This is a genomic window from Sphingobacterium sp. UGAL515B_05 (assembly GCF_033097525.1).
Classification (GTDB): Bacteria; Bacteroidota; Bacteroidia; order Sphingobacteriales; family Sphingobacteriaceae; genus Sphingobacterium.
In genome coordinates, this window is sequence record NZ_CP109907.1 from 4,497,323 (window position 1) to 4,554,993 (window position 57,671).

Sequence of the window (57,671 nt, forward strand, 5' to 3'; positions counted from 1 at the left end):
ATCGGCGCAAAAATCAAAACCGTCAATGTGGGTATCATGGGAGCGGAGCAGGCACCACTAAAGCTGACCATTATCGGTGCTTCTGTCGAAGATGCGCAGGAATTTGCGGAGAAGGCGGCAGATCAATTGCGTAAGATCCCTGGAGCAGCGGGTGTCAAATTGACTTCTGAAGCGGGTAACCCCGAGATCAATGTGAAGATCGACCGTGATAAAATGACGTCTTTGGGATTGAATGTCTCTACTGTGGGTATGACGATGCAAACGGCATTTTCAGGAAACACGGACAACAAATACAGAGCCGGCGATAATGAGTATGATATCAATATCCGCTATGCGGAAAATGGCCGTGCCAATATCGACAACGTGCGTGATCTGAAATTTATCAATAATCAGGGCGCCTCTATCTCTTTGGATCAATTCGCTAATGTTACTTTTGGCTCGGGACCTACTTTGTTGGAACGTCGCGACAAGTCGCCGGCAGTATCCATTCAGGGGCAAGCGATCGGTAGACCAATGGGTACCGTAGCGCAAGAGTGGCAGGCACAGTTTGAAAAACTGCCGCGTAAACCGGGGATTGTCTTTATCTGGGGTGGTAACATGGAAAATCAAACCGAAGGTTTTGGTACTTTGGGAATTGCCTTATTGGCATCTATTATCCTAGTATATTTGGTTATGGTTGCTTTATACGATAGTTTTATCACGCCATTCGTGGTCTTATTCTCCATTCCATTGTCATTTATCGGAGCCCTGTTATTCTTGGCTTTGGGTAATCAGACCTTGAATATCTTTACGATTTTGGGTATCATCATGTTGATTGGTCTAGTGGCCAAGAATGCGATCATGCTGGTTGATTTTGCCAACCATCGTAAGGAAGCTGGCGATAACACGCACGATGCATTGGTGGCAGCCAACCATGCACGTCTTCGTCCGATTTTGATGACGACAATTGCCATGGTATTTGGTATGATTCCTATTGCAATCGCTACTGGAGACGGTGCCGATATGAATAGAGGTCTTGCGATTGTTATCATCGGTGGTTTGTTATCTTCTTTATTTTTAACCCTGGTTGTTGTACCAGTGGTGTACTCCATTTTTGACAGTCTTCAACGTCGTTTTGGCAAGAAAGAAAAAACAGATTATGAAGCCTTGATGAAGGAAGATTATGACCATGTGGATGTGGCAGAACACTAAAAAATAATACATTTTACAATAGAAAAAGGCGGCTAATAAAACATTAACCGCCTTTTTTGTGTTAATTTTAGGTTAATCAATCGATTGCGTAAATATTTTTTATTACATTGCGGCGCATTAACAAAATATACACTTAAAATTGAGACATACATGTGTGGAATTGTAGGATACACAGGTTATCGTCAGGCGTATGGTATCGTCATTGACGGATTACAAAAGTTAGAATACCGTGGTTATGACAGTGCTGGAGTGGCATTGCATAAAGGTGAGCAGATCGATGTTTACAAAAAAACAGGTAAAGTCGCAAACTTGGAGGAGTTTGTGTATGGCAAAGATCTACAGTCGACCACAGGGATAGGTCACACCCGTTGGGCTACCCATGGTGAACCTTCTGATCGGAATGCACATCCGCATTATTCCAACAGCGGACGTATTGCAATGATTCATAATGGCATCATTGAAAACTATGCTTCCTTAAAATCAGAATTAATCAATAAAGGTTATACGTTTAAAAGTGATACCGATACAGAGGTTCTGGTCAACTTTATCGAAGAGATCCAATTGCAGAATGAATGCTCTTTAGAAGAAGCGATTCGTATTGCTTTGAAACGGGTCGTAGGGGCCTATGTGATCCTTGTATTGGAGGCAGGTCATCCGGATCGTATTATTGCAGCGCGTAAAGGAAGTCCTTTGGTGATTGGTATCGGTAAAAATGAGCATTTTTTGGGTTCAGATGCTTCCCCGATGCTAGCATACACCAAAGAAGTTGTTTACATCAATGACTACGAACTGGCCATTATCACTCCGGAGGAGTTGATCCTTAAAAATCTGGGTAATGAGCGCATCACGCCTTATGTCCAAAAATTGGATCTGGAGCTGTCGGCTATTGAAAAAGGTGGCTTTGATCACTTTATGTTGAAAGAAATCTTCGAGCAACCGCAAACGATCTTTGACTCCATGCGTGGACGTCTGGATCTGCAATCCCATCAGATTACATTGAGTGGCATTGAAAAATTTGCGAATGAGATCAGCAATACCAATCGCATTGTGATTGTTGCCTGTGGTACGAGCTGGCATGCCGGACTTATTGCAGAATATGTTATTGAGGAATTATGCCGTATTAATGTAGAAGTTGAATATGCGTCGGAATTCCGCTACCGTAATCCGGTTATTCATCCGGGGGATGTTATCTTGGCGATTTCCCAAAGTGGTGAAACGGCCGATACATTGGTTGCATTGGAAAATGCAAAAAAACAAGGCGCCATCATATTGGGTGTTGTCAATGTTGTCGGATCTTCTATCGCCCGACTTTCGGATGCAGGTGCCTATACACATGCTGGACCAGAAATCGGTGTGGCGAGTACAAAAGCTTTTACGGCACAGTTGACTGTATTGAACCTGATCGCCTTAAAGATTGCTTCTTTGAGAGGTTCGATCAGCGAGGAACGTTATCAAAAACTTGCACAGGAATTAAACGAGGTGCCTGAGAAGGTCGAGTGGATTTTGGATACGCAGGTTGATAAAATCAAAGCCATTGCCAAAAAGTACAAAGATGCCCGAGACTTTCTTTTCTTGGGTAGGGGGTATAATTTCCCGGTTGCCCTGGAAGGTGCGCTTAAACTCAAGGAAATTTCCTATATCCATGCCGAAGGTTATCCTGCAGCAGAAATGAAGCATGGACCTATCGCATTGGTTGACGAGAACTTGCCGGTTGTTTTTATTGCTACAAAAGATGCTTATCACGAGAAGATAGTTTCAAATATTCAGGAGATCAAAGCGCGTAAAGGAAAGATTATATCGGTGGTTACCAAAGGTGATGCTGTTTCAGAAAATCTATCGGATGATTTTATGGAAATTCCGGAGGCCGATGAGATCATTGCTCCATTGATTTCGGTTGTACCATTGCAACTGCTATCGTATTATATTGGTGTAGAGCTAGGCTTGGATGTGGACAAACCACGTAACCTGGCGAAGTCGGTAACTGTAGAGTAAGGAGGCCGATGAGTGTATTGAAGAAGAAACCTTTGGAACATCTGGGCTATGGATTTATCCCAGATGAGTTTATTCCAGCAGGACAGGACGAATATACCCTGCGCTTTCAGCAAAACCCGCGTAATGACTACCGTGATCTGACGGAAACAGAGGTTCAACAGTTGATTAACAATGGAAACTGGTCCAGCGACTGGTCCAAGGTTAAGGTATCGGCAGTCTTTGATCCGAATCAGGTTCAGCACTGTAAATTCTATGGTCTGGTCCGTATCGGCAATTTGAGTCCGAGTTACCTGGATTACCGCAATTTGCAGCTGCCCATTGGCCTGTATCATTCGACGATCATCAGTTCGGACTTTGGCGACGATGTTGCTGTCCACCATGTGGGTTACTTGTCCTACTTTATTGTTGGTAATGAAGTACTGTTGAGCCAGATCAAGGAAATGGAGACGGGCAGTACAGCCAAATTCGGTAATGGTATTCTCCGTGATGGTGAAGAGTCAGAAAAACGGATCGAGCTGGAGCTCTGCAATGAAAATGGTGCCCGCTCAGTTTATCCTTTTGATGGTATGCAGGCTGCAGATGTGTACCTATGGACCCGCAATCGACATGATCATGCTTTACAGCAGCGATTTGGAGAACTGACTGATCAGAAATTTGGAGGTCAACGGGGCTATTACAGCCAGATTGGCGACCGTTGCGTCATCAAAAATACGTTAACGATCAAGAATGTCAAGATCGGGACTGATGCTTATATCAAAGGGGTCAGCAAGCTGAAAAATGTTACCGTCAATTCCTCGCAGGAATCGTATACGCAGATCGGTGAAGGCTGCGAGCTTGTTAATGGAATTATTGGCTATGGCTGTCGTATATTTTACGGCGTTAAAGCTGTACGTTTTATCCTGGCTTCCTATTCGCAGTTGAAATATGGCGCGCGTCTGATCAACTCTTATTTGGGCGACAACTCGACAATTTCCTGTTGTGAAGTGTTAAATTCCTTGATTTTTCCAGCGCATGAACAGCACCATAACAACTCGTTTTTATGTGCGGCATTGGTGATGGGCCAAAGTAATATGGCTGCTGGAGCAACGGTAGGATCCAATCACAACTCCAGAGCTGCGGATGGTGAAATTATTGCGGGACGTGGTTTTTGGCCTGGGCTCTGTGTGAGCCTAAAACATAACTCCAGATTTGCGTCGTATTGCCTTATTGTAAAAGGGGATTTTCTGCATGAACTGGATATCAAGTTGCCTTTTACCTTAGTGAGCAATGACGTACAACATGATCAACTGGTCTTGATTCCGGGGTATTGGTTTATGTACAATATGTATGCTTTGGTACGGAATGCCAATAAGTATGCGGCGCGAGACAATCGACATTTCAAAAACCAATATTTTGAATACGATATGTTGGCACCGGATACGGTGAACGAGATGTTCGAAGGGATGGATATGCTGGCCTTGGCTGTGGCAGATAGTCTCCACACTGCAGTTGGGAAGGATAAGCACGAACGTATTGTTGCCGGCCGGGCACTGCTTGCCAACAACATGGACCTGAAAGATCAGACAATTGTGCTGCAAGGAGCCGAAAATTCACGCAGACCGACTGTTATTCAGAAGGTTGGCGAGGCTTATCATTTATATCGTTCGTTTATTAAATACTATGGTGTACTGCACCTGATGGATGCCCTCGAGGAAGGCCAGTCACTGCAGGATATTATTGGAGCCTTATCGGGTAGATCGCGTACGAGCTGGGAAAATATAGGTGGACAGCTGATCGAAAGCAATGCCCTGCAAACTTTCCTGGATGACGTCAAATCAAAAAAAATAGATTCATGGGATGATATTCATGAATTCTATCACGATAAAAGTAAAGCATACCCCTTAGATAAACGTGAACATGCACTCTTGTCTTTAATAGAAGTCTTAAATTTGGAAGGTATGGTTTTATCAACAGATAAAATTGTATCTTTGTTGGATCAGGCGCTTGGACACCGGATCTGGATTGGTGAACAGATTTATAAATCCCGTGCCAAAGACTACAATAATCAGTTCAAAAACATGGTTTATGCCAATGATGAAGAACGTGATATTGTGGTAGGAAAATTGGAGGAAAATTCTTTTATCAATCAACAACAAAAAGAATTAGAGATATTTAAGATAAGGGTTGCTAATTTGAAAGGGCAATTTTAAAAGAAAGGCTTCCGCTCGGAAGCCTTTTCTTTTTTTTGTGAATCACGTATTAGCGGTCTTAACAGTTGGTAATGTCCCAAAAGTGGCGTTGTAGATTCTTTTTCTGCGATAGCCAGAAGCGGTCAAACTTTGATTTCTTCCAGCGCTGTGAAGCGCATCGCAGGTCCTTAGTCGTTGATCTTATCAAGTGGTTTGCGTTTATTATCTTTGATTTGCTTAAAGTGGCTTGGCGTCAATCCGGTTACTTTTTTGAATTGATTGCTTAAATAAGCAACACTGGAGTAATTGAGTTTATAGGCAATTTCACTCAAGGTAAGTTCATCGTAAACCAATAACTCTTTGACATATTCAATTTTCTGGCCGATGAAGTATTTTTCGATGGTTATGCCTTCAACATCCGAAAAAAGATTGGAGATGTAGTTGTAATCATGGTGCACCTTCGTGCTGATGATTTCGGAAAGATTAAGGGGGGTATCGTTATGTTGATTACGGATAAGATCCAATACGACATGTTTTACTTGTTCGATGATGACGGTTCTTTTATCGTCAATGAGTTCAAAACCAAGTGCCGAAAAATTTGAGGCAAGTTGCTTGCTCTCCGCTTTGGTCAGCTCTTCTTCAATCTCAACCTGCCCCAAAGAAATATGCTTAACATGGAGATTGAGCTTAGCCAATTCATTTTCAACAACCATAATGCATCTATTGCATACCATATTCTTTATTGCAAGTTTCATATATCAATTATTACTGATTTGTGTCTGCATCCTATGGTTTCATGAATGCTTCGCATGTTGTCTTTTAGAGGTCCTACGGAATATCCTGTTGATTTTATGTAGGTATATTTAATTCTTGGATGCCCTGCATGCTGTGATGCGGTCATCGGTATTTGTGCTTATCACATTGGATATTCCATCGGAATTATTTTAAATACAAGTTACTAATGTAAACTCAAAAATCGATAATTTATTAGACATGGAGTTGTAATATTTAGGGTTTATCTTGTAGTATTTTGAAAACCGTGTGTGGAAAAAAAGGACGGAATGGCTAATCGGCCAGCGGATGAGCGTAATAGGCGTAATGGGCGGGCCATTCGGCGCTTTAGCCTTGAGGTCGTTAGGGGTATGTTTCAGTCAAGAGTTATTTTAGTGAAGTCTTTATTCCAGTAAAGTCCTTATTTCAGTTAGGGATTTATTTCAATAGCTGTGCCTATCGGAACAGCATCAAAAAGTTCGTCAATCTCTGCGTTTGTAAGTGCCATACAACCGAAAGTCCAGTCCATGTGGCGCTGCAATTTACCGATAAAGCCTAGTCCGTTTCGAAGTCCGTGGATCTTGATGTCGCCACCGACATCTTTTCCTAAACTTTTGGCGTGGGCAATATCCTGTTCATTTGGGTAGGAGACCCCCAGGTTTTTGTGATAGCTGCTATATTGATTTTTATCGTTGATCGTGTAAAGCCCTTCGGGTGTTTTTAAATCGCCTTCAAATTCTTTGGCGCCCACAGGTTGGCCGCCCAGTGAAATACGGTAAGACTTCAGGAGCTTTCCCTTACTATAAGCCAATAGTGTTCTTTTTGATTTATAGACGATAAGCTTGTCTACTTTGGCATGCTGATCCAACGTTGGTTCTGGATAAAGATTATAGCCTATCAGGCCCAGGCAAAGTAAGACGAGGAGGCTGATTACTGTTTTTAAAACTATTCGACGATTTCTTGGTCGCTTCATCTCGGAGATTGTTAGCTAATGGATAAAATGTTTAGACCGAGTGCCTAACCTAGGACCCTGCACTCGGTCTAAACATGTATTTTAATGCTGCCACTTAGAATTCGCGGTCAACATCTTTGTCGCCACGTCCCGAGAGGTTCACAATAGCGACTTTGTTTTTGTCTTTTAGCAATTTCACCGCAAGGGCAACAGCATGGGATGATTCAATGGCCGGAATAATACCTTCCAGTCGGGAAAGTAGCTTGTAGGCATCGATCGCCTCTGCATCTGTCACAGGGTGGTAGTTTGCGCGATTGCTATCTTTTAGCTGGGCATGTTGTGGCGATATCCCCGGGTAATCAAGGCCTGCAGACACCGAGGTTGACGGGATCGGATTGCCCTCATCATCGACAAGGCAGTACGAAAAGGTTCCCTGGAATACGGTTGGTTTGCCAAAAGAAAGTGTCGCAGCTGTTTTTGGATAAGTTCCGGTGCCACCGCCTTCGCCACCATGAATTTCGACCTCATGATCATCGAGAAAACCCGAAAATAAGCCAATGGCATTTGATCCGCCACCTACACAGGCGAAGATGCTGTCTGGAAGGCGCCCTTCCTGATCAAGTATCTGCTGGCGTGCTTCCTTACCGATAACGCTTTGAAAATAGCCGACCATTTTTGGATAGGGGTGTGGGCCAACGTGCGATCCCAGTAGATAATAAGATGTTGGATTTTCAACGTAATACATCAAGGCCGCATCGACGGCATCCTTCAATGTACGGCTACCTAAGTTGGTCGTTACAACTTCGGCGCCCAACAATTCCATACGTTTGACGTTAAGGGCCTGGCGTGCAGCGTCGATTTCGCCCATAAATACTTTACAGGGGATGTTTAACAATGCTGCAGCTGTTGCAGTTGCAACACCATGTTGACCGGCGCCAGTTTCGGCAATGATCTCTGTTGCTCCCATCTGCTTGGCCAGAAGAATTTGACCGATACAGTTGTTTATTTTGTGGGAACCAGTATGGTTGAGATCTTCCCGCTTTAAATAGATTTTGGAACCGATATAATCGCTTAAATTCTTGGCGTAGTATAAAGGTGAGGGACGACCGACATAATGTTTTAAGATCGCAATAAACTCTTTCTGAAATTCTTCTTTTTGGACATGGCTATCGAAAAAAGCAGCCAGTTTATTTAATTGCTCTTCCAGTACCGGGGGGATATAAGATCCGCCGTACGCTCCATATTGACCATTGTATTGAAGCATCTTTTCGTTTGCTTCGACAGATGCTGCTTGTGTTAGACTCATTTTAGGCTTAAGTTTCTTGTTGTAAAAGGATATATTATTTATTGAAGCCTAATATAGTAATCTTTGCAGGTATTGGAAAAAAAACAAGGCATCTTTTCTAGAAAAGATGCCTGTTAAATCGTGTATTTGCAAATAAGGGCATATTGCGCCCTGTTTTAAGCTTTGGTTTTCCGGAAGATAAAGTAGAAACCTACCAAAATAAAAGGTATACTCAGTAATTGGCCCATGTTTAAAGCCATGCTTTGCTCGAAGGCTTCCTGATCAATTTTAAAATGTTCCAAGACCATGCGTGCACCAAATAATAAGACTAGGAATATGCCAAATAATTGACCTTTTTGGCGATTGGGATTCGATTTGAATAGGGAACCGATGATGATAAAGATCAAAATATAAGCGATTGCTTCATAAAGCTGTCCCGGATGGCGCGGTACATTGTCGACACGTTCAAACACGATAGCCCAAGGTAAATCTGTAGGGGTACCAATTATTTCAGAATTGAAGAAGTTTCCGATACGGATAAGTGCACCGGCAATAGGGACTACGACAACCAATCGGTCCGCTAGCCAAAGAAAGTCGGTTTTTGTTTTTCTGCAGAATAAATATAACGCGAGAATAATGCCGATGGCGCCGCCGTGAGAAGCCAAACCTGCAAAGCCGGTGATATGAAATCCTGTTTTATCCCATTTAAATGGAAGGAATATTTCAAGTATATGATCTTTGTAATAGTCAAAATCGTAAAATAGGCAGTGTCCTAATCGAGCTCCGATCAAAGTGCCCAGGAAAATATAAATTGAAAGCTGATCCAGCTGTTCTTGTGTGCGGCCTTCCTTTTTGAATATACGCAACATGATTACGTATGAAACAAAAAACGCTAATAACCAGCATAAGGCATAATAGCGAAGGGCAAAGGCGCCAAAGTTGAACATTTCCGGGTCAATATTCCAATGTATTGCACTTAATATTGAATTCATAAATTTTATAGCTGTTTAAATTACTTTGGAGTAAAGATAAGCTTTAATCTCATTTTTTATTCCTACAATTTGTTTTTAAATATAATATCATTGGGCTGCGAACTTAATTGATTCATCGTGAATGAAATATTGTCTTTTGCTGATCCTTTTTACTAAAATAAGGGGCTATGATCTAAAATAAATTGCGCAAACAATATTTCAAAAAACTTGTTTACTTTTGCATTTCATTGAAATTTTCATATTTTGACGAAAGTAAATAGAAAAGGAAAAGATGGCAGAAAAAAACAAGAAAAAAGAGCCGAAGCACAACGCGGTTGTGACTAAAGATTCGCTTTCATTTTTTGAAAAATATATCAATAATGCTTCTCCTACAGGATTTGAGTGGGAAGGACAGCGACTGTGGTTGGATTATTTGAAGCCTTATGTCGATGATACATTCGTCGACAACTACGGTACAGCAGTAGGGGTAATCAATCCAAAAGCGGAGTATAAGGTCGTTATAGAGGCGCATGCGGATGAGATTTCTTGGTTTGTCAATTACATTACCAAAGATGGGCTGATCTATGTGATTCGTAACGGTGGTTCGGATCACCAGATAGCACCGTCTAAGCGCGTGAATATCCATACGGAAAAGGGTATTGTCAAAGCTGTATTTGGCTGGCCTGCAATTCATACACGTTCGGGAGAAAAAGAAGAAAATCCTTCACTCAAAAATATCTTTTTGGACTGCGGCTGTAGCACCAAAGAAGAGGTTGAAGCGCTGGGTATACATGTGGGCTGTGTTATTACTTACGAAGATACATTCTCTATCCTCAACGACCGTTATTATGTTGGGCGGGCTATGGACAATCGTGCCGGTGGTTTTATGATCGCTGAGGTTGCTCGTCTGCTAAAAGAGAATAAAAAGAAATTGCCATTTGGATTATATATCGTAAATTCGGTGCAGGAAGAGATTGGTTTACGTGGAGCCGAAATGATTGCAGATCGAATCAAACCGAATGTCGCTATCGTTACCGATGTGACACATGATACACAAACTCCGATGATCAATAAGATCACGCAGGGAGATCTGTTTTCAGGAAAAGGCCCTGTATTGTCTTATGCTCCAGCGGTTCAGATCAATCTGAATAAACTGTTGGTTAAGGTTGCTGAAAAGAATAATATTCCTTTCCAGCGTCAGGCTTCATCTCGTTTTACAGGAACTGATACGGATGCATTTGCCTATAGTAATGGTGGTGTACCGTCGGCATTGATTTCTTTACCGCTCCGTTATATGCACACAACGGTTGAGATGGTACATAAAGAAGATGTTGACAACGTGATCAGATTGATCTATGAAACATTACTGAATATTGAGAACGGACAGGATTTTAGAACATTTACAAAGTAGAATTTAAGAATATATTAACTTATCATTAGAATTATTATGGAAAATAACCAAAATCAAAACGAATTGAGCATTGAGTTGACAGAAGAAGTAGCAGAAGGAATCTACTCAAATCTTGCGATTATCACTCACTCTAATACTGAATTTGTGGTTGACTTTATCCGTGTGATGCCAGGAGTGCCAAAAGCAAAAGTGAAATCAAGAATCGTTTTGACTCCAGAGCATGCAAAACGCTTGTTAGGTGCATTGGTTGATAACGTGAACCGTTTCGAAGCATTAAATGGCCCGATTAAAATGGATGCAGGTATTGCGGAACAACCACAACAAGGTGGTGATCCTACAGTTGCATTTCCTTTCGGAACGCCACAAGGTCAAGCATAGTTGATCGCAGCTATCATTGAGATATCGAAGCGCCAATTGAACATTGGCGCTTTTTTTATGTCCTTAATTTTAGCAAAGTCATTCCGATACTCCGATTCGGTCCATGTATGAAAAAGACGATTGCCCTAACCGCCTGTTAAGGTATAAGATCATCAAGATCTATATTAAAATTGAAAGATCTGCATACCAGGTAGTACGTATTATCATTTCTTAATCAATGTTTAGACAGTAATAAGTCGGTGCTTGTTCAGTCTTCACTGAACGAGCACTGAACGAGCACTGAACAATCACTGAGTAAGCACTGTTTAAAATATAAATAGAGGTGCCATCTAGTATTCGCTTGTTGCCTATTGCTAGTTTTGGACTTGGCCTTTACTTTTACTAAATTTAAATAACTAATTTCAAAAAGGAGATTTATATGGATATTCAAGTGCGTAACTTGACGAAGAAGGATTATGTTGATTTGAAAAAATCGATGGAACAGGCTTACGATGGTGTTGGCGAAACCTGGTCAAAGGAAAATATTCAGGATTTGATAGAATTATTTCCCGAAGGGCAGTTATGTGTGGAGATTGATGGACATGTAGTCGCTTGTGCCTTGTCGATTATCCTGAATTCAAAGAAGAATAATATTTACGATAGTTATTATGATATTATCGATGACGGTAAGTTTACCAAACATAGTAATGATGGCGATACGCTGTACGGGATAGAAGTGTTTGTTCATCCGGCACATCGGGCCTTACGCCTTGGACGCCGTCTCTATGATGCACGGAAGGAGCTGTGTGAACAGATGAACCTCAAATGTATTGTTGCCGGGGGGCGTATTCCCAATTACCATAACTATGCGGATAAAATGAGTCCGCGGGTTTACATCGAGAAAGTCAAGCGTAAGGAAATCTATGATCCTACGCTGACCTTTCAGCTTTCGAATGATTTTCATGTCAAAAAAATACTTAAGCACTATCTGCCCGAGGATGCTGAATCGATGGAGTTCGCTACTCTGTTGGAATGGAATAATATTTATTATGAGTCAGAGACGCGCTCCATTTCGACGACCAAGCAGACGATCCGTTTGGGACTGGTGCAATGGCAGATGCGTTTATTTGATAATCTAGAGGCATTTTATGATCAGATCGAGTTTTTTGTGGATACGGTGAGTGATTATGGAACAGATTTTATTATGTTTCCAGAATTCTTTAATACGCCGTTGATGAGTCCGTATAATGATCTTCCCGAACGCTTGGCAATGGAGAGGCTTGCGCAGCATACTTCAGAGATTATTGATCGCATTCAACAGTTTGCCGTTTCCTACAACGTCAATATCATTGCAGGGTCGATGCCTTTGATGGAAAACAAAAAGCTCTATAATGTTTCCTACCTCTGTCATCGCAACGGTAAGCTGGATGAGTTTAAAAAAATTCACATCACCCCTAATGAATTTAAATATTATGGTATGGTGGGCGGAAGTGAGGTAAAGGTGTTTGACACCGATTGTGGTAAAGTGGGACTGTTGATCTGTTACGACGTAGAGTTTCCTGAACTGAGCCGTATTTTGGCCGATCAGGGGATGCAGATCCTATTTGTGCCCTTTATGACGGATACCCAAAACGGATACATCCGGGTGCGTACCTGTGCGCAGGCTAGGGCGATAGAAAATGAATGTTATGTGGCTATTGCAGGCTCCGTGGGCAATTTGCCGCGTGTGAATAATATGGATATACAATATTCGCAGTCCGCTGTTTTTACCCCTTCGGACTTTGCTTTTCCCAATAATGCCATTAAAGCTGAGGCGACACCGAACGCCGAGATGGTGCTTATTGCGGACGTTGATCTTTATGCCCTGCGAGACCTACATGAGTACGGTACCGTTAAAGTCAAGAAGGATAGAAGGAAGGATTTGTATGAAGTGAAACTTTTGAAGTAAATTTAAATACTCTTTTAATCTCTTAAAATATGATACAAAAAGTCAAATGGGGGACGTTATCCATGGTCTTAATGCTGATGTCATGTCAGTCAAATAAGAAAAGCGATACTGCTCGGGAGGTCCGCACAAATTTTTTTGATGTCTCAGGCATGGATACCACCGTGAATCCAGGAGATAATTTCTTCCAATATGCGAATGGAAGCTGGATGAAAAATACCCAGATCCCGGCTTCTGAAACTGGCTGGGGTTCATTTTATATTCTTGCTGATGAAAACCTGGCAAACCTGAAATCTATTTTAGAGGGTGCGGCGAAGTCTGACAACAAAAAAGGTTCCGATCAGCAAAAGGCCGGCGATTTCTACGCGAGTGGTATGGATACGGTGACGATTGATAAATTGGGCGCGAAACCGATCGAAGGTGCTATTCAAAAAATCAATGGGTTGAAAAGTATTGATGAATTGATCGCTTATGCTGCGGATGGATTTAAAGAGGGTGATGGTGATCTTTTTACATTTTATGTGGCTGCAGATGACCGGATCAGCACTAAAAATGCATTGCAATTTTTCCAGGGTGGACTCAACCTGCCTGAAGCAAGTTATTACTTGGATCAGGATGATAAAGCGAAGAAAATCCGGGAGGCCTATGTTGCTTATCTGGTAAAATTATTCGGGCTGATCGGCGAAGGGGCAAATGCACAAAAGTCGGCGGAGGAAGTGCTGCGCTTGGAAACGGAAATTGCCAAATCGCATGCTACACCGGTGGAATTGCGCGATCCCATCAAAAACTACCATAAATTTGCGGTACAGGAATTTCAGAAGCAAACGACAAACCTCAATTGGAAAGATATTTTGCAACGTTTGGATGTGAAGACCGATACCATTTTGGTACAGCAGCCCAAATTTTATCTTGCGCTAAATAATTTGTTGAAATCACAGTCCTTAGATAGTTGGAAAACAAAACTAAAAGCAGATTTAGCGAATGCTTCTGCGACGGCACTGAGTAAAGGTTTCAGGGATGCAAAGTTTGAATTATTCGGAAAAACCCTAAATGGACAGAAACAGGAGAAAGAGCGTTGGAAGCTGATGGTGAGCTCGGCCGACGAGAACCTTGGCGAGATTGTCGGAAAGTTGTATGTGGATGAGTATTTTAAACCCGAAGCAAAAAAACGAATGCTCGAATTGGTCGACAATTTGCAAAAAGTCTATAAGAGCCGTATCGAGAAATTGGACTGGATGACACCTGAAACCAAAAAGAAAGCGATTGAAAAATTGGAAGCATTTACCAAAAAAATCGGCTACCCGGAGAAGTGGAAAGATTACAGTGACGTGGAGATTGCCAAAGATACCTACTATGCCAATTTACAGTCTGCTGCAAAGCATGCCTATAAAGAAATGGCAGGTAAAATCGGCAAACCGGTTGACAAGGCCGAATGGCTGATGACGACACCTACGGTGAATGCCTATTACAACCCACCCTATAATGAAATTGTATTCCCGGCAGGGATCTTGCAGTTCCCATTCTTCGATGCCAACGCGGACGACGCGATCAATTATGGCGCTATCGGTGCCGTTATCGGACACGAGATGACACATGGTTTTGATGATCAGGGGCGTCAATATGATAAAGACGGTAACTTGAACGATTGGTGGACGGCAGTGGATGCGAAACAGTTTACGGAACGCGCCAATCAGGTAGCGAAGTTGTATGGTGGTTTTACGCTGTTGGACAATCAACATGTAAACGGTGAGCTTACGTTAGGTGAAAATCTGGCGGATATCGGCGGTTTAAATATTGCCTATGATGCTTTCAAATTAACCAAGCAAGGGCAGGGGCAGGATAAAATTGATGGCTTTACACCAGATCAACGTTTCTTTCTGAGTTTTGCGCAAGTGTGGCGCGTAAAGAGCAGCGATGAGCGTATGCGGTTACGTTTAAAAGTTGATCCACATAGCCCCGAACAATTTCGGGTAAATGGTCCCGTATACAATATGGAGGCCTTCTATAAAGCATTTAATGTACAGCCTACGGCAAAAATGTATGTAGCACCTGAGAAGAGAATTTTGGTTTGGTAAGCGAAAACAGGGGTGAACAGCATTGTCCCGATACGGATTAAGACAATGCTGTTCAACTCATCACGTTTAAATGGAAACGAAAAAGTAAATTTGTCTTTGAATTATGATAAAAACTGATTACTTTTGCCCTTCATTTAATAACACATTTAATTAATTAACAATGTACGCAATAGTAAATATAGCAGGACAGCAATTTAAGGTTGCAAAAGACCAGTTCCTTTTTGTACACCGTTTACAAGGAGATGAAGGCGCTAGTATTGAATTTGACAATGTATTGTTAGCAGAAGACGGTGGTAAATTTACCATTGGTACACCTAGCGTTGCAGGTGCAAAAGTTTCGGCTAAAATTTTGTCTCATTTAAAAGGCGATAAAGTTATCGTTTTCAAGAAAAAACGTCGTAAAGGCTACAAAAAGAAAAACGGTCACCGTCAACAATTTTCTAAAATCCAGATCACTGGTATTACGTTATAATTGAATTTTTAATCAGACAAATAGTCTTAAATTAAGATAAAGAAATGGCACACAAAAAAGGTGCGGGTAGTTCTAAGAACGGCCGTGAGTCACATAGCAAGCGTTTAGGTATCAAAATCTTCGGTGGTCAACAAGCAATCGCTGGTAACATCATCGTACGCCAACGCGGTACACAACACAATCCTGACACAAACGTTGGTATTGGTAAAGACCACACATTGTTCGCTTTAGTAGACGGTAAAGTAGTTTTCCGTAAAAAAGCTAACAATAAATCTTATGTATCTGTAGTTCCTACAGAACAAGCATAAGGTTTTGCAACAATATTGGAAAGGCATCAAGAAATTGATGCCTTTTTTTGTTTATACTTTTAGCTACTGTTCCGATGTGCCTGCTATCGGGTGATGCTGGAGCGGGATAGCGGGCCGCTCTGCGGAATTGCTACCTGGTATTACTGAATTTATCGGGCTTGGTACTGAGCTTTTTAAGCTTTTTGGGCTGTTTAAATTGTTATTTTCTGTTAAATGTAACCGCTTTGGTACAATTTTTATAAAGGATAGGTGTTTTTAAGACAATAGGCGAAGCATTCGTAAATATCGCTGGATGCATGCACGATTGAATAAATACTTACATATGAAATACAACAAGTTTGGATATGGGTTGTGTGCTGGGTTATTTGCCTGTTCATTTTATTCCTGTAGTTCGATTTACATGCCCAATGTACCCTCAGCGCCGATGTTTACAGAAGCTGGCGAGGTCTATGTTTCCGGCAATATCAATACAAAGGCCAATGTATCGGCCAACCTGGGGGTAGCTGTAACTGATCATGTGGCTGTCATTGCTAATGGTTCATATGTCGATAATAGATCCAATATCAAAGACTATGCGCAAAAGATGGGCGAGGCGGGGATAGGTTATTTTACACGCTTTGGTAGAAAGAATAATCGTGTATTTGAGGTTTACGGGGGCTACGGGTTGGGTAATACCAGTGTGGTTGATAAGCGTTCGTCGACGATGGGACAGGCCATTGTAGAAACGAAGGACATGGATTTTGACAAGGTGTTCGTACAAGTGAACTTTTCATCGGAGAAAAAGGATGCCCTGAAATTGTTTGGCAACCGGCATGATATCGATTACGGTACCATCATCCGGCTGAGCAATATGCGTATGAAAAATTTTGCTGTTGATGGTCTTCCGGCAGAGAAAGAAGATAATATGCTTATTGAACCCGTATTTTATACAAGAATGGGGTTAGGGAAAGGATGGAAGCTGCAATATACGAACGGTATGGTATTCGGTTTTAAAAGTAATACCTATTTAAAAGCAGGGTACCCGTTGTTTACACTGGGAGTTTTATATAAATTTGGAGGAAAATAGTGGCTATGAGCAAGAAAATTTTATTTGGATGTTTGGTTCTGCTGGGTTTGTTTATTTCCGGCTGTGGTGTGAATCGACAAAAGGCACAGATCGAAAATTTGGCGAAATGTAAATTCGATGTGGAATCGGTAGATAGTATTCGGTTGGCCGGAACATCATTGCAACGACTGATCAGGAATAATCAAATTGACCTAGGTGCCGCGCCAAGCTTGGCATTGGCCTATTTGCGGAAAGATATTCCATTGGATGCAGTTATCCGACTTAAAATTGATAACCCAACGCTCAAAAAAGCCTCTATTAATAAGTTCCAGTATATCATTCTTTACGGCGGGCAGCAGCTTGTGGAAGGGATTGTGAATCAATCATTACAAATAGAGCCCGGAGAATCTACAGTGGCCAATGTGCGTATAGCGACCAATATCTATGATTTGTTGAAGAATTCGGACCTGCAGGATTTTTTAATGTCAAGCGATGAGAATAAAAAGGGAATATTTACGTTAAAAGTTAAACCTTCTATCAATATCGCAGGGCAGTCGGTGTTCTATCCGGGGTATATTACCATCGATAAGGCGGTAAGTCGTAAGATTCTGCTTTAGACACAGGCATGCTGTGATAAGATATCGGGGTTTTCCATGGAAATGGAAAACCTTTTTTATTGATCTTGATTTTCAGGCGAATTAAGCTCCCCGAGGATCCTAATCAGTATCGTGCTAAATCGTTATTACGAATGGACTATTATGTTAAGAATTAAACTGTAATAAAAAAGTTATAGTGTCAAAGTGTAAAGTATACACCTTATTTTATATTTTAGTCTCTAATTACAAACCTAAATATGTTAAAAAGAATCTTTATTCCTGTTTTGTTATTTGCTGGCCTGCACGCTATGGCTCAGAAGACGTTCGAACCGTATGAGCAACCCATTGAAGGAACCAATCTGACGTTTAAAATGCTAGCAATCCCTGGTGGTAGTTTTAAAATGGGAACTACAAGCGGCGGGAAAGAAGATGAAAAACCTGCACATGAGGTGAAGTTGGACCCATTTTGGATGGGGCAGTATGAAGTAACCTGGGATCTCTTTGAGCCGTTTCTGTATAAAGATTATGAGATCGCAAAGAGTAAGGATGGTAAAGTATCCAAAGAGATTGATGCCGTTACTCGACCTACCAAACCCTATTTGGATATGACTTTTGGTTTTGGAAAAGAAGGACACCCAGCCTTGGCGATGACCCATTACAACGCCATCCAATTCTGTAAGTGGTTGTATGTCCGTACCGGTGTGTTTTATCGTTTACCAACAGAGGCTGAGTGGGAATATGCAGCTCGAGCTGGTTCAAAGACAACTTATTTTTTCGGCGATCAAGCAACGCAACTGGCAGATTATGCCTGGTTTAAAGATAATGGTGAACAGAAAACACATATTGTAGGACAGAAGAAACCGAACCCTTGGGGTCTTTATGATATTTATGGCAATGTTGCTGAGTGGACTTATGACCAATATAAGGCCGATAGTTACAATGAAGGTAAAGGCAAAGTATTGAACAACCCTGTAGTTGTTCCAACGACCCTGTATCCACATGTTGTTCGGGGTGGTGCATTTGATAGTTCCTCGGAGGATCTTCGTTCGGCGGCTCGTGGAGCTTCAGATCCGGTATGGAAACAATTGGATCCGCAAGTGCCCAAAAGCAACTGGTGGTTTCCGGAAGCACCGTTCGTAGGAATGAGGTTGGTAAGACCTGTTAATCCGCCTAGTCATGAAGAAATTATGGCTTATTATGATAAAAAACCAATTAAAGATTTTTAAAAATAAAATAATCAATATAAAACTGTTATGGAAAATCTAGAAAGAAGAGATTTTATTAAAACTTCTGCTGTAGTGGCCGGTGGTGCAATGTTGAGCTCGTTACCTTTATCGGGTGCCTATGCTGCTGGTTCGGATGTTATCAAAGTTGCTTTAGTGGGCTGTGGGGGCCGCGGAACTGGCGCTACTTTTGATGCGTTGAGTTCAGGAATGAACATTAAGGTTGTCGCTTTGGCTGATGCCTTTAAAGATAATTTAGATAGTACATATAATACGCTTAAAGAGAAATGGCAAGATAAGATTGATGTAAGCGATAATCACAAATTTGTTGGATTTGACGCTTATAAAGATGCAATCCAATTGGCAGACGTTGTTATTTTGGCAACGCCGCCAGGATTTAGACCTACACACTTCGAGGAAGCAGTCCGTCAGGGTAAACATGTATTCATGGAGAAACCTGTCGCAGTTGATATTCCGGGTGTACAACAGGTATTGCGTGCAGCTGCGGAAGCTAAACGTAAAAAACTGAATGTTGTCGTAGGATTACAACGTCGTTATCAAACCAATTACCGTGAGGCTATCAAACGTATTCACGAAGGTGCGATCGGTGATGTTACCTCTGGACAAGTTTATTGGAACTCAGGTGGTGTATGGGTGCGTCCGCGCAAGCCAGAGCAAACTGAAATGGAGTACCAAATGCGTAACTGGTATTATTTTAACTGGTTGTGTGGCGATCATATCGTAGAACAGCACGTGCACAATATTGATATCGCGAATTGGGTGAAAGGTGCTTATCCCGTATCGATCCAAGGTACAGGGAGCAGAGCACACCGTACCGGCAAAGAGTATGGTGAAATCTATGATAATTTCGCATTGGAACTAACCTATGCTGACAACAGCGTTGTTTATAGTCAGTGTAGACACTTTGAAGGTATACATAACCGTGTAGACGAGCAATTCCAGGCAACGAAAGGACGTGCTTATCTTTCTGCAGGTGGACAGGCTGTATTGTACGACTGGAAAGGAAAAGAAATCTATCGCCATGATGCTAAGGGCAATCCAAATCCTTATCAACAAGAACATAAAGAACTTTTTACAGCAATTTCGAAAGGCGAATATAAATTTGATAATGCAGAATATGGTGCTTATAGTACGTTGACAGGTATTATCGGGCGTATCGCTTGTTATACAGGCAAGGTGATCAAATGGGATGAAGCCTTGAAATCTACCATCAAATTGGGACCAGATGTACTTGCTTGGGATGCTAAACCAAAATTGCTTCCGGATGCAGAAGGTTTCTACCCTGTAGCGATGCCTGGTCAAAACACAAACCTATATATTTAAGTTTTTGGGCCGATGGGATTAAGGTGGAATTTGTGTCTTCTATTTTTTGTCACGATTTGTTGCAGTGATGTACAGGCGCAAATACCATCAACGAAACTCCATAAAATTCGGCTGGAGGGACCCGCGCAAGGCACCCAATTCCATATCACTTACTTCGCTTCCGACAGTCTTGTTAGACGGTCGGAAGTTGACAGTATTTTAACGGCGATCGATTTGTCGATGTCAATTTATCGGAAGGACTCCAGAATATCCAAGTTCAATACAGATACGGTAATATCTATCGTGATGGATAGTCATATGGCCAAGGTGATAAAAGCTTCCTTTAAATATCATAAATTATCGAAAGGTCAATTCGATATTACTATTGCCCCGCTAGTCAACCTATGGGGCTTTGGTGCTAATAAGAGTCCGGTCGCTCCAGATTCGGCGACGGTGCTAAAAGCGAAGGAACTGGTGGGAATGCACTATTTGAAGGTTAGCGGCAATCGGCTGATCAAAAAGAAGAAAGGGATTAAAATAGATGTCAATGGTATTGCCCAGGGCTATACGGTGGATGTTTTGGCCGACTATCTTGGGCGAAAGGGAATTGCCAATTATATGGTAGAGGTCGGTGGTGAAATCAGGGCTTTGGGGACTCCGCCAGGTGGGCAGGGCTTTTCTATTGGTATTGTTCAGCCCGATGATGCGGGTGGAGAGGAATTGATGACCGCTGTTGCGCAGCTCAAAGAAGGGGCGCTGACAACGGCAGGCAGTTTCGAAAAGTTTATTAAGTACAAAGGGAAAAAATTGGGTCATCATATCGACCCTGTCTCGGGTTTTCCATACATGACCGATATCTTGAGTGTCAGCGTCTATGCGAAGACTGCTATGGAAGCGGATGTACTGGACAATTATTTTATGGGCATGGAACCCGAACAAATTAAGACAAAGGCCAAAAAATTGAAGGGTGTGGAGGTTTTTGTCATTTTTAAAAATAAAAATCAGTCCATTGAAGCGATTTATTCGGATGGATTTGGTAAATTATTTAAAAATTAATCAATTATAAATAAAATGAAGAGATCGGATTTTATTAAAGGTAGTCTTTTGGCCGCCGGGGCAGGACTAGCTGGACAGACTTTTGCGTCAACCACTCAAAATACAGCAAATACGATGGATAAAGGAAAGACATTTAACTTAAATTATGCCCCGCATCAGGGGATGTTCAAAAATCATGCAGGTGACAATTTCCTAGATGAAATTCGGTATATGTATGATTTGGGATTTCGTGGAATAGAAGATAATGGCTATTTGGGCAGAACATTGGATGAGCAGAAGAAGATCGGTGATTTATTGGCTAAGTTAGGCATGACCATGGGTGTATTTGTTGTGGATGGCGGACAAAACTGGATGCCTTCTTTAGCGACAGGTAAACAGGAGTATTTGGACAAGTTTGTCGAAACATGCAAGAAATCTGTCGAAGCTGCCAAGCGTTGCAATGCAAAATGGCTGACTGTGGTACCTGGCTTTTATGAAAGAAAACTACCTTGGGGTAATCAGTTCAGCAATATACTTACTGCGATGCGTAAGGGTGCGGAGATCTTTGAACCACATGGTTTGGTGATGGTTTTGGAAACCTTAAGTGATACACCAGATCTATTTTTGCAGCAAACTCATGAGACCTATGCTTTATGTAAGGCTGTGAACAGTCCATCCTGTAAAATCTTATATGATATTTATCATATGCAACGTACCGAGGGAGATTTAATTGCAAATATGAATCGCTGCTGGGATGAAATTGCTTATATTCAAATCGGCGATAATCCAGGTCGTAAGGAACCGACTACAGGAGAGATCAATTATAAAAACGTATTCAAACACATTCATAGTAAAGGATATAAGGGTATCATGGGGATGGAACATGGTATTTCCAAACCTGGTAAAGAGGGTGAGGATCGCTTGGTGGCAGCTTATCGGGAGGTCGATAGCTTTTTGTAATATTTTAATAGTGTACTATTGACAATTAGATTTAATTTCTTAAATTGAGCAGGTAAAACCAATTAGTAGTATTGTAAAACACCATTTTTTTTATGATTTCATCAACAATAAAATTTAAACTATCCTTCATGATGTTCCTCGAATTTTTTATTTGGGGGGGATGGTTTGTCACATTAGGTACTTTTTTGAGCAAGAATTTGAATGCAACAGAATTTGAAAAGGCTAATGTATTTTCTACACAATCATTGGGTGCTATTATCGCTCCCTTTATTGTCGGAATGATTGCGGACCGTTATTTCAATGCGGAACGTATTTTGGGTGTTTTACACTTGGTCGGTGCGGTATTGATGTATCAGATGTATGGTGCTGCAGACATGTCGACATTTTATCCGTATGTTTTGGCCTATATGATACTTTACATGCCAACATTGGCTTTGACTAGTTCAGTTTCTTTTCGCCAATTGACAAATCCGGAAAAACAATTCTCAGGAATACGTATCTGGGGAACTATTGGCTGGATCGTAGCTGGTTTAGTTATCAGTTATTTTTGGGATGCAAAAGCATCAGAAGGAGCATTAAAAAATACTTTCCTATTATCGGGTGTTGCTTCTTTAGTATTGGGTGTATTTTCTTTTGCACTGCCTAAAACGCCACCGGTTAAATTGGATGAAACCGAAAAACCATCCTTTGCATCAATCATTGGTCTGGATGCGATCAAATTGTTAAAAGACAAAAACTTCTTTATCTTTTTCATTTCTTCGGTATTGATCTGTATTCCTTTGGCATTTTATTATTCGAATGCAAACCCTTTTCTTTCTGAGATAGGGCTAGAAAATGCTACTGGTAAAATGACAATCGGTCAGGGCTCTGAGGTACTGTTCTTATTGGCCTTACCAATTTTCTTTACAAGATTTGGCTTTAAGAAGACAATTTTAGTCGGTATGTTGGCTTGGGTAATCCGTTATCTATTATTTGCTTATGGCAATGCGGGCGAATTATCGTTCATGTTGTTGATCGGTATTGCATTGCACGGTATCTGTTACGACTTTTTCTTTGTTTCGGGACAGATTTATACGGATAGCAAAGCTGGCGTTAAATACAAATCAGCAGCACAGGGCTTGATCACTTTGGCAACCTATGGCGTTGGACAGTTGATCGGTTTCTGGGTAGCGGGTTATGTAGGAGACAAATACAAAGAAATGAAAACAACAGACCTAGCGGGATTTTGGAATCATACCTGGGTTGTACCTGCTATTATCGCAGCTGTTGTATTTTTTATCTTTTTAGCTTTTTTCAAAGACGAAAAGATCGACAGTACAAATGCTGCACACTAAACAGAAAAAATAACTATTTAAAAACAAATAATTAGAAGAGAGATGGCAACAAATACTTATGACGCAATTGTAATCGGTTCGGGGATAAGTGGTGGATGGGCTGCGAAAGAATTGACAGAGAAAGGGCTGAAAACAATTATGCTGGAGCGTGGTCGTAACATTGAACACATCAAGGATTATACTGCGCCAAATAAAAATCCATGGGAATGGCCTCATGCTGGCGGTCGTACGCAACAAATGATCGAAGATTATCCGGTTTTGCGTAGAGATTATCCTTTGAATGAGAAGAACCTGGATTTTTGGGTAAATGAAAAAGAGAGTCCATATACCGAAGTAAAACGTTTTGACTGGTACCGTGGGTATCATGTTGGTGGACGTTCTTTAATGTGGGGAAGACAATCTTATCGTTTGGGCGATTTGGATTTTGAAGCTAACTTAAAAGATGGCCACGGTGTGGATTGGCCGATTCGTTATAAGGATATTGCCCCTTGGTATAGTTATGCTGAAAAATTTGCGGGAATCTCTGGAAATAGAGATGGTGTGCCATCTTTGCCCGATGGAGATTACATGCCTGCAATGGCGATGAATATTGTTGAAAAAGACCTGGCTGAGCGTTTGAAAAAACAATATGGTGGTCAACGTCATTTCATCATGGGTAGAACAGCAAACATTACTGTTCCGCATCATGACCGTGTAAATTGTCAATATCAAAATCAATGTTGGTTGGGCTGTAATTTTGGTGCTTATTTCAGTACGCAATCGGCGACTCTTCCTGCAGCAAAAAAGACAAATAACTTGACTTTGCGTCCTTTTTCCATCGTAACAAAAATTATCTACGATAAAAACACGAAAAAGGCAAAAGGCGTTGAGATTGTTGATGCTGAAACAAACCAAACTTATGAGTTTTTCGCTAAAGTGATTTTTGTTTGTGCATCTGCATTGAACTCGACTTGGGTGTTGATGAACTCGGCTACAGATGTTTGGGAAGGCGGACTTGGTAGTAGCAGCGGTGAATTGGGCCACAATTTGATGGATCACCATTTCCGTTGTGGTGCTGGTGGTAAAATAGATGGCTATTTGGATAGTTATGTTTATGGCCGTAGACCAACAGGTTTATATGTACCACGTTTTGTGAACGTCGAAGGTGATACCAAAAAACGCGACTATGTACGCGGATTTGGCTACCAAGGTGCTGCGGGTCGTGGACGTTGGTCTGGTGCAGTAGCCGAGATGGAAGTAGGTGGCGCTTGGAAAGATGCAATCTGTGAGCCAGGCGACTGGACGGTTGGCTTCACCGCATTTGGGGAAACCTTGCCATATCACGAAAATAAAATTACACTTGACAAGAGCAAAAAAGATAAATGGGGCTTACCTGTATTGTCTTTTGACGCTGAGATTAAGGATAATGAATTGAAGATGCGTGGTGACATGCAAAATGAAATGAAGGAAATGTTGGAAAGCATTGGCGTAAAGGATACCTATACATACGATAACGTATATGGTCTGGGTCAAGGTATCCACGAAATGGGAACTGCGCGTATGGGACGTGATCCAAAAACTTCTGTCTTAAATGGTAACAATCAGGTTTGGGATGCATTGAATGTTTTCGTAACGGACGGCGCTTGTATGACTTCTGCAGGTTGTGTCAACCCTTCATTAACGTATATGGCGCTTACTGCTCGTGCGGTTGATTTCGCAGTGAGCGAATTGAAAAAAGGTAACATCTAATAGCTAAAGATTGATAACAATGGAAAATAACTCAAATAAGACGAGTAGAAGAGGTTTTATAAAGAGCGCGGCAACAGCTGCTGCGGCTTTTATGATCGTCCCTCGCCATGTATTGGGCGGAAATGGCTTTACAGCTCCAAGTGACAAATTACAAGTAGCAGGTATTGGTGTAGGGGGTAAAGGTTTTAGTGACATCAACGCATTTCATGATTCAGGAAAAGCAGATTTAGCTTTCTTGTGTGATGTGGACGATCGTCGCGCTGCCGGTGCGTTGAAACGTTACCCGAAAGCAAAATATTACAAAGACTACCGTGAGATGTTGGATAAGGAGCACAAACGTATAGAAGCCGTTTCTGTATCAACTCCAGATCATCAACATGCGATTCAAGCGCTTGCAGCTATGCAATTGGGTAAACACGTGTACGTTCAAAAACCGTTGACTCACGATGTATGGGAAGCGAGAGCATTGACGCATGCAGCTAAGAAATATAAGGTTGTTACCCAAATGGGAAATCAAGGTGCATCAAATGATGGACCACGTTTTGTACGTGAATGGTACGAAGCAGGTCTGATCGGTGATGTACATACGGTATATTGTTGGACAGATCGTCCGGTATGGCCTTCAGGTATTGCATGGCCTACAGGCAAGGCTGAAGTTCCAAAAGAATTGGATTGGGATCTTTGGTTAGGTACAGCGCCTTATAAAGAATATGTCGATAAATTGGTGCCTTTCAACTGGCGTGGCTGGTGGGATTACGGTACAGGTGCATTGGGCGATATGGGCTGTCACTTGTTGGAAGTTCCTTTCAGTACTTTAGGATTGACTTATGTACAAGATGTACAGGCTACTGTAGGATCGGTGTATGTGGATGAGTTCAAACGCGGATATTTCCCTGAAAGTTGCCCTCCATCGAGCCATGCGACATTAACTTTCCCTAAAACACCACGTACAAATGGTCCGGTGACTTTACATTGGATGGATGGTGGTATTCAGCCTGCTCGTCCGGATGAATTAGGTCCAAACGAAATTTTTGGTGACGGTGGTAACGGTATCTTACTTGTTGGTACAAAAGGGAAAATCCTTGCAGATACCTACGGTCAGAATGCGCGTTTATTGCCAACGTCAAGAAAAGAGCAAGTGGCTCAGAAATATGCCCGTGTACCGGGACAAGAAGGCGGACACTACGCACAATGGGTTGAAGCTTGTCAAGCTGGATACGGCAAGAAAGAAGTGAGTTCACCTTTTGAAATAGCAGGTCCGTTGACAGAAGCTTTATTAATGGCTAACCTGGCGATCAGAGGTGCTGATTTACGTATTGATGGCAAATACCCTGGACGTAACTTAAAGTTGTTGTGGGATAACGATAATATGCGTGTCACAAACTTTGATAACGTTAATCAGTATGTAAAACGTAATTACAGACAAGGTTGGGAAATGAAATATAATTTCTAAAATTAAGATATTTAGTAGTATGAATAGAAGAGAAGCATTACAACGAGTTGCCTTAATTTTAGGGGGTACCGTTATCGGCGCTAATTTATTTTTGGAAGGTTGTACACGCTCAGCAACAAAAGATGTACAAGCCTTGTTTGAAGCGAAGACAACCGATTTATTAGGTGACTTGGCTGAAGCAATTTTACCAGCTACCGCAACTCCGGGTGCGAAAGAAGCAGGGGTAGGAAGTTTTATTCCGGTCATGGTTCGCGATTGTTATACGGAGAAGCAACAAAAAGCATTTTTAACTGGTCTGGGGAGCTTGGATGATAAAGCAAAAGAGGTAAAAGGAAAACCATTCCTGGAGCTTTCTGCTGAAGACAGAACAGCTGTTGCCGCTGCTTTGGATAAAGAAGCAAATGAGTTTAATAAAAAGCAAGCTGAAGATCAGAAAGATATCATCGAGAAGAACAAGGAGAAACAAAATCAATTGTACAATTATGTTGAGAACGATCCACCACATTGGTTCACGATGTTCAAACAGTTGACATTGACTGGTTTCTTTAACTCAGAGCTGGGTTGTACCAAAGCTTTGCGATTTGTGAAGATCCCAGGAAGATTTGATGGTAACCTTCCTTACAAAAAAGGTGATAAGGCATTTGCATAACATGATGTTCTATACAAAATAAAAGGGAGGCCCAAAGCCTCCCTTTTATTTTGTTTCTATTGCCAAAGCAAAGTGGATTCGTTGCTGTTTAGTAACCGTCATAAAGTAACCTTGATATGTTGCATCACCGTTAATTTCAACGGTATCATTATAGCGTAACTCACGCAGATAATTCATCTCTAAGGATCTGATCTGATTGGTCAATACAAGCTCAATGGGCAATCTGTCCATACACCAGTCCAGGTATTTTACATTGTTGGCGTGATTGACAATATCCAGGTCGGAAAGCCTGACGCTATATTCATCAATATTTTTGACGGTCTGGGAAATATCCAATTTTGAAAATGGCTGTTGTGTTGCCGGGCGATCAGGATAGGTGGTAAAATCTTCGGTCGAAATTGCGAGCGCTTCAGAGCTCCTTTTCACGGTGTTGATGACAGCCCAATAACTGGTTGCAGTAACATAGATCTGTCCATTCACTGTAATTTCGAAATTCCGTGTTGAGCGTGCGCCCGCTAATTCCTGAACCCAAGTTTTTACCTTGACATGGTCCATCCATTTGGGCAACCGTGCAATCTCTATGCGGATGCGGCTAAGTACCCAGGTTTGGTTATGTTTGGCCATTTCTTTAAAACCGAATCCGACGGCATTGGCATGTTCTCCCGCGGTAAGCTGCAGGATATTGGATAAATCGGAGAAACGAATGCGGCCGTTTGAATAGCATTGCGTGAAATAAATTTCCCACTCTTTTTCAAAAACAGATTTTTCCATTTACATATAATTTTGAACAAAATTAGGCAATATGAATGATTTGGGCTATAAATTCAAAATGAAATGACACTATATTTAGATATCTCGTTATAAATGCCTGTCGGACTTGCTGGCGGCCTTCCAGGCATGACAGTGTGTCTAAAGTACAATCGTTTTTTTATTGTAAAATAAATGATAGTTTTCAATAATTTAATTGATTATTATCATGGGAATCGGTAGATTTAAATAAGCCAATGGCAGAAAGAGATAAAATAAGATTGGCTTTAAAGCGTTATGAGTAGTATAGCGCAAAACAATTATTTACACATTAAATGCTAGTATTATGGTTGGAGAACTAATAGCTAAAGAGGAAATTCCTCAATTTAAATTTATCCCGGCGAGTGAAGATAAGACGATGACTTTTATGGATAAATTGAAAGGGGCACTTCGGTTGGGAAATGAGTTTAAATCCAAGACTGAAATTGCCTTTCAAACAGATTCCGGACCAAAGCGTATCGAGACCACTGTATGGTCGTTAACCGATAGATATATTCAGATTAAAAGTGGCGTTTTAATCCCACTAAAATCTATTATAGCGATTGACTATTAAATAGCCAAAGAAAGGCTCCTCATTTAGTTAAGGAGCCTTTCGCTTTTAATGATAGATGCTGTTAAGAAGCGCATCAGACCGTGTTCCTTTCTAAGAGGACCTCTTGCAAAAAGAAATTTCTAATACGTTTCGCCTGTTAACTCTTTTAAGCGTATCTCAGATACCTTCGCATCATATTGTGCTGTATAGCTACGTGTGATTACATTGATGTAGTTTAACTGCGCTGTTCTTACTTCTAAGGTTGTGATGGTACCGATACGGAATTTATCCATCGTGATGTTTAAATTTTCTTTTGCCAGTTCCTCATTTTTCCGTTCTACATTCGCCAGCTCCATATTGGTGATGTAGGTTTGGAATAGGGTTCTGACCTGAGCCTGGATATCTTGTTTTTGTTGCTGTATCTGTAGCTCTGAGCCTTTAATCTGAAATTTGGCAATCCGTTCGTTTCTATTTTGCAGAAATCCATTGAAAATATTAAGGGAAGCCGATACGCCGTAGGTAAGACCTCTATTTTTGTTTTCTGTCGAGAAACCGAGGGAGGAGTGGGATTCATTCCAGTTGTACCCACTATTTAAGCCAATTTTGGGATAACGTTCGGCCTTAACTGCTTTTAAGTTGAGCTCGGCCACCCGATTGTTGATGATGGCAAGCTGAATCTGCGGATTTTGTCGATCGGCAATTTCGATCAGATTACCAAGTTTAAGATCCGTATCAAGTTTCATTTCGTCTTCAATTTGAAAATCCAGGCTCAAGTCGCGCGTCATCAGCTGATTGAGGTAAGTCTTGGTATTTTTGAAGCTTTCCTGCTGTCTGAGCAGGTTTGTCTGATCGGTATTCAAATCGACTTTTGCATTCAGAAGGTCAAGCTTGGAGCCTTTTCCGATCTCCAGGCGATTTTCGGCAAGCGTGACACGGTATCTCGATAAGGTGATGGTTGTATCCAGGGCATTTAACAGACGCTTTTGCTGCACCAGATTGTAGTAGGTTGCCATGACTTCGCTGAGCTGGGTAATCACTTGATATTTAATCTCCGCTTCCCCTTGACGTTGTATTTCTTTGAAGCGATCGCGACGGGCGAACATGCCCAATCCATCGAATATCGTCCAGTTTAGGTTGACTCCATAAGACATGTTATCGTTTTTTGCATTGGAAATCTGCTGTACTTGACCATCTGCCCTAACCTGTCTTGAGTTCTGGATGGAGTTGCTTCTGTTGAACGATCCTGTTACTGCCGGAAGCATACCAGCGCTTCCTAGGCTGGTATTTTCTATATCAATATTGTTGTCATTTTTAGCCAAAAGAATATTGAAGTTATTGCTCAACGTTGTTTTTAGCGCATCTTCCAAGGTCAGTATCTCTTGTGCACGAGCTTGAAACATGATGGAGTAAAGGAATATTAGTAGGATGAAATTTCTCTTCATGTCTTTATTATTCGTAGCTTTTAATGTTATCAAATTCAGGTCTATGCTTTTTTTGTCTTGACCACATGTAATAGATTGCCGGGATAATGAACAAGGTTAGGATAAGGGAGAATATTGTACCACCAACGATTACAACCCCCATACCAATTCTACTCGTTGAAGCAGCTCCAAGTGACATGGCAATCGGTAATGCACCCAAGGCAATGGCTAGACTTGTCATTAAGATCGGTCTAAGGCGCGATTCGGCAGAGTGCATAATGGCCTCAAATTTTTCCATTCCCTCTTCGCGCATCTGGTTGGCAAACTCAACAATCAAGATACCGTTTTTGGTCACGAGACCGATAAGCATAATGGTTCCAATTTGGCTGAAAATATTCCAGGTTTGATCAAATAACCATAGACTTATCAGTGCTCCGGCAACGGCCATGGGTACTGTAAGGATGATGATAAATGGGTCGAGGAAGCTTTCAAATTGAGCTGCTAAGATCAGGTAGATAAGCAACAAAGCAAGGCCAAAGGCAAATAGTGTATTGGAACTACTTTCAACGAAGTCACGTGATTCGCCGCTGAGGTCGGTGGTGAAACTCTGATCGAGTACCTTTTCTTTTATGCGATCCATTGCTGCGATTCCGTCACTCATACTCATGCCTGGCGCCAAACCGGCTGAAACTGTAGCCGACATGTAACGGTTATTGTGGTAGAGTTGAGGAGGGCTGCTTTCTTCCTTAACGCTTACAACGTTGTCTAACTGGATAAGCTGTCCGAGGTTATTACGCACGTAAATTGACGCAAGGTCTGTAGGTGTGGCTCTACGGTCGTTTTCAACCTGGCCTATGACCTGATATTGTTTTCCATCACGCATAAAATAAGCGAAACGCTGGCCGCTTAGTAATAATTGGAGGGACTGCGAAACGTCAAGTACGGAAACGCCCAGACTGAGGGCTTTCAGACGATCAATTTCAACATGCAGTTCGGGTTTGTTGAACTTCAAGTTGATGTCCGTTGTGGAGAATGCCGGATCGCTATTGACCTCATTCATAAATTCGGGTATCTTTTCCTGAAGTTTTTCAAAATTTTGTGCCTGGATAATGTACTGAACAGGTAATCCACCTCTGCGATTCATGGATATCGTTGGCGTTTGCGAAACATTGACGCGGACACCATCGTATTTTTTTGTCCATTTGGTCAGTTCTTTTGCAATATCATCCTGAGACTTTTTACGTTCACTGGGATCTACCAGTGTCATCCGTATACGTCCGGAGTTGACTGAGCTTGCGCCGAAACCCGGAGAAGTAATGTTTAAACTGATTTTGTTCTCAGGAATGGAATCGTAGACCAATTTGTCCAATTCCTGCATGTATCGGTCCATGTATTCATAAGTGGCACCTTCAGGGCCCGTCACATTGACAGAAATGCTGCTTCTGTCGTCATAGGGCGCCGTTTCTTTTTTAATGGAGGAGAAAAGGATGCCAATAATCACAAAACACAAGATCAGAATTGGAAAGCTTATCCATTTGAATTTCATGAATTTTTCTAGCGCATTGGCATAACCTTTATTCATTTTGACGAACATGGGTTCTGTCCAATCGTAAAATTTCGTCTTCTTATGTCCACCGCCTTTGATTAGATAGGCATTGAGCATCGGTGTGAGGGTAAGGGAAACAAATGCGGAAACCAATACAGCCGAAGCGATGACGACACCAAACTCCCGGAATAGCCGTCCAACGAATCCCTGAAGAAATATAACGGGTAAGAATACGGCTGCAAGTGTAATTGAAATGGAGATAACGGCAAAGAATATTTCTTTAGATCCTTTTAGAGCAGCCTCAATAGGGGACATTCCCTCTTCAACTTTCTTGAAGATATTTTCGGTAACAACAATACCGTCGTCGACGACAAGCCCCGTCGCGAGTACAATAGCGAGTAGCGTCAGTACATTGATGGAAAATCCAAAAATATACATAATAAAGAATGTCGCGATCAAAGACACGGGAATATCCAGAAGAGGTCGTAGGGCTATGCCCCAGTCGCGGAAGAAAAAATAGATAATCAAGGTGACCAGAATGATCGAAATCAGGAGCGTCTCGGCAACTTCCTCAACAGATTTTTTAATGAATGTCGTATTATCAGAAGCGATGTTGAGTATAATATCCTGGGGCAAATCTTCTTTGATCTGATCGAGCATTTTATAGAAATTGTTGGCAATATCGAGGTAATTTGTTCCCGGTTGAGGAATAATGGCAATACCGACCAGCTGTTTACCATTACTGACCATTTTTGTTTCGAGATTTTCAGCATCTATTTCTGCCCGGCCAATGTCGATGAATTTAACGATGCGGCTGCTGTCGGCTTTTAGAATGATATCATTGAATTGCTCGGGTGTGGAAAGATTTCCTACTGTTTTTACGGTAAGCTCAGTGGTGTTGCCGACAATCTTTCCAGAAGGCAATTCAACGTTTTGATTATTCAATGCCGTACGAATATCCGAAGCGGTGATACCATAGGCGGCCATACGGTCGGGGTTGAGCCACAGACGCATGGCATAGCGTTTTTGACCATAGATCTGTGTGCTGCTGACACCGGGGATGGTTTGCAACCTTTCGGAAATCACATTTTCGGCGTAGTCGCTCAGCGAAAGTTTATCGCGCGTCTCACTTTGCAGTGTTAATGTAATAATGGGATCGGAGTCCGCATCGGCTTTGGATACCACCGGCGGGGCATCAATATCCTGTGGCAGGCTTCGCACGGCTTGGGATACTTTATCCCGGACATCATTTGCGGCTTCCTCAAGGTTCTTTTTTAAATCAAACTCAATGGTGATATTACTGGATCCCTGATTGCTCGAAGAAGAGATGTTGCGGATACCATCGATCGAGTTTATGGCCTTTTCTAGCGGCTCGGTAATCTGAGATTCAATGATATCTGGATTGGCGCCGGCATAATTTGTTCTGACGGAAACAATCGCTGGGTCAATAGAGGGGTATTCGCGTACACCCAGAAAACTAAAACCAATATAGCCAAATAATATGATGGTAATATTGACGACAATAGTTAAAACAGGGCGTTTAATAAAAACTGCAGATAAATTCATGTACAACTAGTTAGCTAATGATACCTTAACTTTTACTCCATCTTTTAAAGACAGAACGCCCGTGGTTAAAACGGTGTCACCGGCACTGATGCCAGAGAGAATGACGATGTCTTTGTCGGTACGCGCACCAGTTTCAACCTTCACTTCCTTGGCAAGGCCATGCTGTAATACAAATACCTTTTTTCCATCCTGTACGGGAACAATGGCTTCTGTTGGAATGGATATCGCATCGTTTTCCACTTCGATCGGCACAATCACATTGACAAAGGATCCGACTTTCAATTTGCCCTGATCGTTCGTTGCTCTCGCGCGGACGTTGAGTGTTCTGGTGTTAAGTGATACTTGCGGTTCAACGGCGTAAATATTTGCTTTGATGACGGTTGGGTCGTTGGCAACGCTGAACTCAATGGGCATGTTTATTTTAACAATATTGCTGTATTTTTCAGGAACTGCAAAAGTAATTTTGACAAGATTGTCCTTCACTAAATTTGTAATCAGGGTACTGGATGAGACAATGGCACCTACAGAAATATTTCGAAGTCCAATCATGCCACTAAAAGGGGCGCGGATGGTTGTTTTGGATATTTGTGCCTGAATCAACTGGATCTGTGCTAAGGAGGTTTTTAAAGCTGCACTGGCTATATCAAACTCCTCCTGACTGATTGCTCCTTTTTGCAGCAGCAGTTTGGCCCGACGTTCATTTTCGGCATTCAGCTGGTTTGTTGTTTGTGCTTGTCTTAATTGTGCCTGAAGTTCAATATCATCAATCTTGATCAAGGGTTCGCCCTGTTTGATGCGCTGCCCTTCGGAGAAATAGATTTTGGTGATTCGACCACTTACTTCACTTCTGATTTCAACCTGCTCTTCCGCGTCAATGCTTCCCGAGAGATTAATGGATCGGTCGGCGACGGAAGATTTGGCAATGATAGCCTGTGCGGGGACTGGCATATCTTTCTTCCCATTGGGCTTATCAGCTTCATTTTTGTCTTTTTTAGCAGTTATCAGAAAGTATCCACCTCCAAACACAGCACAAGCCAAAAGAAGGTAAATGATCGATTTTTTATTCATACGGTATAGTCTCTTATGTACTTTTTACATTTAACGGGTAAATATAGGTTTAATATTATGCCAATATCAGTTGTCAAAAGGATTTTACAATACGACAAAAGCTGCAAATGGACATCGAAATGGGGGTAATTGGAACGATTGGAAATAAAAAAAGCCAGAAATAATTTTCCAGCTTTATTGTTAACTATTTTTTTGATTTTGTTTTTTGTGCCACTTCTGTTGAAGCCTCATTTTTTACTTTTGGCTTAATGTCTGATTTCGATAGATGTGGTCTTCTTTTTCCAAAAGAGCCATTTGATATTTTTCCTCTTCTGGTCTTGATGTCACCTTTTCCCATAGCGTAAAATATTTTGGTTTTAACAAATTATATTGAATACCTAAATATAACACTTTCTTTTGGGATGTCCAACCTCTTCATTACTAAATGATTGGAAAAATACGCTTTTGAATAGTTACGTTGAAGTTTTGGTCAATCGTGTCGAAAAATAAATTGTTGACGGGCTTGTTTTCAGCGACTAAATAGGGGATTTCCAATATTTTGTTCTTTAACTTGATACGGTAGTAGCCGTATAGTAAACCTTTGGTCGTTTGAATTGATTCGATTTTCTGAACGGCTTCTATGTCCATAAAAATGTTAAAAGTATAATTTTCTCCTTTAAGCTGCTCAATAAAAACCGCATTGGTTTTTGCATTGTACCATATTTGTTGGCTTTTGAGCTTACTAAAGTGGTTGTTGAACAGAAAGAGATAGCCCAGCAGGAAAAAAGCAATCGGAAGCAGGAACAAGACAATTTTTATTTTCATGAACAACAATACGGTGATCAAAATAAGGATAATACCCATTACGGCATTGGAAACGCTCTTCTTTAGATTTGTCTGGATGACTGGCGTTGAAGCTTCAATCAACTGAAAACCTGATTTTAAATTTCTGGACATATCCTCGGTAAACCCAAATAGACTGAATTTTTTGCGTATCATCAGATAAGCAATAAGAACAATAAGCCCAATGATCAAAAACCGCATATTTTTCTTCTAGTATTGTTCGTCTTCGTTCGGATATTGTACTGCTTTTACTTCGGCCACATAGTTAGCTACTGCCGTGGTTATTTGTTCGTGCAGGTTAGCGAAGTGACGCATAAATTTTGGTTTGAAATCGGCATTCATACCAAGCATATCGTTAATCACAAGGACTTGTCCATCGCAATCCGGCCCGGCCCCAATACCAACAGTTGGAATCACCAATTTTTCGGTTACTGTTTTAGCTAATTTTGCTGGTATCTTTTCCAGAACAATTGCAAAACAGCCCGCCTCCTGCAGCGCGAGTGCATCTTCTATTAATTTAGCGGCTTCCTGTTCTTCTTTTGCCCGCACACCAAAATTTCCAAATTTATTGATGGATTGGGGAGTCAAGCCCAGGTGTCCACATACAGGAATGCCTCCGGCGATGATTTTTTTGATGTTTTCGATGATTTCAAGGCCACCTTCCAGTTTCAATGCGTGCGCACCCGATTCTTTCATCATGCGTACAGCTGCATTGTAAGCCTCATTAGCCGACCCTTGATAAGATCCAAATGGCAAATCTGCTAATACCATGGCACGCTCGGTACCCCTAGCAACGGCAGCGGCATGGTAGATCATATTATCTAGGGTGATAGGCAAGGTAGTTTCGTAGCCAGCAAATACGTTGGCTGCGGAATCTCCAATCAAAATAACGTCAACACCAGCTTGATCTACCATTTTGGCCATGGAGTAATCATAGCTTGTAAGCATAGAAATCTTTTCCTGACGTTCTTTCATGGCTTGCAGCATTGCTGTGCTTACTCGTTTCATTTCTTTGTTTACAGACATCTTAACTTATATTGTGTGTTCAAAAGTAAGCTTTTTATCATACATTGACCAATATTCTGCCTTGTGTTTTGTATTTTTGCAGAATGATACAAAATGAGACTCGTCTATTTAAATTCCCCAAATTTTCAGAATTAATCATCCATGAGGATGAAAATTTGATTGTTATCAATAAACCGCCGTTTGTCGCTTCTTTAGATGAACGTGAGGGTGGGGAGGTCAATATTCTTCGCTTGGCGAAGAAATATCATCCTGATGCACAGGTGTGCCACCGCCTGGATAAAGAGACCTCGGGTATTTTATTAATTGCAAAAAATCCAGAAACATACCGTACAATTTCCATTGCATTTGAAAAAAGAAAAGTCAATAAGATTTATCATGCAATCATAGGTGGTACACATACTTTTCAGGATTTGCTTGTCGATTTGCCTATCTTGAACCAAGGCAATAAAAATGTATCTATTGATCGTGCAAACGGCAAACCGGCAGAGACCATCTTCAATTCGATCAAATACTACAAGAATTATACTTTAGTGGAATGTAAACCCATTACAGGACGTATGCACCAAATCCGCATTCACCTAGCGACACAACATGCCGCTATTGTGGGGGATGACATGTATCGCGGTAAACCTGTGTATTTGTCCCAAATTAAAAAAAGAGGATATACATTATCCAAAGATGAAGAGGAACAACCCATTATGAAGCGTTTTGCACTGCATTCAAAACATGTTGAATTTGAGTTGAACGGAGTTAAGATGGCTTTTGAGGCACCTTATCCAAAGGATTTTGCGACCTTGTTGAAGCTGTTGGATAAGTTTGATTCTTAATAGCGGGATTACCTATGAGTCCGAAGACAAAAAAGATAATCGGAAACGTTGTATTTGTACTGCTCATCGGTTTATTGATCTGGCCAACAAGTAGAAGTTATTTTCAGCAATTTTTAATGAAAATGGGTTTTTTCAAACCTATTCTAGAGCTTAATTCAGCTTCTAAAGAATCTGATTGGATGGCTCCAGAGGGTGCATTCAATCATGTCTCCTTTGTCAATTCGCTGGGCGAAACAGTCAAGGTGGCAGATCTGAAGGGAAAAGTGGTTTTTATTAATTTTTGGGCAACGTGGTGCGCACCTTGTCGCGCAGAAATGCCTTCGATCAATGTACTCTATGATCGCTATAAAGATAATCCAAATATAGTGTTTTTGATTGTGGAGATAGAAGGCAGCAAAGCAAAGGCCGAGGCTTTTATGAAGGAACAGCAGCTGACCTTGCCAGTTAGTTTCCCAAATAGCGATATTCCGAAAGAGTGGCTCTCGGGACTCATTCCTTCAACGGTGATATTGGACAAAGCGGGTAAGGTAGCGACACGGCATGAAGGTATGGCGAATTATTCAAGCCCTGATGTAGGTAAATTTATTCAAGATTTAATCAATAAATAATTTTTAAGATCTCTAAATATAGCATGACAAGAGCAGAACTTATTCATCAAATAAAAGCGAAACGTTCATTTTTATGTGTCGGATTAGACACAGACCTCACCAAAATCCCGGAACATCTTTTAGATGATGAGGATCCGATCTATAGCTTCAATAAGGCTATCATAGATGCAACAGCTGATTTATGTGTTGCCTATAAGCCCAATATTGCATTTTATGAATGTTATGGAATTAAAGGCTGGCAATCGCTTCAAAAAACCTGGGCTGCGTTACCAAAGGATTGTTTTAGTATTGCTGACGCAAAAAGGGGGGATATTGGCAATACGTCGGGACGTTATGCGATGGCATTTTTTGATGAAAAGACGTCTGGTCTAGGCTTTGATAGTATTACAATTGCACCTTACATGGGGAAGGACTCGGTGACTCCATTTTTGGATTTTAACGATAAATGGGCAATCGTACTTGCTTTGACATCGAATGAGGGTAGCTTGGACTTTCAAAATTTTGAAAACAAAGAAGGCTTGCAATTGTTCGAACAGGTGATCGATAAAGTCAATACCTGGGGTACACCTGACAATTTGATGTATGTGGTCGGAGCAACACGCGGAGAGGGGTTTATCAAAATTAGGGAACATGCACCCGATCATTTTTTATTGGTTCCAGGAGTGGGGGCGCAAGGAGGTTCTCTTGAAGATGTCTGTAAATTTGGTATGAACAAAGATTGCGGACTTTTAGTAAATAGCACAAGGGGAATTATCTATGCTTCAAAAGGACGTGATTTCGCTGAAAGAGCACGGGAGGAAGCCCTAATTCTACAGAAAGAAATGGAAGTAGAACTGTTAAAAGCAGGCATTATTTCCTGATTTGACATTTAATAATTCATTCGTAATACTTACCTTTGCAGCATGCCAGAAAAAATTATAATTCTAGACTTCGGGTCTCAATACACACAGTTGATCGCTAGACGTGTCAGAGAACTAAATGTGTATTGTGAGATACACCCGTTCAATAAATTGCCAGATTTTGATGACTCCGTAAAAGGTGTTATCTTTTCAGGAAGTCCATATTCTGTTAGACAAGAAGATGCACCGCAAATTGATTTTGTCGCTATTCAGGATCGTTTCCCACTTTTAGGAGTTTGTTACGGAGCACAATACATCGCTCAAAAATCAGGTGGTGAAGTGTTACCTTCTGAAATCCGCGAATATGGTCGTGCAAATCTGCAGTTTGTCAATAGTGAGAATGAATTATTGGCAGGAGTACCAACTCAATCGCAGGTATGGATGTCACATGGAGACACGATCAAAGAAGTTCCTGCAAATTTTGATATTATAGCAAGTACGGATAAAGTTCGCGTTGCTGCTTATCAAGTAAAAGGCACCCGTACCTATGGTATACAATTCCACCCGGAAGTAACACATAGTACTGATGGGGCTATCTTATTGAAAAACTTCGTTGTAAACATTTGTGGTTGTGCACAGGATTGGACACCAGACGCATTTGTTGAAACAACCGTATCCTCTTTGAAAGCGCAATTGGGTGACGATCACGTTATCATGGCTTTGTCAGGAGGAGTAGATTCAACAGTAGCAGCAGTATTGTTGCACCAAGCAATCGGAAAAAATTTACATTGTATTTTCGTAGATCATGGTCTGCTCCGTAAAGATGAGTACGAGCAAGTATTGGATTCTTACAAAAATATGGGGCTAAATATTAAAGGAATAAATGCCAAGGATTTATTTTATGGTAGATTAGCTGGGGTTTCTGAACCAGAAGAGAAACGCAAAATCATTGGTAATTCATTTATTGATGTTTTTGATGAAGCTGCAAAAGAAATCCAAAAGGAATTACCTGAAGGAATTGAAGCGAAATGGTTGGGACAAGGAACAATTTACCCAGATATTATCGAGTCGGTTTCAGTGAAAGGACCTTCAGCAACAATCAAATCGCACCATAACGTTGGTGGCTTACCTGATTTCATGAAATTGAAAGTCGTAGAGCCACTTAAAACGTTGTTTAAAGATGAAGTAAGAAGAGTAGGAAAAGCTTTAGAAGTGGATCAGGCAATTTTAGGCAGACATCCCTTCCCTGGACCAGGTTTGGCAATTCGTATTTTAGGTGATATTACACCTGAGCGTGTACGTATTGTACAAGAAGCTGATGCGATCTTTATCAATAATCTGAAGGAAGCTGGCTGGTACGATAAAGTATGGCAAGCTGGTACAATTTTCTTGCCAGTGCGTTCTGTAGGCGTAATGGGTGACGAGCGTACTTACGAGCATGTTGTTAGCTTACGTGCAGTTGGTTCTCTTGATGGAATGACTGCGGATTGGATACATTTACCATATGACCTGTTGGCAAAAATTTCAAATGAAATTATCAACCATGTGAAAGGAATAAACAGAGTTGTATATGATATCAGTTCAAAACCGCCCGCTACAATTGAGTGGGAATAAAATATGGGTTGCGGCACTTGTAGCATTATGTCTTGCAAGCTGCACAACCAAAAAAAGCACGGTATTGCGTTCGCCTTCCTCTGGTCAAGGCGAACAGCAAACTGCTGTGACTAAACCAGCAGTTGACAACAATAAGACCATTGCCAAAGTGGGGGATATCCAGGATGTCAACGGCCATGCTGTGAAAAATAATCGCATCGCCTTGTTATTACCATTCGAGTTAAGTGGTATTGCGGGGACGATTACAAAAGAAGATGTGGAGCGTTCTTCCTTGGCACTTGATTTTTATCAGGGATTTCAGTTGGGCCTTGACAAAATTGCCAAAGAGGGTGCTTTATTTGATCTACAAGTAATTGATTCTCGAGACAATGTTGCCTACAATGCGACTTTAGGGACTTCGGTGAATGTCAAAGATGCTGTACTTGTGGTCGGTCCGGTATATCCGCGTGAGATAAAAAGCTTTGGGCAAACATTTGCAAATAAGAATGTGTTACAAGTTTCGCCGTTGGCGGCGACTATGGCTTCTGAGTTTAGCTTACCTAATTTGGTTTCCATCACACCATCTATTCGTACACACTCGGAAACATTGGCAAAATATGTTGCTGATCAGTACTATACGGGTGATCAGATTCTGGTATACGATGCCGGTGACGATGAAAGTAAACAGTTTCTAGTCAATTTTGTTAGCGAAATTTCAAAGGCTAATGCACAGGCAAAAGTAAAAACTGTTATGAGCGTCAACGAGTTCAACAATAGCCTTGTGTTGACGGGAACTAATCATGTCATTTCTGGTACGGCCAATAAGAATTTGGTAAAGGGGCTTTTGGATGCTATGGACGAACGCTTTTTGAATCCAGGTAACCAGTTTAAGTTGTATGGACATCCAAATATGGCTAAGCTTTCTTTTGAGAATTTCGAAAATATGGATTTCTATGGACTTACTATTACTTCTTCCAACTTAGTGAATGAGAGTGATAGTGATACCCGCAAATTTATTGGAAATTATAGATCGGCTTATAAAGTGGACCCGTCTGAGTTTTCATATAAAGGTTATGATGCGGCATTGTATTTCGGTCGATTGATTCATAAATATGGCGTGGATTATGTTAGCCGAATGACGCAAGATAAGTTTTCGGGATTGAATAGCGATTACAAATTTGAGTTTTATCCAAAATGGGGCTATGCTAATAGAGCTTTGGGTATAATGGTTTATCACAACAAAAAATTTGAAAGAAAATAATCTTTGAATGGCTGAATTCAGTGAAAGACGTGTTCATCAGCAAATACGTAATTTTGAGCGGGCAATGGATGGTTTTGAAGCTGATCAACCATTTTCGCGTTATCTGACTACTTTTTTTAAGTTGAACAAGCAAATGGGATCTTCGGACCGGAAGTCTACCTCCCGTTTATGTTATAATTATTTTCGTCTGGGAATGGCGGCTTCGCAGTTGTCCCAACAGCGCAGGTTGGTGCTTGCGGAATTTCTATGTGAACAGGAAAGTCCTTTGGTGGCCCTTTTTGAGCCTTCCTATAGCGATAAACTTCATCTGCCGCTGAAAGACAAAATTGCATTCCTGACGTCTGAAGGTGTTTTTAATCGGAATGACCTCTTTCCTTTCGTGGATTATATTTCTAAGGAGGTCGACTTGGTGCAATTTTTAGAGAGCCAATTGATCCAGCCCAACTTATATGTTCGGGTGAAACGTGGGAAGACAAAGGTCGTGTGCGCTATTTTGGATAACAATCAGATTCCGTATTCTATGATTGGCGATCAGACTATCGCCTTGAATAATGGAACATCCTTGCAGCGATTTGATGCATTGGATGGAATTATAGAAGTGCAGGATATGTCTTCGCAGCGCACTTTGGATTATATGGAACCCGCTGAAAGAGAATCCTGGTGGGATGCATGTGCGGCTTCGGGTGGTAAATCGCTCTTGTTGATGGATGCTTGTCCATCTGTTAATCTTTTGGTTTCTGATGTTCGCATGAGTATTCTCCGAAATCTCGATGAACGTTTTGACCGTGCTGGAATAAAACATTACCGAAAAAAAATACTCGATCTTACGAAGGATACCTTTTCAATTCTTGGGAGCGAACGATTTGATGGGGTGTTATTGGATGCGCCTTGTACTGGATCGGGAACCTGGGGGCGTACACCAGAGATGGTTAGGCAATTTCGGGCCGCTAAGATTGCCGAATTCAATGCACTACAAAAGAATATTGCAAGTAATGTGGTGGGGCATGTTAAAGCGGGCAAGCCTTTAATTTATATAACCTGCTCTATTTTTAAAGCAGAAAACGAAGATGTTGTCAATTACATTGTAGATAATTTTGGTTTTGAAATAGAACGTATGGACTATTTGAAAGGTTATGAAGAGAAAGCGGATAGTATGTTTGTGGCGCGATTGATTAAAAAATAATTTATATATATTAAAAGCAAAAAGGCTATTTTTTCATTGAAAAAATAGCCTTTTTTTATACATATGGACCGTTTAATATCAGTCACATTTACTTGGAACAACGAGCACAGGGCAGGTAGATTTACGAATGACTGACTCGGAGACAGAGCCGGAAATGAAATGGTCAAAGCCCGTCCGTCCATTGGTGCCCATAATAATAAGATCTGCAGACCACTCATGGGACGCGGCTAGAATTTCTTCTTTAATGGATCCGATTCGATTAAAAAGATATACTTCTCCTGCGCCGGTAAATTCGCGACTTATTTTCTCAAGATACTTTTGTGCATTATCCTGTTCCATTTCCGATACTTCTGGAACGATGATAGGTTGCTGACCTAATAGCGGATCTGCACCAAAACTAGCTGGAGAAGTAGGGGGAACAACCGTGACAAGTGCTATGGAGGCTTCAAATACTGCGGCCATTTCTTTGGCATATAGTATCGCCTTTTCTGAGCATGGTTCGTCGTCAACCGCGACGAGTATCCTTTTGAATTTTGAATTTGTATTCTCCATTTCTACTATAATTAATTTATCTTCGTCATATAATATATAATCACATTTTTGACGATTTTGTTTTGTTTAGCACATGAAATATGGTATTTGTACACTAGCGCTCGTTCCGCTACGTTTAGAACAGGCACACCGTAGTGAGATGGTTTCTCAGGTATTGTTCGGGGAACTTTTTGAGATCCTTGATGAACAGGCCGATTGGACATCAATACGTCTGTTGGAAACGGACTATTTAGGCTGGATTCAAAACGGGCAGTTTCAGGAACTAAACGACTTAGATATGCAAAATTATCTGACCGGAACACCAATTATCGTTGGAAGGGAGGGAGGAGTCCTTGTTGCGGATACCGCACAATTTCAGCTCTGTCATGGAACCAAGCTCTACCTAAATGCAGAGAATACTGTCAGTTTATCTCCATTGGGATTAACCTATCAAGGTAGTATCAATCCGTTTACCAGAAATCAATTTGAAACTGAGGTGTCGCGATTGGCTTTGAGTTATAAGGACACTCCTTATCTATGGGGTGGGCGTTCACAATGGGGAATCGATTGTTCCGGTTTCTCCCAATTGATTTATAGCTGTTTTGATCTTTCCTTACCTCGTGATGCTTATCAGCAGGCAGAGATTGGGCAGACTGTAGATTTTATTTCAGAAATAAAAGTAGGGGATTTGGCTTTTTTTGACAATGCCGAAGGAAGGATTACCCATGTAGGGATTATGCTGGATCGCGATACGATTATTCATGCCTCAGCGAAAGTCCGTGTTGATCGGATGGATACGGAAGGTATTTTTAATGCTGAACAGAATCGTTATACACACAAACTACGGATTGTTAAACGGTATAATTGATAAAGGTGGATATATAAAAAAAGGCTATAAGTAATTATAGCCTTTTCTATTGTCACACGCCTTATTGACTAGAAGTGGAACTGCACACCTAAAGTTGGCGCTAATGAATTTGCGTCTAAACCAAATGTGTTTGTTGATCTATCTGCTGTTTTATTATTGTTGTAGTTGTAGTATAAACCTCTAACTTTTAACTCGATACCAACTTTGCTTGTTGGGAAGTATGCTAAACCCGGAGCTAATTCAACACCATAGTTCTCAAATTTTGATTCCGCTTTTACGTTATTTGTTTCAACGGTAGTTTTTCCCCAAGACATTGGCACAGATAGTTGTGCAAAAAATCTTAATGGACCATTAGCAGAATATTTTCTTACAAATGGAGAAACTTGGAACGCATCTCTTTTTGTGCTTAAGTCCATAACACTCTCATCTTTGCTCCAGTTGTAACCAATTCCAGTACCAATTGCCAAGTTGTCACTTACAAAGTAACCAACTGTTGGGTTGATAGAGAATGAGTTGTCTTTGAAGTCTGTGTCTTTAACTTTTGAAGTCTGGAAGCCAACTTGACCACCAACCATAATTTTTCCTTGTTCAGTTTGAGCTTGTGCTGCTATTGTTAAACCTGCAATGGCAGTTAATGTTAGTAAAACTTTTTTCATGTCTTTTTTATTTAATAGTTTGTTTTAATGTGTCAGTAATTACTTCCTGACTTTTTAAATTTGTTAGTCAAATATCGAAATCTTATTTTAATTTTTTGTCACTAGATTGTCTAGATGTTTTGTCATTATTGTAAATAATAGTGGTTCAATTGATTAAAATTTAATGTATTTTTATTTTTATCGTTTCTATTTAACAATAATGATATTGGTCTGACTTTTTGTTTTTAATTGTCAATTTCAAGTAAGAAGACAAAAAAAAGCCATTTGTCAGCAGCGGACAAATGGCTTTTTTTTTGTATTTGAAAGACCGGTTTTAATCGAAATATTCTTTGATTCGTTCGAAGAATGATTTTTCACTTTTACCTGGTTGAGGTTTAAAGTTTGGCGATTCTTTCAGTTTGTTCAATAATTCTTTTTCTTCGTTAGATACGGCTTTTGGTGTCCAGATATTAACGTATACAAGTTGGTCCCCTTTGTGATAAGAGTTGACTTCAGGAATACCTTTTCCTTTTAACCGTAAAATTTTACCGCCTTGTGTACCGGGCTCAATTTTGATCTTCGCTTTTCCATCTATTGTAGGGACTTCAACGCTGGTGCCTAAGGTCGCATCTACGAAATTAATGTATAGATCATAGATTACATTTAGTCCGTCACGTTTTAGACTTTCGTGTGGTACTTCTTCGATCAGGATAATTAAATCTCCTGGTACACCACCACGCGGAGCAGCATTTCCTTTTCCACTCATGGAAAGTTGCATGCCTTCACTTACTCCTGCAGGAATATTGATTGCGATTGTTTCCTCACCGCGTTCGAGTCCTTCACCTCTACAAGTTGTACATTTTGCCGTAATTTCAACACCTTCGCCATTACAAGTAGGGCAAGTGCTTGTTGTTTGCATTTGTCCTAAGATGGTATTTGTTACTCTTCTAACTGATCCAGATCCCCCACAGGTTTTACAGGTATGGAAAGAAGATTTATCTTTAGCACCAGATCCGTCACAAGAATGACAGACCACTTGTTTGTTAACCTTTACCTTTTTCTCGACGCCTTTGGCAATTTCTTCGAGTGTTAATTTAACTTTTATGCGTAAGTTGCTTCCACGAGCTACCCGACGGCCGCCACGCTGGCCACCACCGCCGCCAAAGAAACTTTCAAATGGATGTCCTCCTCCAAAGATATCACCAAATTGGCTGAATATGTCTTCCATATTCATGCCGCCGCCACCGCCAAAGCCACCACTTGCCGAATTACCGGCATGGCCAAATTGGTCATAACGTTGACGTTTTTGTGGATTGCTCAAGATATCGTATGCCTCAGCAGCTTCCTTAAACTGTTCTTCAGCTTCATGATCACCAGGATTTTTATCCGGATGGTATTTTATCGCCAATTTGCGATATGCTGATTTAATCTCTTTCTCGTCCGCTGATCGCGAGACACCAAGTATATCGTAATAATCTCTTTTTGACATCGTCTTAATATTATTGACCTATAACTACCTTTGCGTGACGGATCACTTTGTCACCCAAGTAGTACCCCTTTTCGATCACGTCTACGACTTTATTCTTTAATTCTGCTGTGGGTGCAGGAATTGCTGTGATAGCTTCTTGTAATTCAGGATCGAAGGCTTGGCCTGTGGCTTCCATTTCCTTTAACCCCAATTGCGACAACGTTTGTCTGAATTTGTTGTTAACAATATCCATTCCTGTTTTAACAGATTCAACATCTGTTGCTGTTTCCATGGCTGTTAACGCTCTGTCAAAATCATCTAGTGTAGGTAATAGCTTGCTGATGACATCTTTTCCAGCTGATTGAATCAATTCAACACGTTCTTTGCTTGTACGTTTTCTATAATTGTCAAATTCAGCAGAAAGACGAATGTATTTATCCTTTGCCTCTGCCAATTCTGCAGCCAATTTCTCTTCAGTAGACAGTTCTTCTGCTATATTATCAGCAGGCTGTTCCTGTTGTTCAGAAGAATTTGCTTCTACTGGATCTTGACCTTCATCGTAATAATTATCTTGCTCATTCATATCTTCAATGCTAAAATTAGATTCAAAAATTTACTCTATGCTTCGTTTGTCAAAGTTTTTGCCAAACAATAAAATTCCGACAGCTTGTCAGATTTTATTAAAAAAGCCTAACAATTTGTCGGAATCTCATTTTTTATATGTCAGTTTTCCGTCTAGATACTGACATTGTCCTGTAATATCCCATCGGCGGTCTTGATGATGCGTGATGGCATATTACGGATAATGGTATAATCGTGTGTTGCCATTAAAATAGCTGTTCCGGAATTGGCAATGTCACGTAATAATAAGACGATTTCTTCTGACGTAGCAGGATCCAAGTTACCGGTAGGTTCATCTGCCAGAATAATTTCGGGGTTATTTAATAATGCGCGGGCAATTACAATGCGCTGTTGTTCACCACCAGAAAGTTCATGGGGCATTTTCTTAAGTTTCGAACGAAGCCCAACTTTCTCCAGTACATCCAATATACGGTTGTCGATCATTTTCTTATCTTTCCAACCTGTTGCTTTCAGTGCAAATTCGAGATTTTTCTCGATGCTTCTATCGGATAAAAGATGAAAATCCTGGAATACAATACCCAATTTTCTACGCAAATAGGGGACATCATTTTCGTGCAACTTTTTAAGGTCAAAGCCTGCAATCATTCCTTCACCATTACCGATGTATAAATCGCCGTAAATGATTTTTAGTAAACTACTTTTTCCACTACCGGACTGGCCGATCAGGTAAATAAACTCTCCTTTACCAATGTTTAAATTGACATTGGACAAGACCAGATGTTTTTGTTGGAAGATATCAACGTTTTTTAATGTAATTACTTTATTTTCAATCATGGAAGCTAAAATTCTAATTTTTTAATTTGCCCAAAAGGCATTTCTTTAACCAGTTGCATGATATATTCTGCCTTTTCTCCTAATCCAATCTTATCGAGTGATTTATCTGGGCGGTCGACTCTAAAATATGCCAGCAAGGTGAAGGCATCATCTCTTAATTGAACATAATCAGGGATTTTGGCGACACCTTTTACTTTAATGATATACATGATTTCAAAGTTAGTATTTTTAATGCAATTTATTTACTATGAATTTAAAGGAAGCTTATTGGTTTGCAAATAAAAAGTCCAACGTATTTACTCCATCAGCATAATCATCTAATGAAGGGCACTGGCTTTCTCCAAAATGAAATACCGGCGAGGACACATTTAATGCTGTTTCTGATACAATACATTGGATATTCTCTTGGGCTAGTTTGAGTTTATTTTCAACTTCAGCCAGCGTTTCGTATGTTTCGTAATACACCACTGCGAGGGGAGAAGCGGTTCGCTCATCTTCTTTGAGCAATAAAAATCCATTGTCAAAATGCTTGTCGCCATTGATCAGATAGATGGATTTGTTGTAGTCGTAATTGTTATTGTATTTAAAATGCTCGGTGATGGTGTTAAATGCGGCAATACCCTCGAAGAAATGTGCTATTGCGTAATCTTTTGGAATAAATAGCTTTGATACAGAGCGACAGCCCAAACCAAAATAATCAAAGATGTCATGTCCAAGTGACTCTAGTTGGCTTGAAGATTCTTGGCCAGTAATGACAGCAATACTATTTCTATTGCGACGAATAATATGCGGTTTGGTGCCAAAATAGTAATCAAAATAACGGGCGCTATTGTTGGAGCCCGTTGCTATTACCAAATCGAAATCCTTTAGTTTATCGACAATTTCAAAGGCATCGCCAAAATACGGGTCAATTTGTGTAAGCAGGTGGAGCATATAGTTTGTAAGACCTGCATCGTCCGATGAAACTTTGATTTTGGCTCTAAAGCCGCTGATCAGTACAGATAGGATATCATGAAACCCTACCAAAGGGATATTACCCGCAAGAATTAACCCGACAGTTTTCGTTGAATTTAGATCTGGATAAGGTGCCAACCATTGATTCAGCTTTTCTATTGTCAAATTGGCAGCAATAGCTTGAAGTGCGCGTTCAACATTTTGTGGGGTGTACCAGGGATTTTTATGCTGGGCGAATTGAATGATTTGAATCAAATCTTCAGGTCGCTTTTGCAGCTGCTCTCCTAATTTTACAAATGCATTTATTCGTTGTTGCTTTGTCAAAATATTAAAATTTTAAAAGATGAATACACAAATTTGTATTATATTTGTGCTGTTAACATTAATCAACGTGAATCAACTAGCCTTATTGTTCAATCAGACGTTGTTTCATGTTGATAATGCAAAAATAGTTTATTTATCATAATTGTGAGGTTATAAATGGCGATTAAAATTACAGACGAATGCATTAACTGCGGTGCTTGCGAACCGGAATGCCCAAATAATGCAATATACGATGCTGGTGTAACTTGGAAATTCTCAGATGGGACGGCTTTGGATGGGATTATTGATTTTGGCGATGGTGTTACACTAGATGCCAACGAATCTCAGGAAGCAATCTCTAATGAAGTCTATTATATTGTTTCAGATAAATGTACAGAATGTGTAGGTTTCCACGATGAACCTCAATGTGCGGCGGTATGCCCTGTAGATTGTTGTGTGGATGACGAAGATGTACGCGAGTCAAACGATGAGCTATTAGCGAAAAAAGCTTGGTTACACGCGGAATAAAATTAGTATTCCGTTAAAATATAAGGCAGGATAAGAAATTTTCCTGCCTTTTTTGTTTCTTTCTATTTTGACGAAATCGATATTTTGTTGTGAAACTTGGCTGTTTGGAATAATAATATTTGCAAAAGCGTAGTATTTTTTTATTTTTGTTCTTTTGACCATTAAAATCTTTTAAATGTTAAAAACCAAAATAGGGTTGATTACCCTGATCACAGTTACATTAGCTTGTATCATTGCTGTATTATACGAATTTGATGTTGTAGGCTTTTCGCATGAATTTCTAATGGCTGTCCGTTGGATAGTTGCTACCGTTTTGGTTGTAAATGCGCTCTTTAAGAAAAATTTGACCACCTGGATTCTGACCTGTATGATTATGGGGATATTTGTTGGGTTGGATTTTCCAAATCTGGCGATTTCCTTACAACCCTTAAGTAAAGGTTTTATCAAGTTGGTCAAGACGATTGTCGGCCCTATTCTCTTTGCTACACTTGTGTATGGAATTGCAGGACATTCTGATTTGAAACAGGTGGGACGTATGGCATGGAAATCTATGCTTTATTTCTTCTGCGCAACGACTTGTGCTATTTTTATCGGTTTAGGAGCTATCAACCTGACTCGAGCAGGTGTGGGAGTTGATGTTGCACATATGCCACATGAAGAGCTCCCTGTGCCAAAAGAAAGCATGGATGAACATATCCTCAAAACACTTCCGGACCATGTGCATCCTGTATATAAGTTCACTTCTTTTATACGTGACCTGTTTCCTGAAAATATTGTCAAATCAGTAGCTGATAACCAGGTTTTACAAATTGTTGTATTTTCAGTTTTATTCGGAATTGGATTGGCTATGGTGGATGAGAAAAAGCGTAAACCTTTGGTAGATTTCACCGAGAGTATGTCTGAGACGATGTTTAAGTTTACGAACATCATTATGTACTTTGCCCCGATTGGGGTCGGCGCTGCTATGGCCTACACGGTGGGGCATCTCGGTGTCGATATCCTAAAGAATCTTTTCATGCTTTTGGCGACCCTGTATTTTGCTTTAGTGTGCTTTTTATGTCTGGTTCTTCTTCCGGTAGCACTTTATCTAAAAATACCTGTGAAACGTTTTATTAATGCGATTAAGGAACCTGTTTCGATTGCATTTGCCACTACAAGCTCAGATGCGGCATTGCCAAAAGCAATGAGTGCCATGGAAAAATTTGGTGTACCTCGTAAGATTGTTTCGTTTGTAATTCCGACAGGATATAGTTTTAACTTGGATGGTACTTCACTTTATTTATCATTGGCTGCGATCTTTGTCGCTCAGGCGGCTGGTATCCATTTGTCGTTTGGACATCAATTAATGATTGCGTTTACATTGATGATTACCTCTAAAGGTGTTGCTGCTGTCCCAAGGGCCTCATTAATTATTTTGATTGCGACAGCGGATCAGTTTGGTTTACCAACATTTGTCATTGCTGCAATTTTAGGTATCGATGAACTCATGGATATGGCGCGTACCTCTGTCAATGTAATCGGAAATTGTTTGGCAACCGTTGTTGTCGCTAAATGGGAGGGCGAGTTTGATGAAGAAGCTCCTTACCGCGAAGATACTGAAGAGGCAATCTAATAGAAATAAGAAATAACTGACGAATATTCGTTGAAGAAAAGCAGTCTTGACATCTCGTTAAGACTGCTTTTTTATTGTCTTTAGCTCATGTTGATGATTTTGCTATGCCTATTTATCATATTTAGTACAGTAAACACCAATAGAACTGAAAAGCAAATCCATGGCGGGAAATGATGGAGGACCAGATGCCTTGTTTAAGTCTTATGAGAGGATGGGAGGTGATGGTCTTGAAAAAAAAGTGCTTGCAAGCTGTTGTTGGGGACCTGGGATCTTCTAAAATAGCTTGCAAGCGAAATATGTTATATCAACGTCCGTCCACGTAGTACCATAAATCATCTTGTTTTTTGAAGGTAGACTTTTCATGGTGAATTTGAACTTCCATCTGTGGATCCAGGTAATGAGCTTCAAACTCAACAGTGTGGAGAGTAGATTTAAGGATAGAGAGTTGCATCCATTTATTCTCCCGCGCCCATTGTCCGATTGCCTTTTTATTTTGGAACCGTCGTGTTGAGGGATGAAACGTATCGTATAGGAAATCGATCTGTTGAAGAACAAAGGCGCTATAGCGTGCGCGCATCAATGCTTCTGCGGTGGTTGCTTTGGCATGGAAAAGATGAATTTGCTGGCAGCATTCCCCATAGGTATTGCCAGAGCCACAAGGGCATAATTGACCTGATTCTATCACTTCTATGTTCTAAATTTTACCAGCCCTTAATAGCGCCATTTTTGAAGACTTTTTTTGCGGTTGCTTCTACTTCCGGAGATTGATAGGCTTGAATGAATTGTTGCACCTTCTCATCGTTTTTGTTGTCTGAGCGGGCGACAATCAGATTGACATAAGGTGATTCTTTATCTTCTGTGAATAAACCTTGTTTTTCGGGATCCAATCCAGCTTGAGAGGCGAAACTATTGTTGATGATGGCAATTGTTACTTGTGGATCATCAAGAACACGAGGTAACTGTGGAGCCTCCATCTCTATGATTTTAATCTGTTTAGGATTGCTTACGATATCTGTTACTTTAGGTTGGATGCCAACATTTTCTTTTAGACCGATAATTCCCTCGCGTTGGAGAAGTAAAAGAGAGCGTCCACCATTGGTAGGGTCATTAGGAATAGCAATAACGGCTCCGGGTTGTAACTCTGTGATTGTTTTTATTTTCTTTGAATAGGCAACAATGGGGAATACAAACGTGTTTCCGACAATGGTTAATTTCGTGAAACCGCGTTGTTTGGATTGCTCTTGTAGATAGGGCTGATGCTGAAATACGTTTACATCGATATCACCCTGATTTAAGGCTTCATTGGGTACGACATAGTCGTTGAAAGCCACTAACTCAACATCAAGATTGAACTTTTCTTTTGCAACTTTCTTAGCCGTCTCCGCAAGCTCCTTTTCTGGGCCGGACACAACACCGACTTTGAGGATATTCTCTTTCTTTTCTCTGTTATTGCATGCCACAATCGATACGAGACTGAAGGCTAAGATTGCAAATGCATAGTTCAATTTTTTCATATGATATAATTTATGTTAACGATGGTTTACTTTTTTTGAGATATAATCTCCTGTATACTGTAGCAGGAATACGATTAAAATTAATAAAATTAGAACAGAATTCATGATAAAAGTATCATATCCGACATAACCATACTGATAGCCAATCTGTCCAAGTCCACCGGCACCTACAGCACCGCCCATTGCAGAGTAACCAACAAGTGTTATCAAGGTAATTGTTGCATTGTTTACTAATGAGGGGAGAGCTTCCGGAAGCAAAACTTTGAAAATTACCTGTTGTGCATTTGCACCCATTGCTCGTGAGGCTTCAATCAGGCCATTTGGAATTTCCAGAAGACTATTTTCCACAAGTCTTGCTATAAATGGGGCAGCGCCTATACTCAGGGGAACCAATGCTGCGGCCATACCGATTGATGTTCCGACCACGTTGCGTGTAAACGGAATCATCCATACGATAAGTATGATAAAGGGGATAGACCTAAACACATTCACTAGCAATGAAACAAGTTGGTGCATGGCTTTGTTTTCGAGCAGTTGATGTTTTCGGGTCAAGAACAGGTATATCCCGAGTGGGAGACCTAGGATAAAACCAAAGAAGCCGGATAAGAAAGTCATGGTTAGGGTTTCTAATGTACCCGATAGCAGAAGATTAAATACCTGATCAGACATAGCCTAATAGTTTAGTTTGTGAATGCTTTTCTTTCAAGAAAGATACACTACGCGTTACATTTTCTTTTTCACCCGATAGTTCGGCCAATATAACACCAAATTTCATTTCGCCAATATAATCTATTTGTGCGGTAATGATATTTGTTTTGACTTGATATTGTTGTTCCAAATGTTGAATAAATGGGATTGATTCTTCATTTGAAGTGAGATAGATCTCGACGAGTGGGTTTCCAGTGCTTTTCAAGCGTTCCTGAAAACTTAGTGGAATTTCAACTTCAAGTGAAGACTGAATAAAGTTTTTAGTTGTTGTTTCCCGAGGGTTGGCGAATATTGATTCTACCGGACCAGTTTCAATCAATTCTCCGTGGTCTAATACGGCAACTTGATCGCAAATACTTTTTATAACATCCATCTCGTGAGTAATCAACAATATCGTAAGGTCAAGCTGTTTATTGATTTTTTTTAGCAGTTTAAGGATGGATTTTGTGGTTGCAGGATCTAAGGCACTTGTAGCCTCATCGCAAAGTAGAATGTAAGGATCGTTGGCTAATGCACGCGCGATGGCAACACGTTGTTTTTGGCCTCCGGAGAGATTTGCAGGGTACACATCGGCTTTGTCTTCCAAGCCGACCAAACGCAATAGTTCCAGCACTTTTTGGCTGATAAATTCTTTCGATTTACCTTCAAGTTCGAGCGGGAAGGATATATTTCCATACACTGTTCGTGATGATAGTAAGTTAAAGTGCTGGAAAATCATACCAATTTTTCTTCTTTTCAACATAAGACCAGTGGCAGATAGCGACATCAAGTCTTCATTTTCTATAATTACTTGACCACTATCTGGTCTTTCCAAAAGGTTGACGCAACGGATCAAAGTACTTTTTCCGGCTCCGGAAGCGCCAATTACACCAAAAATTTCACCTTTTTCAATTGACAGTGAGATGTCTTTTAAGGCATCAATACGTGTCGCTTTTACCTCAAAAGATTTGGATATGTTGTTTAGTTGAATCATTGACCCTGTAGGAATTTAGCAATTTTAGTTGGACAAATGGATGATGTTGATATAAATGTACACAAATGCCAGGGATAAAATAAAATCAAGTGAAAGAAAATGGATTCTTTCAGCCCGGTAAAGAACGAAAGAACCCAGATATATGTTTTTTACAACGCTGGATAAGCTGAAATCACTTGTTTTGCAGATCCAAGTCCATCGATGCCATATTCGATGACATCACCATCTTTCAGGAATCTTTGTGGGGATTTGCCCATGCCAGATCCTGCAGGTGATCCTGTAGAAATGATGTCGCCTGGAAGTAAGCTCATAAAATGGCTTAAATAAGAAATCAATTTGGGCACACGATAGATAAAATCACTTGTATTGCCATCTTGCATAAGCTCACCATTGAGTTTAAGCCAGATTTTTAAATTATCAATATCTGTGAATTCATCTTTGGTTGCTATAAATGGGCCAATAGGAGCGAAAGTGTCGCATCCTTTACCTTTATCCCAGGTTCCGCCACGCTCGATCTGAAATTCACGCTCTGTAACGTCATTGTGTAGCACGTAGCCGAACACATGGTCCAAGGCTTCTTCTTCAGTAACATAAGAAGCTTTTTTTCCAATTACAATGGCAAATTCGGTTTCCCAATCAGATTTTACAGAGAACTTCGGAAGGGTAATTCCATCAAAAGGGCCATTGAATGCAGATACAGATTTCATAAAGACGATAGGCTCTGAAGCTTGTTGCAATTTGGTTTCTTTGACGTGATCATCGAAATTAAGCCCTACACAAAGTATTTTGGAAGGAGCTTCCAATGGTGTACCGATACGCTCGTCGTCGGCTATCTCTTTAAGCGTATCGCCTTTTTCATTTATATATGTTTGAAGTCTTTCTAAATTTGCAATATCCGCAAAGAAATCGCGGTTGTATTGAAAATTTCCCTCTGAAACATCATACTTCTTTTCGTTTAAAATGACTCCCGCTTTTTCGGAGCCCTTTGCGCCATATCTAAAAATCTTCATAAGCCGCAAATATACAGATTTTGTCCCAAAAAGGGCAGAAATTAACGCGAATTAACAATTAATCAATATGTAAATTATCTATACAATTATTGTCCAAAAGGGGATATTTAAAAGGAAATTTCTCATGTACAATCTTTTTGTTGCTTACCCAAGTGCCATTGAGCACCATTTCCTGCCCTTTTTTTCCAAGCATAAATTTAATCAAAAATGACGGGACGGGTAGGGGAATATAGAATGGACCGTATTTACGTTTGGCTATTCTTTTTGCAAACTCCGCGATGGGAAGTGGTTCGGATGAACAGGCATTATAAACCCCGGCTATGGTATCATTTTGTATGCCAAAGAGCAGCATCCGACAGAGATCATCCATATGGATCCAACTGAGCATCTGTTTACCGGAGCCTAATACCGGAATGGAGCGAAAGGGAAGGAAGCGGCCGATTTCTTTTAGCATTCCTTGATCCTTACTGATAACCACTCCAAAACGGAAGACAATGAGTCTTTTTCCCAATGTTTCGATAGGTTTCACGCTTCCTTCCCAGAGGTTACATACCCAGGACAGAAAATTTCCGCCTTGTGGATCTCCCTCTTCAAAAGGTTTTTTTTGGTACGGATCGTCTGCTCCATACCAACCTATAGCGGAGGCCGATATGACTGCTTTTACTCGATTTGGTAGTTGTTTTAGACTTTGATAGAGCAGTTTTCCACTTTCTACCCTGCTGGCAATAATTTCTTGTTGATACGATTTTGTCCAGCGTTTGGCATTGAGGTTTGCACCTGCGAGGTTGATGATATAATCAGCCTCCTGAATTGATTTGGCATCTATCTCCTGTTTACTGGGATCCCAATGTACATATCGGACATTGTTTTGTACGGGATGGGACTTCGGATTTCTGGTAAAAATAATAACTTCATAGAAATTGGCAACCAATAGCTTTGTTAAATGAAGACCTATAGCTCCTGCACCACCTGTAATAATTACTTTTTCCATGAATTGAACCTTGTTTTATAATGTACGCATGTTATCATTTAAGCGAACCAATTTCTGTTGATACTAAATATACTATTTTGGTTTATAAAAATCGACCATGGCGGCAGGAATTACAAAAAAAGGTTTATCTCATGGGGAGATAAACCTTTTAAGAGTCGATTAAACGACGTTATTTGTTAAAGCGTTTGAATTGTGCTGCCACATGTTAGCATCTGTGCGCCGTAGTATGGATTTTTGATTTCTTTATGACGGCTTAACCAAGTCGCGCCTTTGCCTTTGTTGAACATCGGACACTTTTGATAATAAACAGAAGAAGATGGTTTTGAGTTTTTGGACAAACTATAGATATCTTCTGACAATAGGGCGAAGGCTTCTCGTTGTTTACTGATATCCTTTGCCTGTTGTAGGCTCTTCACTGTCGCTTTGAGTGACGTTGTTCTGGTTTTCCAGACCTCCTGTTCCGCTTTCGTTAGATCAGTAGTTTGTATTTTAGCAATTGCATCGGCAAGATCGTTTGCTAGGCCTGCAGCTTGTTTACTATCCGCAGCTACAAGTGCATCTTTAAGCAGAAAGTATTGGTCATAGATCTTTTGAAAATTGCTTGCGTTGCTGATGTTATCTACTGAAGCTACCGGCTCCATGCTTGCGTCTTGTGGGCTATCTGATGCTGGAGGAGCTAAATTTCTTTCGTATTGGCAGCAAGCATGTAGTTTAGCATAAGTATCTTCCGCGGCAAGGTATTTTTCATTGTCATAGCCCGCTCCGGCGATATTTTTCAATACAGCATCTAAGGAAGTTTTCTTTGCGTCATAGGCTATTGTTGCTGTTTGGTTGTCTTCGTTCCATTCAACTTTAGCCTGAGCGGAGGCTCCTGCATTTTCTATTGTTTTTTTACACATACCGCAGTTTCCAGCAATTTTAACATTGGTGTTCACGGTGTTGTTTTGTGCATAGTTTGTCAAAGAGGATAGTATTAAAGCCCCTGTTATAATATAATGTTTGATTTTCATATGATTGGATGAAAGAATAAATAAAAATAAGTAATCAAAAATGATCGATAAATGATCAATGTATGGATTAACTTATTTTTGGCGGGACCCAAGGACAAAAATATCCCTCAGAAATAAATGTTGGCGCTATGGGTTTATAATTTTTTTTGATTGCTATACCGCAAAGTTCATGACCTTGTTCAAGGGGATTGGAAATTGCCAAAAATGTACCACTATACGTGCATTGACAATTGCAATTTTTACATGGTTTATGACGTTTACAGAAAGCCTTTTTTTTGGAAGATTTAAATTTTGAACAACACGGGTCCTTTTTTTCAGTAGTAGCATTACCTTGTGTGTGTCTACTGTGTGCATTCATTTTATGGCAGGCGAAAGCGTCGGGTGCACTTAAAAGGAAACCGAAGGTTAAAAATAGTAGTATAAGTCGCTTAAGTGCCATATCAGCTCAAATATAGTTGTTTTGGGTAGAATTTGCTTCCATTTTTAACTTTTTTTGGCATTATGGACTTTTTTATACGCTCCATGTTATTTGAGTTTGGGGGGGACCAGATAACATGGAGCGGCGTTTGGAATTCTTTTTTCGGAAAGCAAATGAAATACTTAAAACTTAAAACCAGAAAAAAAGCCGGGCTTTTTCCAGGTACGTTTATATTCATCAGCTAAAGGAGAATGATCCGAATAGGCGAGCACTTCATCAAGCAAATTGTGTGCTTTTTTCAGATTCCCTGTTTTATAGTTTGCATATGCCTCTGCTAATTTAACCGATTCGACATCATCGTCATAGCCCCAATCGCATTGCTGATAAAT

General features: G+C 40.6%; 55 protein-coding genes (2 of these 55 running past the window's edge). 29 read left to right on the forward strand and 26 right to left on the reverse strand.

Features of this window, described 5'->3' with window-relative positions; all coding sequences use genetic code 11:
- From OK025_RS18440 to OK025_RS18450, 3 genes are all read left to right on the forward strand, one after another.
- A protein-coding gene (locus OK025_RS18440; RefSeq protein WP_317666003.1) for an efflux RND transporter permease subunit crosses the window boundary here: on the forward strand, nucleotides 1–1,191 show its end. Its footprint begins 1,992 nt before the window's first position; 1,191 of the gene's 3,183 nt are visible here — the last part of the coding sequence; the start codon falls outside the window, past its left edge; its stop codon occupies nucleotides 1,189–1,191.
- 150 nt (nucleotides 1,192–1,341) lie between these two features.
- Nucleotides 1,342–3,183, forward strand: coding sequence for a glutamine--fructose-6-phosphate transaminase (isomerizing) (gene glmS / locus OK025_RS18445; RefSeq protein ID WP_201668914.1), 1,842 nt, complete (start codon nucleotides 1,342–1,344; stop codon nucleotides 3,181–3,183).
- Nucleotides 3,184–3,191: 8 nt separating this feature from the next.
- Nucleotides 3,192–5,372, forward strand: coding sequence for a DUF4954 family protein (locus OK025_RS18450; RefSeq protein WP_317666006.1), 2,181 nt, complete (start codon nucleotides 3,192–3,194; stop codon nucleotides 5,370–5,372).
- Nucleotides 5,373–5,539: 167 nt separating this feature from the next.
- Here OK025_RS18450 and OK025_RS18455 read toward each other — a convergent pair whose 3' ends face one another.
- From OK025_RS18455 to lgt, 4 genes are all read right to left on the reverse strand, one after another.
- The gene (locus OK025_RS18455) at nucleotides 5,540–6,106 is read right to left on the reverse strand and encodes an AraC family transcriptional regulator (RefSeq protein ID WP_317666008.1); all 567 of its coding nucleotides are present in this window, start codon (nucleotides 6,104–6,106) and stop codon (nucleotides 5,540–5,542) included.
- Nucleotides 6,107–6,552: 446 nt separating this feature from the next.
- Complete coding sequence (locus tag OK025_RS18460; RefSeq protein ID WP_317666010.1) at nucleotides 6,553–7,095, reverse strand: murein L,D-transpeptidase family protein; 543 nt, start codon at nucleotides 7,093–7,095, stop codon at nucleotides 6,553–6,555.
- A gap of 94 nt (nucleotides 7,096–7,189) precedes the next feature.
- The gene (trpB, locus tag OK025_RS18465; RefSeq protein ID WP_313185431.1) at nucleotides 7,190–8,380 is read right to left on the reverse strand and encodes a tryptophan synthase subunit beta; all 1,191 of its coding nucleotides are present in this window, start codon (nucleotides 8,378–8,380) and stop codon (nucleotides 7,190–7,192) included.
- Between the two features lie 155 nt (nucleotides 8,381–8,535).
- Nucleotides 8,536–9,351 (reverse strand): prolipoprotein diacylglyceryl transferase, encoded by an 816-nt coding sequence (gene lgt, locus OK025_RS18470; protein WP_075992897.1) that lies wholly within the window; start codon nucleotides 9,349–9,351, stop codon nucleotides 8,536–8,538.
- Nucleotides 9,352–9,622: 271 nt separating this feature from the next.
- Here lgt and OK025_RS18475 point away from each other — a divergent pair, with 271 nt between their 5' ends.
- From OK025_RS18475 to OK025_RS18550, 16 genes are all read left to right on the forward strand, one after another.
- On the forward strand, nucleotides 9,623–10,741 hold the full coding sequence (locus OK025_RS18475) for a M42 family metallopeptidase (protein WP_088161775.1): 1,119 nt from the start codon (nucleotides 9,623–9,625) through the stop codon (nucleotides 10,739–10,741).
- A gap of 36 nt (nucleotides 10,742–10,777) precedes the next feature.
- Entirely contained in the window at nucleotides 10,778–11,119 is a 342-nt protein-coding gene (locus OK025_RS18480) for a DUF3467 domain-containing protein (RefSeq protein ID WP_317666016.1), read from the forward strand.
- A 418-nt stretch (nucleotides 11,120–11,537) separates the two neighbouring features.
- Nucleotides 11,538–13,046: a carbon-nitrogen hydrolase family protein gene (locus tag OK025_RS18485; protein WP_120334070.1), complete on the forward strand. Its 1,509-nt coding sequence runs from the start codon at nucleotides 11,538–11,540 to the stop codon at nucleotides 13,044–13,046.
- 29 nt (nucleotides 13,047–13,075) lie between these two features.
- Nucleotides 13,076–15,118, forward strand: coding sequence for a M13 family metallopeptidase (locus tag OK025_RS18490; RefSeq protein WP_317666018.1), 2,043 nt, complete (start codon nucleotides 13,076–13,078; stop codon nucleotides 15,116–15,118).
- A gap of 160 nt (nucleotides 15,119–15,278) precedes the next feature.
- Nucleotides 15,279–15,590 carry a 50S ribosomal protein L21 gene (gene rplU / locus OK025_RS18495; protein ID WP_028068281.1) on the forward strand — a complete coding sequence of 104 codons (312 nt, stop codon included), beginning with the start codon at nucleotides 15,279–15,281 and terminating at the stop codon, nucleotides 15,588–15,590.
- Between the two features lie 44 nt (nucleotides 15,591–15,634).
- Complete coding sequence (gene rpmA / locus OK025_RS18500; protein ID WP_046672918.1) at nucleotides 15,635–15,898, forward strand: 50S ribosomal protein L27; 264 nt, start codon at nucleotides 15,635–15,637, stop codon at nucleotides 15,896–15,898.
- Between the two features lie 322 nt (nucleotides 15,899–16,220).
- On the forward strand, nucleotides 16,221–16,964 hold the full coding sequence (locus OK025_RS18505) for a hypothetical protein (protein ID WP_317666019.1): 744 nt from the start codon (nucleotides 16,221–16,223) through the stop codon (nucleotides 16,962–16,964).
- A 5-nt stretch (nucleotides 16,965–16,969) separates the two neighbouring features.
- Nucleotides 16,970–17,560 (forward strand): hypothetical protein, encoded by a 591-nt coding sequence (locus tag OK025_RS18510; RefSeq protein ID WP_075992892.1) that lies wholly within the window; start codon nucleotides 16,970–16,972, stop codon nucleotides 17,558–17,560.
- 236 nt (nucleotides 17,561–17,796) lie between these two features.
- Complete coding sequence (locus tag OK025_RS18515) at nucleotides 17,797–18,765, forward strand: formylglycine-generating enzyme family protein (protein WP_317666022.1); 969 nt, start codon at nucleotides 17,797–17,799, stop codon at nucleotides 18,763–18,765.
- A 27-nt stretch (nucleotides 18,766–18,792) separates the two neighbouring features.
- Nucleotides 18,793–20,106, forward strand: coding sequence for a Gfo/Idh/MocA family oxidoreductase (locus OK025_RS18520; RefSeq protein ID WP_317666024.1), 1,314 nt, complete (start codon nucleotides 18,793–18,795; stop codon nucleotides 20,104–20,106).
- 12 nt (nucleotides 20,107–20,118) lie between these two features.
- A complete protein-coding gene (locus tag OK025_RS18525) occupies nucleotides 20,119–21,141 on the forward strand; it encodes an FAD:protein FMN transferase (RefSeq protein WP_317666026.1) in 1,023 nt (340 codons plus the stop codon).
- Nucleotides 21,142–21,156: 15 nt separating this feature from the next.
- Nucleotides 21,157–22,080, forward strand: a complete 924-nt coding sequence (locus OK025_RS18530; RefSeq protein WP_075992889.1) for a hydroxypyruvate isomerase family protein — start codon at nucleotides 21,157–21,159, stop codon at nucleotides 22,078–22,080.
- Between the two features lie 95 nt (nucleotides 22,081–22,175).
- Nucleotides 22,176–23,414 (forward strand): nucleoside permease, encoded by a 1,239-nt coding sequence (locus OK025_RS18535; protein WP_145327011.1) that lies wholly within the window; start codon nucleotides 22,176–22,178, stop codon nucleotides 23,412–23,414.
- Between the two features lie 42 nt (nucleotides 23,415–23,456).
- Complete coding sequence (locus OK025_RS18540; RefSeq protein WP_075992888.1) at nucleotides 23,457–25,142, forward strand: GMC oxidoreductase; 1,686 nt, start codon at nucleotides 23,457–23,459, stop codon at nucleotides 25,140–25,142.
- A gap of 19 nt (nucleotides 25,143–25,161) precedes the next feature.
- Nucleotides 25,162–26,595 carry a Gfo/Idh/MocA family protein gene (locus tag OK025_RS18545; RefSeq protein WP_070561135.1) on the forward strand — a complete coding sequence of 478 codons (1,434 nt, stop codon included), beginning with the start codon at nucleotides 25,162–25,164 and terminating at the stop codon, nucleotides 26,593–26,595.
- A gap of 19 nt (nucleotides 26,596–26,614) precedes the next feature.
- Nucleotides 26,615–27,244, forward strand: coding sequence for a gluconate 2-dehydrogenase subunit 3 family protein (locus tag OK025_RS18550; RefSeq protein WP_317666030.1), 630 nt, complete (start codon nucleotides 26,615–26,617; stop codon nucleotides 27,242–27,244).
- Nucleotides 27,245–27,289: 45 nt separating this feature from the next.
- Here OK025_RS18550 and OK025_RS18555 read toward each other — a convergent pair whose 3' ends face one another.
- Complete coding sequence (locus tag OK025_RS18555) at nucleotides 27,290–28,015, reverse strand: acyl-[acyl-carrier-protein] thioesterase (protein WP_317666032.1); 726 nt, start codon at nucleotides 28,013–28,015, stop codon at nucleotides 27,290–27,292.
- A 322-nt stretch (nucleotides 28,016–28,337) separates the two neighbouring features.
- Here OK025_RS18555 and OK025_RS18560 point away from each other — a divergent pair, with 322 nt between their 5' ends.
- Nucleotides 28,338–28,604, forward strand: coding sequence for a hypothetical protein (locus OK025_RS18560; RefSeq protein ID WP_317666033.1), 267 nt, complete (start codon nucleotides 28,338–28,340; stop codon nucleotides 28,602–28,604).
- Nucleotides 28,605–28,723: 119 nt separating this feature from the next.
- Here the strand turns inward: OK025_RS18560 and OK025_RS18565 are convergent, their stop codons facing one another.
- The 6 genes from OK025_RS18565 to panB all read right to left on the reverse strand — a co-directional run bounded on the left by OK025_RS18565 (nucleotide 28,724) and on the right by panB (nucleotide 36,032).
- Nucleotides 28,724–30,025 (reverse strand): TolC family protein, encoded by a 1,302-nt coding sequence (locus tag OK025_RS18565; RefSeq protein ID WP_317666034.1) that lies wholly within the window; start codon nucleotides 30,023–30,025, stop codon nucleotides 28,724–28,726.
- Nucleotides 30,026–30,032: 7 nt separating this feature from the next.
- Entirely contained in the window at nucleotides 30,033–33,116 is a 3,084-nt protein-coding gene (locus OK025_RS18570) for an efflux RND transporter permease subunit (protein ID WP_317666036.1), read from the reverse strand.
- 6 nt (nucleotides 33,117–33,122) lie between these two features.
- Nucleotides 33,123–34,184: an efflux RND transporter periplasmic adaptor subunit gene (locus OK025_RS18575; RefSeq protein WP_317666037.1), complete on the reverse strand. Its 1,062-nt coding sequence runs from the start codon at nucleotides 34,182–34,184 to the stop codon at nucleotides 33,123–33,125.
- A gap of 184 nt (nucleotides 34,185–34,368) precedes the next feature.
- Nucleotides 34,369–34,521 carry a 30S ribosomal protein THX gene (locus tag OK025_RS26810; protein WP_333574879.1) on the reverse strand — a complete coding sequence of 51 codons (153 nt, stop codon included), beginning with the start codon at nucleotides 34,519–34,521 and terminating at the stop codon, nucleotides 34,369–34,371.
- A gap of 83 nt (nucleotides 34,522–34,604) precedes the next feature.
- Nucleotides 34,605–35,207 (reverse strand): hypothetical protein, encoded by a 603-nt coding sequence (locus tag OK025_RS18580; protein ID WP_317666039.1) that lies wholly within the window; start codon nucleotides 35,205–35,207, stop codon nucleotides 34,605–34,607.
- A gap of 9 nt (nucleotides 35,208–35,216) precedes the next feature.
- Nucleotides 35,217–36,032, reverse strand: coding sequence for a 3-methyl-2-oxobutanoate hydroxymethyltransferase (gene panB / locus OK025_RS18585; protein WP_120334082.1), 816 nt, complete (start codon nucleotides 36,030–36,032; stop codon nucleotides 35,217–35,219).
- 83 nt (nucleotides 36,033–36,115) lie between these two features.
- On the opposite strand from panB, the gene OK025_RS18590 reads away from it, so the two are divergent.
- Genes OK025_RS18590 through OK025_RS18615 form a run of 6 tightly spaced genes read left to right on the forward strand, consistent with a single transcriptional unit; the run spans nucleotide 36,116 to nucleotide 42,343 of the window.
- A complete protein-coding gene (locus tag OK025_RS18590) occupies nucleotides 36,116–36,859 on the forward strand; it encodes an RluA family pseudouridine synthase (RefSeq protein WP_075992877.1) in 744 nt (247 codons plus the stop codon).
- Nucleotides 36,860–36,873: 14 nt separating this feature from the next.
- On the forward strand, nucleotides 36,874–37,467 hold the full coding sequence (locus tag OK025_RS18595; protein ID WP_317666042.1) for a TlpA disulfide reductase family protein: 594 nt from the start codon (nucleotides 36,874–36,876) through the stop codon (nucleotides 37,465–37,467).
- A gap of 23 nt (nucleotides 37,468–37,490) precedes the next feature.
- Nucleotides 37,491–38,327, forward strand: a complete 837-nt coding sequence (pyrF, locus tag OK025_RS18600) for an orotidine-5'-phosphate decarboxylase (protein WP_153844715.1) — start codon at nucleotides 37,491–37,493, stop codon at nucleotides 38,325–38,327.
- A gap of 42 nt (nucleotides 38,328–38,369) precedes the next feature.
- Nucleotides 38,370–39,920, forward strand: coding sequence for a glutamine-hydrolyzing GMP synthase (guaA, locus tag OK025_RS18605; RefSeq protein ID WP_201668180.1), 1,551 nt, complete (start codon nucleotides 38,370–38,372; stop codon nucleotides 39,918–39,920).
- Entirely contained in the window at nucleotides 39,877–41,160 is a 1,284-nt protein-coding gene (locus OK025_RS18610) for an ABC transporter substrate-binding protein (protein ID WP_317666045.1), read from the forward strand. Before guaA ends, OK025_RS18610 begins: the two co-directional genes overlap by 44 nt.
- Before the next feature lie 7 nt (nucleotides 41,161–41,167).
- The gene (locus tag OK025_RS18615) at nucleotides 41,168–42,343 is read left to right on the forward strand and encodes an RsmB/NOP family class I SAM-dependent RNA methyltransferase (RefSeq protein ID WP_317666046.1); all 1,176 of its coding nucleotides are present in this window, start codon (nucleotides 41,168–41,170) and stop codon (nucleotides 42,341–42,343) included.
- 78 nt (nucleotides 42,344–42,421) lie between these two features.
- Here OK025_RS18615 and OK025_RS18620 read toward each other — a convergent pair whose 3' ends face one another.
- Nucleotides 42,422–42,895 (reverse strand): universal stress protein, encoded by a 474-nt coding sequence (locus tag OK025_RS18620; RefSeq protein WP_286851427.1) that lies wholly within the window; start codon nucleotides 42,893–42,895, stop codon nucleotides 42,422–42,424.
- Nucleotides 42,896–42,968: 73 nt separating this feature from the next.
- Between OK025_RS18620 and OK025_RS18625 the strand changes: the two genes are divergently transcribed.
- Entirely contained in the window at nucleotides 42,969–43,742 is a 774-nt protein-coding gene (locus tag OK025_RS18625) for a C40 family peptidase (protein ID WP_317666047.1), read from the forward strand.
- Between the two features lie 68 nt (nucleotides 43,743–43,810).
- Here OK025_RS18625 and OK025_RS18630 read toward each other — a convergent pair whose 3' ends face one another.
- From OK025_RS18630 to OK025_RS18655, 6 genes are all read right to left on the reverse strand, one after another.
- Complete coding sequence (locus tag OK025_RS18630; RefSeq protein WP_317666049.1) at nucleotides 43,811–44,398, reverse strand: outer membrane beta-barrel protein; 588 nt, start codon at nucleotides 44,396–44,398, stop codon at nucleotides 43,811–43,813.
- A gap of 313 nt (nucleotides 44,399–44,711) precedes the next feature.
- Entirely contained in the window at nucleotides 44,712–45,866 is a 1,155-nt protein-coding gene (gene dnaJ, locus OK025_RS18635) for a molecular chaperone DnaJ (protein ID WP_046672894.1), read from the reverse strand.
- Nucleotides 45,867–45,876: 10 nt separating this feature from the next.
- Nucleotides 45,877–46,428, reverse strand: a complete 552-nt coding sequence (locus tag OK025_RS18640) for a nucleotide exchange factor GrpE (protein ID WP_317666052.1) — start codon at nucleotides 46,426–46,428, stop codon at nucleotides 45,877–45,879.
- Between the two features lie 152 nt (nucleotides 46,429–46,580).
- The gene (locus OK025_RS18645; RefSeq protein WP_317666054.1) at nucleotides 46,581–47,261 is read right to left on the reverse strand and encodes a cell division ATP-binding protein FtsE; all 681 of its coding nucleotides are present in this window, start codon (nucleotides 47,259–47,261) and stop codon (nucleotides 46,581–46,583) included.
- 5 nt (nucleotides 47,262–47,266) lie between these two features.
- Entirely contained in the window at nucleotides 47,267–47,470 is a 204-nt protein-coding gene (locus OK025_RS18650; protein WP_070561119.1) for a fructose-6-phosphate aldolase, read from the reverse strand.
- 55 nt (nucleotides 47,471–47,525) lie between these two features.
- On the reverse strand, nucleotides 47,526–48,539 hold the full coding sequence (locus tag OK025_RS18655) for an acyl-CoA reductase (protein ID WP_317666057.1): 1,014 nt from the start codon (nucleotides 48,537–48,539) through the stop codon (nucleotides 47,526–47,528).
- Between the two features lie 156 nt (nucleotides 48,540–48,695).
- On the opposite strand from OK025_RS18655, the gene OK025_RS18660 reads away from it, so the two are divergent.
- Nucleotides 48,696–49,046, forward strand: a complete 351-nt coding sequence (locus OK025_RS18660) for a 4Fe-4S dicluster domain-containing protein (protein WP_293907453.1) — start codon at nucleotides 48,696–48,698, stop codon at nucleotides 49,044–49,046.
- A gap of 175 nt (nucleotides 49,047–49,221) precedes the next feature.
- Complete coding sequence (locus tag OK025_RS18665; protein ID WP_317666059.1) at nucleotides 49,222–50,658, forward strand: dicarboxylate/amino acid:cation symporter; 1,437 nt, start codon at nucleotides 49,222–49,224, stop codon at nucleotides 50,656–50,658.
- Between the two features lie 304 nt (nucleotides 50,659–50,962).
- Here OK025_RS18665 and OK025_RS18670 read toward each other — a convergent pair whose 3' ends face one another.
- The 8 genes from OK025_RS18670 to OK025_RS18705 form a co-directional block, all read right to left on the reverse strand.
- A complete protein-coding gene (locus OK025_RS18670; protein WP_317666061.1) occupies nucleotides 50,963–51,343 on the reverse strand; it encodes a YchJ family protein in 381 nt (126 codons plus the stop codon).
- Between the two features lie 16 nt (nucleotides 51,344–51,359).
- Nucleotides 51,360–52,172, reverse strand: a complete 813-nt coding sequence (metQ, locus tag OK025_RS18675; protein ID WP_317666062.1) for a methionine ABC transporter substrate-binding lipoprotein MetQ — start codon at nucleotides 52,170–52,172, stop codon at nucleotides 51,360–51,362.
- Nucleotides 52,173–52,187: 15 nt separating this feature from the next.
- Nucleotides 52,188–52,841 (reverse strand): methionine ABC transporter permease MetI, encoded by a 654-nt coding sequence (gene metI, locus OK025_RS18680; RefSeq protein WP_120334095.1) that lies wholly within the window; start codon nucleotides 52,839–52,841, stop codon nucleotides 52,188–52,190.
- On the reverse strand, nucleotides 52,834–53,853 hold the full coding sequence (locus OK025_RS18685; RefSeq protein ID WP_317666064.1) for a methionine ABC transporter ATP-binding protein: 1,020 nt from the start codon (nucleotides 53,851–53,853) through the stop codon (nucleotides 52,834–52,836). Before OK025_RS18685 ends, metI begins: the two co-directional genes overlap by 8 nt.
- Nucleotides 53,854–54,002: 149 nt before the next feature.
- On the reverse strand, nucleotides 54,003–54,863 hold the full coding sequence (locus OK025_RS18690) for a fumarylacetoacetate hydrolase family protein (protein WP_317666065.1): 861 nt from the start codon (nucleotides 54,861–54,863) through the stop codon (nucleotides 54,003–54,005).
- Nucleotides 54,864–54,921: 58 nt separating this feature from the next.
- Entirely contained in the window at nucleotides 54,922–55,854 is a 933-nt protein-coding gene (locus OK025_RS18695; RefSeq protein ID WP_317666067.1) for a TIGR01777 family oxidoreductase, read from the reverse strand.
- A 176-nt stretch (nucleotides 55,855–56,030) separates the two neighbouring features.
- Entirely contained in the window at nucleotides 56,031–56,864 is an 834-nt protein-coding gene (locus OK025_RS18700) for a DUF3347 domain-containing protein (protein ID WP_317666068.1), read from the reverse strand.
- 600 nt (nucleotides 56,865–57,464) lie between these two features.
- Nucleotides 57,465–57,671 carry the 3' portion of a hypothetical protein gene (locus tag OK025_RS18705; RefSeq protein ID WP_317666070.1) on the reverse strand. It continues 2,172 nt past the right edge of the window, so only the last 207 of its 2,379 coding nucleotides appear in the window; its start codon lies off the right edge, out of view; its stop codon occupies nucleotides 57,465–57,467.

Bases quoted from the DNA above. Each gene is read 5' to 3' on its own strand.
- glmS (WP_201668914.1), top strand. From the start codon at position 1,342: ATGTGTGGAATTGTAGGATACACAGGTTATCGTCAGGCGTATGGTATC.
- OK025_RS18450 (WP_317666006.1), top strand. From the start codon at position 3,192: ATGAGTGTATTGAAGAAGAAACCTTTGGAACATCTGGGCTATGGATTT.
- OK025_RS18455 (WP_317666008.1), bottom strand. From the start codon at position 6,106: ATGAAACTTGCAATAAAGAATATGGTATGCAATAGATGCATTATGGTT.
- OK025_RS18460 (WP_317666010.1), bottom strand. From the start codon at position 7,095: ATGAAGCGACCAAGAAATCGTCGAATAGTTTTAAAAACAGTAATCAGC.
- trpB (WP_313185431.1), bottom strand. From the start codon at position 8,380: ATGAGTCTAACACAAGCAGCATCTGTCGAAGCAAACGAAAAGATGCTT.
- lgt (WP_075992897.1), bottom strand. From the start codon at position 9,351: ATGAATTCAATATTAAGTGCAATACATTGGAATATTGACCCGGAAATG.
- OK025_RS18475 (WP_088161775.1), top strand. From the start codon at position 9,623: ATGGCAGAAAAAAACAAGAAAAAAGAGCCGAAGCACAACGCGGTTGTG.
- OK025_RS18480 (WP_317666016.1), top strand. From the start codon at position 10,778: ATGGAAAATAACCAAAATCAAAACGAATTGAGCATTGAGTTGACAGAA.
- OK025_RS18485 (WP_120334070.1), top strand. From the start codon at position 11,538: ATGGATATTCAAGTGCGTAACTTGACGAAGAAGGATTATGTTGATTTG.
- OK025_RS18490 (WP_317666018.1), top strand. From the start codon at position 13,076: ATGATACAAAAAGTCAAATGGGGGACGTTATCCATGGTCTTAATGCTG.
- rplU (WP_028068281.1), top strand. From the start codon at position 15,279: ATGTACGCAATAGTAAATATAGCAGGACAGCAATTTAAGGTTGCAAAA.
- rpmA (WP_046672918.1), top strand. From the start codon at position 15,635: ATGGCACACAAAAAAGGTGCGGGTAGTTCTAAGAACGGCCGTGAGTCA.
- OK025_RS18505 (WP_317666019.1), top strand. From the start codon at position 16,221: ATGAAATACAACAAGTTTGGATATGGGTTGTGTGCTGGGTTATTTGCC.
- OK025_RS18510 (WP_075992892.1), top strand. From the start codon at position 16,970: ATGAGCAAGAAAATTTTATTTGGATGTTTGGTTCTGCTGGGTTTGTTT.
- OK025_RS18515 (WP_317666022.1), top strand. From the start codon at position 17,797: ATGTTAAAAAGAATCTTTATTCCTGTTTTGTTATTTGCTGGCCTGCAC.
- OK025_RS18520 (WP_317666024.1), top strand. From the start codon at position 18,793: ATGGAAAATCTAGAAAGAAGAGATTTTATTAAAACTTCTGCTGTAGTG.
- OK025_RS18525 (WP_317666026.1), top strand. From the start codon at position 20,119: ATGGGATTAAGGTGGAATTTGTGTCTTCTATTTTTTGTCACGATTTGT.
- OK025_RS18530 (WP_075992889.1), top strand. From the start codon at position 21,157: ATGAAGAGATCGGATTTTATTAAAGGTAGTCTTTTGGCCGCCGGGGCA.
- OK025_RS18540 (WP_075992888.1), top strand. From the start codon at position 23,457: ATGGCAACAAATACTTATGACGCAATTGTAATCGGTTCGGGGATAAGT.
- OK025_RS18545 (WP_070561135.1), top strand. From the start codon at position 25,162: ATGGAAAATAACTCAAATAAGACGAGTAGAAGAGGTTTTATAAAGAGC.
- OK025_RS18550 (WP_317666030.1), top strand. From the start codon at position 26,615: ATGAATAGAAGAGAAGCATTACAACGAGTTGCCTTAATTTTAGGGGGT.
- OK025_RS18555 (WP_317666032.1), bottom strand. From the start codon at position 28,015: ATGGAAAAATCTGTTTTTGAAAAAGAGTGGGAAATTTATTTCACGCAA.
- OK025_RS18560 (WP_317666033.1), top strand. From the start codon at position 28,338: ATGGTTGGAGAACTAATAGCTAAAGAGGAAATTCCTCAATTTAAATTT.
- OK025_RS18565 (WP_317666034.1), bottom strand. From the start codon at position 30,025: ATGAAGAGAAATTTCATCCTACTAATATTCCTTTACTCCATCATGTTT.
- OK025_RS18570 (WP_317666036.1), bottom strand. From the start codon at position 33,116: ATGAATTTATCTGCAGTTTTTATTAAACGCCCTGTTTTAACTATTGTC.
- OK025_RS18575 (WP_317666037.1), bottom strand. From the start codon at position 34,184: ATGAATAAAAAATCGATCATTTACCTTCTTTTGGCTTGTGCTGTGTTT.
- OK025_RS26810 (WP_333574879.1), bottom strand. From the start codon at position 34,521: ATGGGAAAAGGTGACATCAAGACCAGAAGAGGAAAAATATCAAATGGC.
- OK025_RS18580 (WP_317666039.1), bottom strand. From the start codon at position 35,207: ATGCGGTTTTTGATCATTGGGCTTATTGTTCTTATTGCTTATCTGATG.
- panB (WP_120334082.1), bottom strand. From the start codon at position 36,032: ATGTCTGTAAACAAAGAAATGAAACGAGTAAGCACAGCAATGCTGCAA.
- OK025_RS18590 (WP_075992877.1), top strand. From the start codon at position 36,116: ATGATACAAAATGAGACTCGTCTATTTAAATTCCCCAAATTTTCAGAA.
- OK025_RS18595 (WP_317666042.1), top strand. From the start codon at position 36,874: ATGAGTCCGAAGACAAAAAAGATAATCGGAAACGTTGTATTTGTACTG.
- pyrF (WP_153844715.1), top strand. From the start codon at position 37,491: ATGACAAGAGCAGAACTTATTCATCAAATAAAAGCGAAACGTTCATTT.
- guaA (WP_201668180.1), top strand. From the start codon at position 38,370: ATGCCAGAAAAAATTATAATTCTAGACTTCGGGTCTCAATACACACAG.
- OK025_RS18610 (WP_317666045.1), top strand. From the start codon at position 39,877: ATGATATCAGTTCAAAACCGCCCGCTACAATTGAGTGGGAATAAAATA.
- OK025_RS18615 (WP_317666046.1), top strand. From the start codon at position 41,168: ATGGCTGAATTCAGTGAAAGACGTGTTCATCAGCAAATACGTAATTTT.
- OK025_RS18620 (WP_286851427.1), bottom strand. From the start codon at position 42,895: ATGGAGAATACAAATTCAAAATTCAAAAGGATACTCGTCGCGGTTGAC.
- OK025_RS18625 (WP_317666047.1), top strand. From the start codon at position 42,969: ATGAAATATGGTATTTGTACACTAGCGCTCGTTCCGCTACGTTTAGAA.
- OK025_RS18630 (WP_317666049.1), bottom strand. From the start codon at position 44,398: ATGAAAAAAGTTTTACTAACATTAACTGCCATTGCAGGTTTAACAATA.
- dnaJ (WP_046672894.1), bottom strand. From the start codon at position 45,866: ATGTCAAAAAGAGATTATTACGATATACTTGGTGTCTCGCGATCAGCG.
- OK025_RS18640 (WP_317666052.1), bottom strand. From the start codon at position 46,428: ATGAATGAGCAAGATAATTATTACGATGAAGGTCAAGATCCAGTAGAA.
- OK025_RS18645 (WP_317666054.1), bottom strand. From the start codon at position 47,261: ATGATTGAAAATAAAGTAATTACATTAAAAAACGTTGATATCTTCCAA.
- OK025_RS18650 (WP_070561119.1), bottom strand. From the start codon at position 47,470: ATGTATATCATTAAAGTAAAAGGTGTCGCCAAAATCCCTGATTATGTT.
- OK025_RS18660 (WP_293907453.1), top strand. From the start codon at position 48,696: ATGGCGATTAAAATTACAGACGAATGCATTAACTGCGGTGCTTGCGAA.
- OK025_RS18665 (WP_317666059.1), top strand. From the start codon at position 49,222: ATGTTAAAAACCAAAATAGGGTTGATTACCCTGATCACAGTTACATTA.
- metQ (WP_317666062.1), bottom strand. From the start codon at position 52,172: ATGAAAAAATTGAACTATGCATTTGCAATCTTAGCCTTCAGTCTCGTA.
- metI (WP_120334095.1), bottom strand. From the start codon at position 52,841: ATGTCTGATCAGGTATTTAATCTTCTGCTATCGGGTACATTAGAAACC.
- OK025_RS18685 (WP_317666064.1), bottom strand. From the start codon at position 53,853: ATGATTCAACTAAACAACATATCCAAATCTTTTGAGGTAAAAGCGACA.
- OK025_RS18690 (WP_317666065.1), bottom strand. From the start codon at position 54,863: ATGAAGATTTTTAGATATGGCGCAAAGGGCTCCGAAAAAGCGGGAGTC.
- OK025_RS18695 (WP_317666067.1), bottom strand. From the start codon at position 55,854: ATGGAAAAAGTAATTATTACAGGTGGTGCAGGAGCTATAGGTCTTCAT.
- OK025_RS18700 (WP_317666068.1), bottom strand. From the start codon at position 56,864: ATGAAAATCAAACATTATATTATAACAGGGGCTTTAATACTATCCTCT.